This window comes from Plantibacter sp. Leaf314 (assembly GCF_001423185.1).
Taxonomy (GTDB): Bacteria; Actinomycetota; Actinomycetes; order Actinomycetales; family Microbacteriaceae; genus Plantibacter.
Map to the genome: position 1 here is coordinate 2,033,791 of NZ_LMOB01000001.1, position 53,918 is coordinate 2,087,708.

Annotated in this window: 57 protein-coding genes (2 of these 57 only partly in view); 24 read left to right on the plus strand and 33 right to left on the minus strand. The window is 70.1% G+C overall.

What is annotated here, in order from left to right; genetic code table 11:
• Positions 1–398, minus strand: partial view of an SDR family oxidoreductase gene (locus ASF68_RS09610; protein ID WP_056009681.1) — the 5' portion only. Its footprint begins 364 nt before the window's first position; the window shows 398 of its 762 coding nt (coding positions 1–398); its start codon is at positions 396–398; the stop codon falls past the left edge of the window.
• 100 nt (positions 399–498) lie between these two features.
• On the opposite strand from ASF68_RS09610, the gene ASF68_RS09615 reads away from it, so the two are divergent.
• Positions 499–1,344: a helix-turn-helix transcriptional regulator gene (locus tag ASF68_RS09615; protein ID WP_056009685.1), complete on the plus strand. Its 846-nt coding sequence runs from the start codon at positions 499–501 to the stop codon at positions 1,342–1,344.
• A 24-nt stretch (positions 1,345–1,368) separates the two neighbouring features.
• On the opposite strand, the gene ASF68_RS09620 is transcribed toward ASF68_RS09615, so the two are convergent.
• Both ASF68_RS09620 and ASF68_RS09625 read right to left on the minus strand, forming a co-directional pair.
• Positions 1,369–1,770 (minus strand): hypothetical protein, encoded by a 402-nt coding sequence (locus ASF68_RS09620; RefSeq protein WP_157580291.1) that lies wholly within the window; start codon positions 1,768–1,770, stop codon positions 1,369–1,371.
• Positions 1,771–1,861: 91 nt separating this feature from the next.
• Positions 1,862–2,563: a FadR/GntR family transcriptional regulator gene (locus ASF68_RS09625; protein WP_056009691.1), complete on the minus strand. Its 702-nt coding sequence runs from the start codon at positions 2,561–2,563 to the stop codon at positions 1,862–1,864.
• Positions 2,564–2,701: 138 nt separating this feature from the next.
• Between ASF68_RS09625 and ASF68_RS09630 the strand changes: the two genes are divergently transcribed.
• The 3 genes from ASF68_RS09630 (at position 2,702) to ASF68_RS09640 (ending at position 5,433) form a co-directional block, all read left to right on the plus strand.
• Positions 2,702–4,387, plus strand: coding sequence for a 2-isopropylmalate synthase (locus ASF68_RS09630; RefSeq protein ID WP_082498560.1), 1,686 nt, complete (start codon positions 2,702–2,704; stop codon positions 4,385–4,387).
• A 66-nt stretch (positions 4,388–4,453) separates the two neighbouring features.
• Positions 4,454–5,023, plus strand: coding sequence for a dihydrofolate reductase family protein (locus ASF68_RS09635; protein WP_056009696.1), 570 nt, complete (start codon positions 4,454–4,456; stop codon positions 5,021–5,023).
• Between the two features lie 20 nt (positions 5,024–5,043).
• Positions 5,044–5,433 carry a VOC family protein gene (locus ASF68_RS09640; protein ID WP_056009699.1) on the plus strand — a complete coding sequence of 130 codons (390 nt, stop codon included), beginning with the start codon at positions 5,044–5,046 and terminating at the stop codon, positions 5,431–5,433.
• 36 nt (positions 5,434–5,469) lie between these two features.
• Here the strand turns inward: ASF68_RS09640 and ASF68_RS19200 are convergent, their stop codons facing one another.
• Positions 5,470–6,591 (minus strand): NUDIX domain-containing protein, encoded by a 1,122-nt coding sequence (locus ASF68_RS19200; protein WP_235526777.1) that lies wholly within the window; start codon positions 6,589–6,591, stop codon positions 5,470–5,472.
• Positions 6,592–6,671: 80 nt separating this feature from the next.
• Here ASF68_RS19200 and ASF68_RS09650 point away from each other — a divergent pair, with 80 nt between their 5' ends.
• The 4 genes from ASF68_RS09650 (at position 6,672) to ASF68_RS09665 (ending at position 11,291) form a co-directional block, all read left to right on the plus strand.
• Positions 6,672–7,484 carry an isocitrate lyase/phosphoenolpyruvate mutase family protein gene (locus ASF68_RS09650; protein ID WP_056009700.1) on the plus strand — a complete coding sequence of 271 codons (813 nt, stop codon included), beginning with the start codon at positions 6,672–6,674 and terminating at the stop codon, positions 7,482–7,484.
• A gap of 313 nt (positions 7,485–7,797) precedes the next feature.
• The gene (locus tag ASF68_RS09655; protein WP_056009702.1) at positions 7,798–8,694 is read left to right on the plus strand and encodes a pentapeptide repeat-containing protein; all 897 of its coding nucleotides are present in this window, start codon (positions 7,798–7,800) and stop codon (positions 8,692–8,694) included.
• 34 nt (positions 8,695–8,728) lie between these two features.
• Entirely contained in the window at positions 8,729–9,265 is a 537-nt protein-coding gene (locus ASF68_RS09660) for a hypothetical protein (protein WP_056009704.1), read from the plus strand.
• A 127-nt stretch (positions 9,266–9,392) separates the two neighbouring features.
• The gene (locus tag ASF68_RS09665) at positions 9,393–11,291 is read left to right on the plus strand and encodes an FAD-binding monooxygenase (protein WP_056009705.1); all 1,899 of its coding nucleotides are present in this window, start codon (positions 9,393–9,395) and stop codon (positions 11,289–11,291) included.
• Positions 11,292–11,294: 3 nt separating this feature from the next.
• On the opposite strand, the gene ASF68_RS09670 is transcribed toward ASF68_RS09665, so the two are convergent.
• Positions 11,295–12,341 carry an NAD(P)-dependent alcohol dehydrogenase gene (locus ASF68_RS09670; protein ID WP_056009708.1) on the minus strand — a complete coding sequence of 349 codons (1,047 nt, stop codon included), beginning with the start codon at positions 12,339–12,341 and terminating at the stop codon, positions 11,295–11,297.
• 45 nt (positions 12,342–12,386) lie between these two features.
• Between ASF68_RS09670 and ASF68_RS09675 the strand changes: the two genes are divergently transcribed.
• Complete coding sequence (locus ASF68_RS09675; RefSeq protein ID WP_056009709.1) at positions 12,387–12,959, plus strand: TetR/AcrR family transcriptional regulator; 573 nt, start codon at positions 12,387–12,389, stop codon at positions 12,957–12,959.
• Between the two features lie 25 nt (positions 12,960–12,984).
• Here ASF68_RS09675 and ASF68_RS09680 read toward each other — a convergent pair whose 3' ends face one another.
• From ASF68_RS09680 to ASF68_RS09705, 7 genes are all read right to left on the minus strand, one after another.
• Positions 12,985–14,289, minus strand: a complete 1,305-nt coding sequence (locus ASF68_RS09680; protein ID WP_056009711.1) for an acyltransferase — start codon at positions 14,287–14,289, stop codon at positions 12,985–12,987.
• A gap of 121 nt (positions 14,290–14,410) precedes the next feature.
• Entirely contained in the window at positions 14,411–15,079 is a 669-nt protein-coding gene (locus ASF68_RS09685) for a response regulator transcription factor (protein WP_056009714.1), read from the minus strand.
• On the minus strand, positions 15,076–16,317 hold the full coding sequence (locus ASF68_RS09690; RefSeq protein ID WP_235526778.1) for a sensor histidine kinase: 1,242 nt from the start codon (positions 16,315–16,317) through the stop codon (positions 15,076–15,078). Before ASF68_RS09690 ends, ASF68_RS09685 begins: the two co-directional genes overlap by 4 nt.
• A gap of 5 nt (positions 16,318–16,322) precedes the next feature.
• Positions 16,323–17,003 (minus strand): DedA family protein, encoded by a 681-nt coding sequence (locus tag ASF68_RS09695; RefSeq protein ID WP_056009718.1) that lies wholly within the window; start codon positions 17,001–17,003, stop codon positions 16,323–16,325.
• 112 nt (positions 17,004–17,115) lie between these two features.
• Positions 17,116–18,435 carry an ammonium transporter gene (locus ASF68_RS09700; protein ID WP_056009719.1) on the minus strand — a complete coding sequence of 440 codons (1,320 nt, stop codon included), beginning with the start codon at positions 18,433–18,435 and terminating at the stop codon, positions 17,116–17,118.
• 117 nt (positions 18,436–18,552) lie between these two features.
• On the minus strand, positions 18,553–18,729 hold the full coding sequence (locus ASF68_RS19070) for a hypothetical protein (protein WP_200936413.1): 177 nt from the start codon (positions 18,727–18,729) through the stop codon (positions 18,553–18,555).
• Between the two features lie 97 nt (positions 18,730–18,826).
• A complete protein-coding gene (locus tag ASF68_RS09705; protein ID WP_056009721.1) occupies positions 18,827–19,363 on the minus strand; it encodes a phosphoribosyltransferase family protein in 537 nt (178 codons plus the stop codon).
• A gap of 133 nt (positions 19,364–19,496) precedes the next feature.
• On the opposite strand from ASF68_RS09705, the gene ASF68_RS09710 reads away from it, so the two are divergent.
• Positions 19,497–19,745, plus strand: a complete 249-nt coding sequence (locus ASF68_RS09710) for a hypothetical protein (RefSeq protein WP_056009723.1) — start codon at positions 19,497–19,499, stop codon at positions 19,743–19,745.
• Between the two features lie 123 nt (positions 19,746–19,868).
• Here the strand turns inward: ASF68_RS09710 and ASF68_RS09715 are convergent, their stop codons facing one another.
• From ASF68_RS09715 to ASF68_RS09740, 6 genes are all read right to left on the minus strand, one after another.
• Positions 19,869–20,612 (minus strand): TetR/AcrR family transcriptional regulator, encoded by a 744-nt coding sequence (locus tag ASF68_RS09715; protein WP_056009725.1) that lies wholly within the window; start codon positions 20,610–20,612, stop codon positions 19,869–19,871.
• Positions 20,613–20,666: 54 nt separating this feature from the next.
• Positions 20,667–21,665 (minus strand): alpha/beta fold hydrolase, encoded by a 999-nt coding sequence (locus tag ASF68_RS09720; protein ID WP_056009727.1) that lies wholly within the window; start codon positions 21,663–21,665, stop codon positions 20,667–20,669.
• 5 nt (positions 21,666–21,670) lie between these two features.
• Positions 21,671–23,032: a type III glutamate--ammonia ligase gene (gene glnT, locus ASF68_RS09725; protein ID WP_056009729.1), complete on the minus strand. Its 1,362-nt coding sequence runs from the start codon at positions 23,030–23,032 to the stop codon at positions 21,671–21,673.
• A gap of 176 nt (positions 23,033–23,208) precedes the next feature.
• Positions 23,209–24,255, minus strand: coding sequence for an NAD(P)-dependent alcohol dehydrogenase (locus ASF68_RS09730; RefSeq protein ID WP_056009731.1), 1,047 nt, complete (start codon positions 24,253–24,255; stop codon positions 23,209–23,211).
• 154 nt (positions 24,256–24,409) lie between these two features.
• A complete protein-coding gene (locus tag ASF68_RS09735; RefSeq protein ID WP_056009732.1) occupies positions 24,410–24,943 on the minus strand; it encodes a hypothetical protein in 534 nt (177 codons plus the stop codon).
• 66 nt (positions 24,944–25,009) lie between these two features.
• Positions 25,010–25,378 (minus strand): VOC family protein, encoded by a 369-nt coding sequence (locus tag ASF68_RS09740; RefSeq protein WP_056009736.1) that lies wholly within the window; start codon positions 25,376–25,378, stop codon positions 25,010–25,012.
• Positions 25,379–25,458: 80 nt separating this feature from the next.
• Here ASF68_RS09740 and ASF68_RS09745 point away from each other — a divergent pair, with 80 nt between their 5' ends.
• Positions 25,459–25,905, plus strand: a complete 447-nt coding sequence (locus ASF68_RS09745) for a MarR family winged helix-turn-helix transcriptional regulator (protein ID WP_056009738.1) — start codon at positions 25,459–25,461, stop codon at positions 25,903–25,905.
• A gap of 18 nt (positions 25,906–25,923) precedes the next feature.
• On the opposite strand, the gene ASF68_RS09750 is transcribed toward ASF68_RS09745, so the two are convergent.
• On the minus strand, positions 25,924–27,054 hold the full coding sequence (locus ASF68_RS09750) for an epoxide hydrolase family protein (protein ID WP_056009740.1): 1,131 nt from the start codon (positions 27,052–27,054) through the stop codon (positions 25,924–25,926).
• 107 nt (positions 27,055–27,161) lie between these two features.
• Here ASF68_RS09750 and ASF68_RS09755 point away from each other — a divergent pair, with 107 nt between their 5' ends.
• Entirely contained in the window at positions 27,162–27,743 is a 582-nt protein-coding gene (locus ASF68_RS09755) for a helix-turn-helix transcriptional regulator (RefSeq protein ID WP_056009742.1), read from the plus strand.
• Between the two features lie 29 nt (positions 27,744–27,772).
• On the opposite strand, the gene ASF68_RS09760 is transcribed toward ASF68_RS09755, so the two are convergent.
• The 4 genes from ASF68_RS09760 to ASF68_RS09775 form a co-directional block, all read right to left on the minus strand.
• Positions 27,773–28,309 carry a GNAT family N-acetyltransferase gene (locus ASF68_RS09760; RefSeq protein ID WP_056009744.1) on the minus strand — a complete coding sequence of 179 codons (537 nt, stop codon included), beginning with the start codon at positions 28,307–28,309 and terminating at the stop codon, positions 27,773–27,775.
• 63 nt (positions 28,310–28,372) lie between these two features.
• Complete coding sequence (locus tag ASF68_RS09765) at positions 28,373–29,341, minus strand: NAD(P)-dependent oxidoreductase (protein ID WP_056011697.1); 969 nt, start codon at positions 29,339–29,341, stop codon at positions 28,373–28,375.
• Positions 29,338–31,974 carry an alpha/beta fold hydrolase gene (locus ASF68_RS09770; protein WP_056011700.1) on the minus strand — a complete coding sequence of 879 codons (2,637 nt, stop codon included), beginning with the start codon at positions 31,972–31,974 and terminating at the stop codon, positions 29,338–29,340. Before ASF68_RS09770 ends, ASF68_RS09765 begins: the two co-directional genes overlap by 4 nt.
• A 35-nt stretch (positions 31,975–32,009) precedes the next feature.
• Positions 32,010–32,996, minus strand: coding sequence for a 3-oxoacyl-ACP synthase III (locus tag ASF68_RS09775; RefSeq protein ID WP_056009745.1), 987 nt, complete (start codon positions 32,994–32,996; stop codon positions 32,010–32,012).
• Positions 32,997–33,222: 226 nt separating this feature from the next.
• On the opposite strand from ASF68_RS09775, the gene ASF68_RS09780 reads away from it, so the two are divergent.
• Positions 33,223–34,449, plus strand: coding sequence for a pyridoxal phosphate-dependent aminotransferase (locus ASF68_RS09780; protein ID WP_056009747.1), 1,227 nt, complete (start codon positions 33,223–33,225; stop codon positions 34,447–34,449).
• Between the two features lie 3 nt (positions 34,450–34,452).
• Here ASF68_RS09780 and ASF68_RS09785 read toward each other — a convergent pair whose 3' ends face one another.
• Positions 34,453–35,106, minus strand: a complete 654-nt coding sequence (locus tag ASF68_RS09785) for a YitT family protein (protein WP_056009749.1) — start codon at positions 35,104–35,106, stop codon at positions 34,453–34,455.
• Between the two features lie 91 nt (positions 35,107–35,197).
• Here ASF68_RS09785 and ASF68_RS09790 point away from each other — a divergent pair, with 91 nt between their 5' ends.
• Positions 35,198–35,689: an Lrp/AsnC family transcriptional regulator gene (locus tag ASF68_RS09790; RefSeq protein ID WP_056009751.1), complete on the plus strand. Its 492-nt coding sequence runs from the start codon at positions 35,198–35,200 to the stop codon at positions 35,687–35,689.
• Here ASF68_RS09790 and ASF68_RS09795 read toward each other — a convergent pair.
• Positions 35,678–36,913, minus strand: coding sequence for an MFS transporter (locus ASF68_RS09795; RefSeq protein ID WP_200936415.1), 1,236 nt, complete (start codon positions 36,911–36,913; stop codon positions 35,678–35,680). The genes ASF68_RS09790 and ASF68_RS09795 overlap by 12 nt on opposite strands.
• A gap of 82 nt (positions 36,914–36,995) precedes the next feature.
• Between ASF68_RS09795 and ASF68_RS09800 the strand changes: the two genes are divergently transcribed.
• On the plus strand, positions 36,996–37,310 hold the full coding sequence (locus ASF68_RS09800) for a helix-turn-helix transcriptional regulator (protein ID WP_056009753.1): 315 nt from the start codon (positions 36,996–36,998) through the stop codon (positions 37,308–37,310).
• A gap of 63 nt (positions 37,311–37,373) precedes the next feature.
• Positions 37,374–37,730: a hypothetical protein gene (locus ASF68_RS09805; protein WP_082498562.1), complete on the plus strand. Its 357-nt coding sequence runs from the start codon at positions 37,374–37,376 to the stop codon at positions 37,728–37,730.
• A 253-nt stretch (positions 37,731–37,983) separates the two neighbouring features.
• Here ASF68_RS09805 and ASF68_RS09810 read toward each other — a convergent pair whose 3' ends face one another.
• The gene (locus ASF68_RS09810) at positions 37,984–38,508 is read right to left on the minus strand and encodes a MarR family winged helix-turn-helix transcriptional regulator (RefSeq protein ID WP_056009755.1); all 525 of its coding nucleotides are present in this window, start codon (positions 38,506–38,508) and stop codon (positions 37,984–37,986) included.
• Between the two features lie 131 nt (positions 38,509–38,639).
• Here ASF68_RS09810 and ASF68_RS09815 point away from each other — a divergent pair, with 131 nt between their 5' ends.
• From ASF68_RS09815 to ASF68_RS09830, 4 genes are read left to right on the plus strand one after another with little or no spacing between them, the layout of a single operon-like run.
• Positions 38,640–38,942: a hypothetical protein gene (locus ASF68_RS09815; RefSeq protein WP_056009757.1), complete on the plus strand. Its 303-nt coding sequence runs from the start codon at positions 38,640–38,642 to the stop codon at positions 38,940–38,942.
• Positions 38,943–38,949: 7 nt separating this feature from the next.
• On the plus strand, positions 38,950–39,501 hold the full coding sequence (locus ASF68_RS09820; RefSeq protein ID WP_056009759.1) for an RNA polymerase sigma factor: 552 nt from the start codon (positions 38,950–38,952) through the stop codon (positions 39,499–39,501).
• Positions 39,498–40,118: an Asp23/Gls24 family envelope stress response protein gene (locus ASF68_RS09825; RefSeq protein ID WP_056011709.1), complete on the plus strand. Its 621-nt coding sequence runs from the start codon at positions 39,498–39,500 to the stop codon at positions 40,116–40,118. Before ASF68_RS09820 ends, ASF68_RS09825 begins: the two co-directional genes overlap by 4 nt.
• On the plus strand, positions 40,118–40,471 hold the full coding sequence (locus tag ASF68_RS09830) for a hypothetical protein (protein WP_056009761.1): 354 nt from the start codon (positions 40,118–40,120) through the stop codon (positions 40,469–40,471). The genes ASF68_RS09825 and ASF68_RS09830 overlap by 1 nt, the downstream gene beginning before the upstream one ends.
• A gap of 6 nt (positions 40,472–40,477) precedes the next feature.
• Here ASF68_RS09830 and ASF68_RS09835 read toward each other — a convergent pair whose 3' ends face one another.
• Positions 40,478–41,416, minus strand: a complete 939-nt coding sequence (locus ASF68_RS09835; protein ID WP_056009763.1) for a DMT family transporter — start codon at positions 41,414–41,416, stop codon at positions 40,478–40,480.
• Positions 41,417–41,488: 72 nt separating this feature from the next.
• Here ASF68_RS09835 and ASF68_RS09840 point away from each other — a divergent pair, with 72 nt between their 5' ends.
• Together ASF68_RS09840 and ASF68_RS09845 are read left to right on the plus strand one after the other, a co-directional pair.
• Positions 41,489–42,415 carry a LysR family transcriptional regulator gene (locus ASF68_RS09840; RefSeq protein ID WP_056011713.1) on the plus strand — a complete coding sequence of 309 codons (927 nt, stop codon included), beginning with the start codon at positions 41,489–41,491 and terminating at the stop codon, positions 42,413–42,415.
• Between the two features lie 90 nt (positions 42,416–42,505).
• Positions 42,506–43,687, plus strand: a complete 1,182-nt coding sequence (locus ASF68_RS09845; RefSeq protein WP_056009765.1) for an alcohol dehydrogenase catalytic domain-containing protein — start codon at positions 42,506–42,508, stop codon at positions 43,685–43,687.
• A gap of 66 nt (positions 43,688–43,753) precedes the next feature.
• Here the strand turns inward: ASF68_RS09845 and ASF68_RS09850 are convergent, their stop codons facing one another.
• The 5 genes from ASF68_RS09850 to ASF68_RS09870 all read right to left on the minus strand — a co-directional run bounded on the left by ASF68_RS09850 (position 43,754) and on the right by ASF68_RS09870 (position 49,664).
• Positions 43,754–45,190 carry a glucose-6-phosphate dehydrogenase gene (locus ASF68_RS09850; RefSeq protein WP_082498563.1) on the minus strand — a complete coding sequence of 479 codons (1,437 nt, stop codon included), beginning with the start codon at positions 45,188–45,190 and terminating at the stop codon, positions 43,754–43,756.
• A 101-nt stretch (positions 45,191–45,291) separates the two neighbouring features.
• Positions 45,292–46,305 (minus strand): LacI family DNA-binding transcriptional regulator, encoded by a 1,014-nt coding sequence (locus ASF68_RS09855; protein ID WP_056009767.1) that lies wholly within the window; start codon positions 46,303–46,305, stop codon positions 45,292–45,294.
• 94 nt (positions 46,306–46,399) lie between these two features.
• Positions 46,400–47,305, minus strand: coding sequence for a carbohydrate ABC transporter permease (locus tag ASF68_RS09860; RefSeq protein ID WP_082455980.1), 906 nt, complete (start codon positions 47,303–47,305; stop codon positions 46,400–46,402).
• Between the two features lie 3 nt (positions 47,306–47,308).
• Positions 47,309–48,178, minus strand: a complete 870-nt coding sequence (locus tag ASF68_RS09865) for a carbohydrate ABC transporter permease (protein WP_235522636.1) — start codon at positions 48,176–48,178, stop codon at positions 47,309–47,311.
• Between the two features lie 184 nt (positions 48,179–48,362).
• Entirely contained in the window at positions 48,363–49,664 is a 1,302-nt protein-coding gene (locus ASF68_RS09870; RefSeq protein ID WP_056009769.1) for an ABC transporter substrate-binding protein, read from the minus strand.
• A 227-nt stretch (positions 49,665–49,891) separates the two neighbouring features.
• On the opposite strand from ASF68_RS09870, the gene ASF68_RS09875 reads away from it, so the two are divergent.
• Both ASF68_RS09875 and ASF68_RS09880 read left to right on the plus strand, forming a co-directional pair.
• A complete protein-coding gene (locus ASF68_RS09875; protein WP_056009771.1) occupies positions 49,892–51,928 on the plus strand; it encodes a beta-galactosidase in 2,037 nt (678 codons plus the stop codon).
• 73 nt (positions 51,929–52,001) lie between these two features.
• Positions 52,002–53,279, plus strand: coding sequence for an HNH endonuclease signature motif containing protein (locus ASF68_RS09880; protein WP_056009773.1), 1,278 nt, complete (start codon positions 52,002–52,004; stop codon positions 53,277–53,279).
• 132 nt (positions 53,280–53,411) lie between these two features.
• Here the strand turns inward: ASF68_RS09880 and ASF68_RS09885 are convergent, their stop codons facing one another.
• On the minus strand, positions 53,412–53,918 hold the 3' portion of the coding sequence (locus tag ASF68_RS09885) for a sugar phosphate isomerase/epimerase (protein ID WP_056009774.1). 294 nt of this gene lie beyond the right edge of the window; the window shows 507 of its 801 coding nt (coding positions 295–801); its start codon lies beyond the right edge, outside the window; it ends in the stop codon at positions 53,412–53,414.

The window sequence follows — 53,918 nt, forward strand, 5'->3', positions numbered from 1 at the left end:
ATGGTGGCGTCCGGCCGGCTGCGGAGGTGCTCGATGAACGCACCGATCAGCCGGATGGGGCCGAGGACGTTCGTCGTGATGATCTCCTCCGCGGTCGCGACGAAGTCCGGAGCCGTCCAGTCCTCGCCACGCATGACACCCGCCATGGTGATGAGGACGTTGAGCTCGGGGTGTTCGGCGATGACCTGGGCCGCGGCCGCCTCGATGCTCGCCGGGTCGGTCGTGTCGATGCGCACGGTGTGGAGACCGGGCTCCTCGGCCTCGATCGACTCGAGGAGTTCTGTGCGGCGCCCGCCGACGATGACGGTGTTGCCGGCCGAGTGGAGGCGTCGTGCGAGAGCGAGGCCGATGCCGCTCGTCGCGCCGGGGATGAAGACGGTGTTTCCGGTGATCTGCATGCGTCGAGTCTGCGGCCGTCCGACGCTCGCCACCAGGGTTCGCCGATCCAGGGATCCGCGGTCCCTGGATCGCCGGACCTCAGGGGCGGATACTGGCGGGATGGATCGCCCAGCGCTCGCAGACTTCCTCCTCCGTCACCGATCGGCCTTGCAGCCCGCGGATGTCGGCTTGAGTGCCGGTCCTCGGCGCCGGACGGCGGGGCTCCGACGCGAGGAGGTCGCGCAGCTCGCCGCGATGTCCACCGATTACTACGCGCGGCTCGAGCAGCAGCGCGGCCCCCAGCCGAGCACGCAGATGCTCGGTTCGCTCGCCCGTGCGCTGCGGCTGAGCGCCGAGGAACGCGACTACCTGTACCGGATCGCCGGCCACAACGCACCCGTGCGCCTCGCGACCTCGGACTACGTCGCCCCCGCGCTGCTGCGGGTCCTCGACCGGCTCACGGACACGCCGGCGCTCATCCTGTCGGCCCTCGGCGAGACGCTCGTCCAGAACGACCCCGCCCGCGCGCTGTTCGGCGATGAGAGCCGGTTCCAGGGCCTCGAACGCAGCGCGATCCACCGCTGGTTCGTCCGGCCCGAGGAGCGGCTCCGCTACCCGGAGGAGGACCGTGAGCGACAGAGTCGCGCCCAGGTCGCCTCCCTCCGTGCGGCCTACGGGTCACTCGGCGCACAGTCGCCGGCGGGCGAGATCGTCGACGCCCTCTCGGCGCACAGCGAGGAGTTCCGACGCCTGTGGGCGACGCACGAGGTCGGGCGCCGGTTCGAGGACCACAAGGTGCTCATCCATCCCGAGATCGGCCCCATCGAGCTCGACTGCCAGGCGCTCTTCACCGAGGACCAGTCGCAGTCCCTGCTCGTGCTCACCGCCGCACCCCATACGCCGGCCGAGGGCAAGCTGAAACTGCTCGCCGTGCTCGGGACGCAGACCTTCGAGGGGGCGCGGTAGCGGGAGCGACCTCCGGCCGGCGACTCAGAATGTCGGCGCCGTGCGGAGCTTCCGCCGACGGACCGCGCCGCCGATCGCGAGGCCGACACCGGCGATGATCGCGGGGACGACGAGACCGAGGACGACGACCGCGACGAGCGCCAGGACGAGGCTCGGCATCAGCCCGCCACCGAGCAGGTAGACCACGAGCAGCGGGATGAACGCGAGGAGCATCAGCCAGGCGAGGCCGGGCTGACGCGACACCGCGAGGACGCCTGCGACGAAGAGCAGCGACGCGAACCACAGCAGGACGCCCAGCAGGAACCGCCAGGAGTCGTACGCCGCAGCCGGCAGCAGTTGCGGCCCCGACGACGCGAGATCGCGGTTGCCGAAGAGCAGCAGCACCCCGACCGCCAGGCCGAGAGCCGCCAGGACAATGGCGATCACACCGAAAACACGCACAGGACCTCCCCAGGGAACACTGGAGATCCTGCCGGTCGTGGCGCCGGATGACAAGGGGTGACGCCGAGGTCGTTCATCACTCGGCGGGCGCGCCTCCCGCACCGTCGCCGACGACGACGGCGTCGCGCAGCGCCAGCAGGTGAGCACGGCTCAGGGCGGACGCGACCTCGCCGTCACGGTCTGCGACGGCGTCGACGATGCGCTCGTGCACCTGCTGATCGTGATCGGTGCCCGGCTCGCCACTGAGCCGCAACATCTGGATCATGGCGTCGTGGCTGCGCTCGGCGAAGGTGTCGAACAGTTCGGTCAGGATCGGGTTGCCACCGGCGGCCACGATGCTCCGATGGAGCGCGGTGTCAGCGTCCACTCTCGACGGGATCGTCGCCCGCTCGACGTTCCGGCGGTCGAGCGCCGCACGGATGACGCCCAGATCGGCGGCGGTGTGCCGCTCTGCGGCGAGCGCCGCTGCCTCGCTCTCGATGGCGAGGCGTGCTTCCAGGATCGAGGCGATGTTCGTCCGGAGCACGAGTGCCTCCCAGTCCTGCTGCGGCGCGAGGGCCTGCAGGAAGATCCCCGACCCCTGGCGGCTCATCAGGATGCCTTGTCCGGCCAACTGCCGGATCGCCTCCCGCATGGTGGATCGGCCGACGCCGAGCTGGGGGCCCAGTGTCGTCTCGCCGGGGAGCTTCTGGCCGATCGCCCACTCACCGGTCTGGATCCGTGCCAGCAGGAGGCGGGCCGCCTGGTCCGAGAGGGATTCGCGTCGCACGGTGGTCATGGATCGATCATAGTCCTCAGCTTGTCTGACAAGTTGTGTTACCGTGGCCGCGTGATCCTCTCCGACTCCCGCCTCTCCACCCCAGCCGGGCCCGTTCCTCCGCACGCTCCCACCTGGAACCGCCAGCGGCGTTCACAGATGCCGTCCGACCGCTACCAGGACCTCTTCTCCCGCGTCGACGTGCCGCTCGTCGACCGCGAGTGGCCGGCACGACGCCTCACCGAAGCCCCACTCTGGGTGCCGGTGGACCTGCGCGACGGTAACCAGGCGCTGGCCGAGCCGATGGATCCCGCGCGCAAGCGGAACTTCTTCGAGCTCATGGTCACCATGGGCTACAAGGAGATCGAGGTCGGCTACCCCTCCGCCTCGCAGACGGACTACGACTTCGTGCGCCTCATCGCCGAGACCGACATCGCCCCCGAGGACGTCACCATCGTGGTGTTCACCCCGGCCCGCCGGGACCTCATCGAGCGGACCGTCGAGTCGATCCGGGGTATCCGCAACCAGGTCGTCATCCACATGTACACGGCGACCGCCCCGCTCTGGCGGGAGGTCGTGCTCGGCCACGACCGGGACTCGCTGCGGTCGTTGATCCTCCAGGGCGGGTCGGACGTGCTCGAGTTCGCCGGCGACCTCGACGGCGTCCGGTTCGAGTTCTCGCCCGAGGTGTTCAACCTGACGGAGCCCGACTATGCGCTGGAGCTCTGCGATGCCGTGACCACCCTCTGGGACGCGTCCGAGGACCGACCGGTGATCCTCAACCTGCCGGCGACCGTCGAGGCGGCGACGCCGAACGTGTACGCGGATCAGATCGAGTACATGCACCGGAACCTCGCCCGGCGGCCGTCGGTCATTCTCTCCGTGCACCCGCACAACGACCGCGGCACCGGCATCGCGTGCGCGGAACTCGCGGTACTGGCCGGCGCCCAACGCGTCGAGGGCTGCATCTTCGGGAACGGCGAGCGTACCGGCAACGTCGACATCGCGACGCTGGCGTTGAACCTCCACACGCAGGGCGTCGATCCCATGATCGACTTCTCCGACATCGACCACATCCGTCGGGTCGTCGAGCACAGCAACCGCATCGATGTCCACCCGCGGCATCCCTATGTCGGCGAGCTGGTGCACACGGCGTTCTCCGGCACGCACCAGGATGCGATCAAGAAGGGCTTCGCCGAGCACCGCGCCCGGGCCGAGGCGAGCGGCAGCCGGGCCGAGGACCTCCCGTGGCGGGTGCCGTACCTGCCGATCGATCCGGGAGATCTGGGGCGGAGCTACGAGGCCGTCATCCGCGTGAACTCGCAGTCGGGCAAGGGCGGCATCGCCTACCTGCTGGAGCGCGACTACGGCATCGAGATGCCGAGGCGTCTGCAGGTCGACTTCTCCCGCCGGGTGCAGCAGCACGCGGACGACTCCGGGCACGAACTCGATGCTGAGGCGCTCTTCGAGATCTTCGAGCGCGACTACCTCACGCAGCCCGGGTCGACACGTCTGGTCGAACTCGACACCACCAGCGCGAACGGGACGACCAGGACGTCCCTGCGGATCGAGGTCGACGGCGCCACCCACGCCGCGGCGTTCCCCGAGGTCGGCCCGGTGGAGGCGACGACCCTCCTGCTCGCCGAGCACGGTCTACCGGTCGAGATCGTCTCCCTGCATCAGACCTCGCTGACGTCGGGGAGCGACGCGCAGGCGCTCACTCTCGTCGAGTACCGCCTCGGCCAGCGGACGGGCTGGGCAGCGGGCCGCGACCGCTCCGTCCTCGAAGCGAGCGTGCAGGCGGTCCTCAACGCAGCGGGCGCCGCGAACCGTTCCGTCGACTGAGCGATCGTCCTACAGTGGGGCGTCAGGGCACCCCGCGCGCCCGAGCCATCACGAGGGAGCGATGCGATGCGACCACTCCGGTATTCGATCAACGTCACGCTCGACGGTTGCTGCCATCACGAGGCCGGGCTCCCACCGGACGAGGAGTCGATGCGCTTCTGGACGGCCGAGATGGAACGAGCCGACGCCCTCCTCTTCGGCCGGGTCACCTACGAGATGATGGAGTCCACCTGGCGGCGGCCACCCGACGGCGTCTGGCCCGACTGGATGGGCGCCTCGGAGATCGCGTTCGCGGAGGCCATCGACCAGGCGCAGAAGGTCGTGGTGTCGAGCACGCTGGCGTCGGTCGACTGGAATGCCGAGCTGCTCCGCGGGGACGTCGGCGCAGCCGTGCAGCGGCTCAAGGCGGAGCCCGGCACCGGCCTGTGGGTGGGTGGTGTGACGCTCCCCCGCGCGCTGGCCGACTTGGGGCTCATCGACGAATACGAGTTCGTCGTGCAGCCGGTCCTCGCCGGCCACGGCCCGACGCTGCTCGCCGGGTTGCGCGAACAGATCCAGCTCGAACTGGTGCACCGCGAACCGTTCGGCTCGGGTGCGGTCGCCATGCGGTACCGGCCGAAACCGTCGGCCGACTGAACCACACGAAGGAGCATCCCATGCACTGGAATCTCGAAGTCGTCCCCGTCAGCGTCGCCGACGTCGACCGGGCGAAAGCCTTCTACGAGGAGCAGCTCGGGTTCCATCTCGACCTCGACCATCGGGTCAGCGACGATCTCCGCATCGTGCAGCTCACCCCACCCGGATCGGCGAGCAGCATCCAGCTGAAGGTCGGCGACACCCGCCTCGAGGGCCTGCAGCTCGTCGTCGACGACGTCGACGCGGCCCGGTCCGAACTCGCCGAGCGCGGCGTCGACGTGACACCGGTGATGCACTTCGAAAACGGCGTCCGCCTGGAGGGCCGAGGCGGCGACTGGAACTCGTTCGTGTTCTTCGCCGATCCGGACGGCAACACCTGGGTGATCCAGGAGCGGCCGCAGGCAGTCTGACAGCGCGGAAGCGCGGTCAGGAGCTGAGCGCCTCCGTCACCCGGCGATCGGGCGGAGCGGCGGGAGCAGACCGCGGGCGGCCGCAGCCGCTCGCGCCACCATGAGCGGCGGATCGACGATCGTCCCGTCAGTGATCAGCTGGTCGAGCTCAACCAGCTGCATGCGCACAAGGCGGACCTGTTCGCCGGGGTCGGACGTGTCGGGACGTCCCGCTCGCAGGCCGGACGTGGAGATGAACAGGTGTGTGGGCCATGCTGCGCGCCCCGGGTTCATGAAGAAGGTGTGGAGCGGTCGAAGATCGTCCACGATCAGCCCCAGCTCCTCCTCCAGCTCGCGCCGAGCAGCGTCGAGCGGTTCCTCCTCGCTCCGGCCTCCGCCACCTGGCAGATCGTAGATCCACCGGTCGAGGGGATAGCGATACTGCCGCGCCAGGATCACGTCGTCCCCGTCGACGATGAGTGACGCGACCGAGAACGGCACACTCTCATCGACGAGGTAGCCGAGACGGGAACCACCGGGCACCTCCACCTCGTGCTCGACCAAGGTGACCCGCCCCTCGAAGACCGTCCTCCTCGAGCGTGTGCTCCAAGCCGTCTCGATCTCGCCGTCCGCCCGCTCCCGGTCGCTGTGCGGGTCGAGAGACGGAACACGCCCGTCCGTCTGCAGCGAAGCCCAGACGTCGCGGATCGCCTGCAGCTGCTGATCGACCGTCATGCCGCTGACATCGATCACGTGGTCCACGTCCGGCGGCGGCGTCAGGAGCGCGTGCACCAGATCGAACTCGTCGTCGGACAGGTAGACGGCACGGGTCGTGGCGCGCTGGTGCGCCTCGTCGAGCGGGAGTGTCAGGTGTACGACGAGGCAGTCCGGGAGTTCCGCCCGATAGACCGCGAGGGCCTCCGGCGTGACGACGTCGGCGATGACGACCGCGAAGCCGCCCTCGAGGAGATTCCTCGCCATGGCCGACGCGTTCCGAGCCGCGAGGCGGTGTTGGGACACCCCGTCGTCTCCGCTCCACAGCGTGGCCTCGCCCGACACCACCAGTTGCCGGATGTCGTCGACATCGATGAAGGCGGCGCGGTCGAGCTCCCGGGCCAGCAGGCGCCCGCACGTCGACTTCCCGACCGCCGGGCCGCCGGACAACACCACTGGACGCATGAACCCGCCTTCGATCGACGCCCACGCTAGCAAGCAGCGGCGTGGTCGGCGACCCCTCCGTCATGTGCTGGACTGGGAGGATGACCGACCACCTCCAACGCGCCCTCACCCTCCACTCGATGCACGTCCAGGGCGACCCGCTGATCCTCCCCAACGCGTGGGACGTCGCTTCAGCCCGTGCCGTCCTCGCGGCGGGCGCGCAGGCGGTCGCGACCACGAGCGCCGGTGTCGCCTGGTCGCTCGGGCACCGCGACGGGAACGAGCTCAGCCGGGAGACGGCTCTCGACGCCGTGCGACGGATCACCGCCGCCGTGCCGGTCCCGGTCACCGCCGACATCGAGGGCGGTTACGGCGACACCTCGGCCGAGGTCGCCCGCACCATCGCCGCCTGCATCGAGGCGGGCGTCTCAGGGGTGAACCTCGAGGACACGCTCCGCCCGGTCGAGGAACAGGAGCACCGGATCGCCGCCGCACGACGTGCAGCCGACGAGGCCGGGATCCACCTCTTCATCAATGCGCGGATCGACACGCATCGACTCGGTGACGTCGGTGGGGACCACTGGTTCGACGAGACCGTGACCCGTGCCGCCGCGTATGCGCGGGCAGGCGCGAGCGGGATCTTCGTGCTCGGCGCCCTCCGCGCCGACACGATCGAACGACTCGCGGACAGGACCACCCTCCCGGTCAACGTCGCCTTCGGTCCCGGAACCCTGTCGATCAGCGAGCTCGCGAAGGCCGGGGCGAGCCGGATCAGCGCCGGCTCGTCGATCGCCGAGGCCGCCTATAGCCTCGCGCACCAGTGGGCCTCGTCGATGCTCGACTCCCCCGATGCGGCACCGGCGCAGCCGCCCGCACTCGGTTGGGCCGCGATGAACGGCCTGATCCGGGACTGAACCGCCGCGGAGTCAGCCGTCGAACCGGACGTGCCGTTCCGACGTGGACCCGGAGGGGACGATGTCGATCTCCATCAGGTACCGGGCGGCTCCGTCCAGCGGTGGGTCGCCAGCTGCCGCGAGCCAAGCCACCGCGCTACCCTGTTCGGCAGTGAACCGTTCTTTCCCTCTGTGACCCAGAGCCCCTCCAGCGACACCCGTTCGCTCCTCCGACGAGGGGCGGTGATTTCGTGCGCCCGGAAGGGGAGCTCCCTGCGGAGTTCCCCCGCATCCCGGCCAGCATTCGAAACCACTCCGGAAAGACCACCCACGCATGCCTTTCAACGACGCTTCCGTCACCCCGTCCGACGACCGCTCGGCACTCCGCGCGAACTGCGCTGACTGCTTCGCCCTCTGCTGCACCGCCTTCGGATTCCAACGATCCGCGGACTTCCCGATCGACAAACCCGCCGGCACACCCTGCCAGAACCTCGCCGACGACTTCTCCTGCACCATCCACGAGTCCCTCCGCCCGCGAGGCTTCCGCGGCTGCACCGTGTTCGACTGCTTCGGTGCCGGGCAGCTCGTGTCGCAGGAGTTGTTCGGCGGAACGAGCTGGCGGGAACGCCCCGACACCAGCGCCGAGATGTTCCGCACCTTCGGCGCCGTCCGACAACTGCAGGAGATGCGCTGGTACCTCGTCGAGGCCGCCGAACGCGCGAGCGACACCGACCTCGCTGAACCGGTCGATCAGCTCCGAGCGGAGGTCGTGCGGGTCCTCGACGGCGGGACGGCCGAGATCCTCGCCGCTGATGTCGACGGGCTCCGCTCCGCCGTCCGGACGGTGTTGGTCGACATCAGCGAGGAGGCACGCGGCGGGTACCTGGCCGGCGCCGGCTGGGAGGTGGACGACGCCCTCCAGCCCTCGGCGGACCTCGTCGGCCGGGACCTGCGCGATCGCCGCTTGTGCGGAGCCGAGCTGCGCGGGGCGCTCCTCATCGGCGCCGACCTCCGCGGAACGGACCTGGCGGGCGTCGATCTCCTGGGTGCCGACCTTCGCGGTGCACGACTCGACGGAGCCGACCTCGCGGATGCCCTGTTCCTCACGCAGGCGCAGGTGAACGCCGCGCGCGGTGATGCGGCGACCCTGCTCCCGGCAACCATCGACCAGCCGGGGCACTGGACGAAGTCCCCATCCACCTCAACGACGGATGGGGAGTTGTCCCCGTAGGCTCAGGCGCCTCGTCCCCGATAGCGTCGAGGACATGACCCGCTCCCGCCGCGCCCTCACGTTGACCGCCCTCATCGCCGCGACTCTCGGGGTCGCCCTGACCGGATGCTCCGCCGGCACCCAGCAGGCTCCCGATGACGCCCTGGCGATCGGCACGGGCGTGGCCGTCGAGGTCGGCACCGGCGTGGAGATGTCGTTCTCGATCGACGACGTCCGGGAGGGGAAGCTCAGCGACCTCGCGGAGATGGGCTTGCAGTCGACGCCGTCGGACGACGGCAAGGTCCCGTACTTCGTGACGTACTCGGTCACCCTCACCGACGGCGAGATCGCGGACGCCGACCGCTCGGCCCTCCCGGTGCCGAAGACCGACGAGTGGAAGCTCACTGGCAAGGGCGCTTACCGGCCCATCCAGGTGATCGGCCAGTTCGACTGCACGCCGGACGGCAACGCGACCGCCGGGGTCGCACCCGATGCGCCGCTCGTCGCCTGCCAGGCCTTCCTCGGTGACGCCGACGCGCTCCCCACGGCCATCGAGGTGAAGGACCTCGGCACCTGGGCGACCAAGGACTGAGCGCGGCGACCTCACCCTGCGTCGGCGTCCGGCCTTCCGCCGCGCGTCGACGCAGGGTAGTGTCTGCCGTGCGATAAGCGAACACTGTGTTCCATTATCGAATTCTTGACGACGAAGTGAGGAATCGATGCAGTTCCACCACCATGGCTACGTCTCCGGCGATCCGCGCGTGCTCCCCGCCGCGGGGGTCGGGATCGACCGGCCCGACGAGCTGCCGGACGAGGTCGACGTCCTCATCGTCGGCAGCGGACCCGCCGGCATGATCGCCGCCGCCCAGCTCTCCCGGTTCCCGACGATCACCACGCGGATCGTCGAGCGACGACCGGGACGCCTCGCGATCGGCCAGGCGGACGGCATCCAGGCGCGCAGCGTCGAGACGTTCAACGCGTTCGGCTTCGCTGAGCGCATCACCGCCGAGGCGTACCGGATCACCGAGATGGCGTTCTGGAAGCCCGACCTCGAGGACCCGAGCCGCATCGTCCGCGGCGCCCGCCCTCTCGACGACACGACGGGCGTCAGCGAGTACCCGCACCTCATCGTCAACCAGGCGCGCGTGCTCGACTACTTCGCCGAGTACATGGCCAACGCACCGACGCGTATGCGACCCGACTACGGCTGGGCGTTCCAGGGCCTCGAGATCGACGACACCGCCGAGTACCCGGTGACGGTGACCCTGCTCGACACCGGCGAGTACTCGACCGGCGCCACGAGGACGGTGCGCGCGAAATATGTGATCGGGGCGGACGGCGCCAGGAGCGGCGTGCGTCAAGCGATCGGCTGCACCCTCGCCGGCGACCAGGCGAACCACGCCTGGGGTGTCATGGACGCCCTCGCCGTCACGGACTTCCCGGACATCCGAACGAAGTGCGCGATCCAGTCGGGCTCGGGCGGCAGCATCCTGCTGATCCCGCGTGAGGGCGGGCACCTGTTCCGCATGTACGTCGACCTCGGCGAGGTGCCGGCGGGCGGCGGCGCAGCGGTCCGGTCCACCTCGATCGAGCAGATCATCGAGCACGCGAACGCGATCCTCAGCCCCTACCGGCTCGACGTGAAGCACGTCGCCTGGCACAGCGTCTACGAGGTCGGGCACCGACTGACCGACCGTTTCGACGACGTCCCGCTCGCCGAACTCGGCACGCGCACACCACGCGTGTTCATCACCGGCGACGCCTGCCACACGCACAGCGCGAAGGCCGGGCAGGGCATGAACGTGTCGATGCAGGACGGCTTCAACCTCGCCTGGAAGCTCGGACATGTGCTGGAGGGTCGCAGTCCCGAGAGCCTGCTGGCCACCTACTCGGCCGAGCGGCAGGTCGTCGCACAGGACCTCATCGACTTCGACCGCGAGTGGTCGACGCTCATGGCGAAGCGACCGGAGGAGTTCGCCGACCCCTCGGAGCTCGCCGACTTCTACGTGCGGACGGCCGAGTTCCCGGCGGGGTTCATGACCGAGTACGCCCCGTCGGCCATCGTCGGCGAGGCGACCCACCAGCATCTCGCGACCGGCTTCCCACTCGGCAAGCGCTTCAAGTCGGCCCTCACCTCGCGGGTCGCCGACGCGAACCACGTCCACCTCGGACACCACGCCACGGCCGACGGTCGGTGGCGGGTCTACGTGTTCGCCGACGCCGCCTCCCCCGCCACGGGTCGCTCGGCGGAGCTGGCGGCCTGGCTCCAGGACGCGCCGGAATCGCCCCTGCACCAGGTGCCCGACGGCGTGCGGGCGGACGACTGGTTCGACGTGAAGGTGGTCTACCAGGAGCACCACACGGACATCGAGCTCGGGACCGTGCCGCAGGTCTTCCTGCCGCGGGTCGGCCCGTTCGACCTCGTCGACTACGAGAAGGTCTACGCGGTGCACCCCGAGGTCGACGTCTTCGAGGAGCGCGGCATCGACCGCGACGGCGCGATCGTCGTGGTGCGACCCGACCAGTACGTCGCCCACGTGCTGCCGCTGACGGCCACGGTGGAACTCGCCGCGTTCTTCGACGGCGTCATGGGACGGGAGGCGGCGCGCCCCGCCTGACTCTCAGACGGGCTCGGCGTCGAGGTCGGCGAGGTCCAGCACGAAGCGGTACCGGACGTCGTTCCGCGCGAGCCGGTCGAGGGCCACGTCCACGTCGGCGGAGGGGACGACCTCGACGTCGGCCGTCACGCCGTGGGTGCCGCAGAAGTCGAGGAGGTCCTGCGTCCACGGGCGACCGCCGCTGCCGGACGAGGTCAGGCGCTTCCGGCCGAGGAGGAGGTCCATGGTCTGGATGGAGATCGGACCGAGGGTGCCGAGCGAGCAGAGCGTCCCGTCGAGGTCGAGGACGCGGAGGTACGGCGCGAGATCGTGCTCGGCTGAGACCGTGTCGATCACCAGGTCGAGGCTGCCGGCCGCGGCGGCCATGGCGTCCGCGTCTGTCGAGACGACCACCCGCGACGCCCCGAGCCGCTCGGCGTCGCTCGCCTTGCCTTCCGAGGTGGTGAAGACGGTGACGTCGGCGCCGAGCGCATGCCCGAGCCGGACGGCGAGATGCCCGAGACCGCCGAGGCCGACGACCCCGAGTCGCGTCCCGTCCCCCACCTCGTTGCTCCGGAGCGGCTCCCAGACGGTGATGCCCGCGCACATGAGGGGCGCGACGCCGGCCGGGTCGAGGGAGAGCGGGCGGTGGTAGACGAAGCTGTCGCGCACGATGTAGCGACCGGCGTAGCCGCCGAGCGTCGTGCTCCCGTCGACGCGGTCCCGCCCGCCGTAGGTGAGGGTCGGGAACTCCGCGCAGTAGTTCTCCTGGCCGCGCAGACACATCGCACAGGTGCCGCAGGAGTCGACGATGTTGCCGACGGCGACCGGATCGCCGGGGGCGAACGCCGTCACCGCGGAACCGACGGCGACGACCTCGCCGACGAACTCGTGGCCGGGCACGAGTCCCGCTTGAGGCCCTGCGGAGTCAAGGGCGTGCAGGTCGCTGTGACAGACCCCGCAGTAGGTGACGCGGACGTCGACGTCGTCCGGTCGGAGGTCGCGGCGCTCGATCGTGGTCCGCTGGAGCGACCGGGGCGTGGCGGTGGACATGAGGGCGGTTGTGCGCATGGCTCGATACTACCTACTAGTTGGTAGGTTCGGTAGACTCGGTCGATGACCACCGCGGACCAGACTCGCCAGCGCATCCTCGACGCCGCGACCGAGGAGTTCGCCACCCATGGCATCGCGGGTGCCCGGGTAGACCGGATCGCCCGTCGGTCCGGCATGAGCAAGCCCATGATCTACGCGTACTACGGAGCGAAGGACCAGCTCTTCGACGCGGTGTTCCACGCCCATGTCATCGCGAACAGCGACCGGGTCCCGTTCACCGCGGCCCAGCTCCCCGAATACGCGGCCCGACTCTACGACGACTACCTCGCCGACCCGGCACTCGCCCGCCTCGTCATGTGGAAGCGCCTCGAGCGTGAGAGCACCGGTTACCTCTACCCCAGCCTCGAGGACCACGACGTCCAGCACATCCGCGACATCGAGGCCGAACAGCGCGCAGGGTCGATCCGCCCCGATCTCGACCCGGCCGACATCTGGTCGTTGCTCATCTCGACCGCGGCGACCTGGGCGCAGGCGTCCATGACGACCGTCGCCACCTCGGCGGACGCGCCCGAGGTCCACGAGCGTCGCCGGACCGCACTGGCGTCGACCATCCGCGACGGGCTCTGCACGCGCTGACGCGGCAGTGGCCCGAGGTCACCGATCATGATCGCGAGGATGACCGCGACACGTGGAGTGAGGCGAGGATCATCAGCACGGCGAGCATGCCCGTCATCACCGAGGTGCCGACGACGAGGAGGAGGGTCACCGCGCTCAGCCCGAGGAGGACGGCGACCGTGATCCGACGACGGGAGCGTGTCGCGACCGGCATCGTGACCGCCTCGACACGCGCGAACACCGTGGCCACGGCGGCGGTCAGCCCGAGTGCTGCGGCGAGCCAGACCGGCCGGCCGAGCCACCAAGCGGCGCTGCTCGGTTCGGGGAGCACGACACCCGTGGTGAGTGCGAACACCGCGGACGCCCCCGCCATCGCCAGCAGGACCGGCATGTGCCAGAGGTAGACCGTCATGGCCCGCGTGGTCACGAAGGCCGTTACGCTCGCGACCCGGGGTCGCCGGCTGAGCCGGGTCAGCCGCTCGCGCAGCAGCGAGAGCGGCGCCGTGTGTGCGACCCCGACGAGGAGGAGGGCGGCGGTCGGCGGATTGATGTTGGCGATGAGGTCGGCCGAGTACACCCCGACGCACCACAGGACGACGAGCACGACGACCGCCCCGGCACCGGCCGCGATCCGGACACGTTTGGCCAGCGCGTCGATCGAGCCGTCCGCCAGGAAGAACCCGAGCTGCTGGAGCGTGGTCCACACGAAGACGAGGTTGAGGAACCCGAGGGCGTCGACACCGGTGGACGCCCGCAGGACGTCGACGAGGACGGCAGCGACGACGAGCGCCACGATGGCCCGCATCGGAGCGCGCTCATGGGCTGCGGCGAGCGCGGGCAGGAGTGCCTGGCAGAGCAGGAACACCGCGAGGAACCAGAGCGGCTGCCCGAACCGGAAGCCGGCGGTGGCGATGAGGTCGGCCGGCACGCCGGCCAGGGTCAGCATCGCGAGGGCCGCGGCCGTGCAGCCGATGGTGACGACCGCCGGGAGGAGGAGTCGGTGCAGCCGTGCCGCGACGAACGCCGAGGCCGGCACGCCTCGGGCCCGCTGCCGACGGAAGGCGAGGAGCCCAGCGAACCCGCCGATCACGAAGAAGAGCGGCATGACCTGCAGGACCCAGCTGAGCGGTGCGATCCACGCGGTGCCGTCGCTCGCGTTCGCGAACACCGGGCCGACGGAGGTCACCGTCACGCCGACCATCATCGCGTGGAGGACGACGACTCCGACGATGCAGCAGGCGCGGACGAGGTCGATGCCGGTGTCACGGGCGTTCGACGCGACGGCTGCGGGCGCGAGCCCTGGCCTGAGCGCGGGTCTGGCGGCCTGCGGTGGGGTGTGGGTGATGGCCATGACGGTCCTCCTCGGTGACGGTCCGAGGAGGTTATGAACGCGGCATGGGCCGCCACATCACCCGGCGGTGTCGACCCGCCCCGTACCGGGGAGTGAGGTGGAGCGCCGAAGGCCGACCCGGTCAGGCGGGCGCGACGAGTCCGGTGTCGTAGGCGAAGATGACGGCCTGGACGCGGTCGCGGGCGCCGACCTTGGCGAGCACCTTGCCGACGTGGGTCTTGACCGTCTGCTCGGCGATGAAGAGGCTCGCGGCGATCTCACTGTTGGAATGGCCGTTGCCGATGAGGACGAGCACTTCGCGTTCGCGGTCCGTGAGCTCCGCGAGCCGGGCGGCGCCCTGGCCGACCCGCGGCTTCTGCGCGGCGAACTGCGCGATCATCCGGCGGGTCACGCTCGGCGCCAACAGGGCGTCGCCGGCCGCGACGACCCGCACGGCGTGGACGAGGTCCTCGGGGAGCGCGTCCTTCAGCAGGAACCCGCTCGCACCGGCTTGGAGCGCGTCGTAGACGTAGTCGTCGATGTCGAAGGTGGTGAGCATGATGATCCTGGGGATCTTCGCCGCCGGATACGCCGGCCCGAGGATGCGTTTGGTCGCCTCGATCCCGTCCATCTCGGGCATGCGCACGTCCATGAGGATCACGTCGGGGTCGAGGCGCGCGGACAGCTTCACGGCTTCCGCGCCGTTCGCCGCCTGACCGGTCACCCGGATGCCCTCGTGCGCGTCGAGGAGGGCGCCGAACCCGGCGCGGACCATGGCCTGGTCGTCGGCGATGAGGACGTCGATGGTCACTGGCGGTCCTTCGTGAAGACGGGTCGGGTGGAGGAGGTTGCGAAGCGCGATGGGGCCGGAGCGGCGACGGGCAGGGCCGCGACGACGAGCCAGCCGCCCTCGCCGTCCGGACCGGCGCTCAGGCTGCCGTCGAGGAGTGCGGCGCGTTCGAGCATGCCACGGAGCCCGTGTCCGGCCCCGTGCTCCCCAGCGGACCGGGCAGCCCCGTTGTGGATACGCAGGCGGACCGCATCGGGGTCGATGCCGACGGCCACCGTGACGCGCGCGCCGGGCGCGTGCCGCACCGCGTTGCTCATGGCCTCCTGGACGATGCGGAACGCCGCGATCTGGACGGATGGCGGGACGACGGTGTCGCCGGAGTCGCCCACCTCGAGGGTGATGTCGGCTCCCACTCGACGCAGCCCCTCCGCGAGGGCCGGAAGGTCGTCGATGCCCTGCTGCGGCGCGAGCTCGGCCGCCTGATCCTCCGTGCGCAGGACGCCGAGCAGGCGCCGCATCTCCACGAGCGACGCACGGGCGGTCGCCGCGATGTCGTCGAACTCGGCCGTGGCCTCGTCCGCGAGGCCCGGCACCCGGTACTTGGCGGTCGAGGCCTGCACCTGGATGACGGACATGCTGTGCGCGACGACGTCGTGCAGCTCTCGAGCGATCCGCGTGCGCTCCTCGACGAGCATCCGCCGGGACTGCTCGGCCGCCGAGACCTTTCGCTCCCGCGTGAGCTCCTCGCCGATGCGCACGCGCCCGGAGACGAGGAGCGCCACGAGGAACGCCACCGCGGCGATGGAGGACGCGACGATGAGGTCGGCGGCCATGGCGGTCGCGTCGGCCGCGGACGGGACGAGCAGCGCCGCGACGAGCGAGCCGGCGACGTTCACGAGCAGGGTGATGAGCCCGGGCAACCAGCCGTGCAGGAAGGTGACGGCCCCGACGAGGACGGCGAACGCGATGAGCGCCGGCACCGACCACGGCCACGGCCAGACCGGGTCGTGATCGGCTGAGGCGACGAGCGGGAGCACGAACGCGGCGGCGGAGAAGAGCGCGATCGCGACCCGGGGAAGCACGACGGAGAGGACCGGTGCGCCGCAGATCGCGGCTCCGAGGAGGAACGACGCCGGGAGCACCGTGCCGTAGAGGAGACTCTGGATCGGGACGAGGACGCTGAGGAGGACCACCCCGACGCCCGCGAGGACGAAGAGGACGACGGCGCGGCGCGAGGGGTCGAGCGTCGTGCGGTCCATGAGGGTCATTCTCCCACCGGCACCAGCACCGACCGGGCGTCGGCCTCGGCGTCCTCCCCGGCGTCGCTCGCTGCAGTGGCCGCCGAACGCTCGCGGCGGCGTCGGCGGGCCGCGGTGACCCGGTCGACCACGAGGCCGAGGACCAGGGCGACCGCGACGCCGATGACGGAGCTGAGGAGCGGCTGGTCTGCGAAGAGCTTCCCGGCAACGATGCCGATGAGGGCGCTGTAGGCAGCCCAGGTCGCACCGCCGATGAGACTCAGCGGGACGAACCGCCGCCACGGGTAGTGGAGCGCACCCGCGGTCATGTTGACGACGACGCGACCGACGGGGATGTAGCGCGCGCCGAGGATGAGCGGTGCACCGCGGTGGCCGAGGGCACGGCCGGCCCGGTCGAATCCCTCGGCGATCCGCGGGCGACGCATCCAGGCGAAGCGGGTCGTGCCGACGCCCCGACCGATGAGGTAGGCGAGGTTGTCGCCGATCGCGGCACCCAGCGCCGCGACGACGACGAGGAGCGGCAGGTTGGATCCGCCGGTCGAGACCGCGACGGCCGCCGCGGCGACGAGCACCGTCTCACTCGGGACCGGTGGGAAGAAACCGTCGATCACGGCCACCGCGAACATCACCACGTACAGCCACGGCGAGGTCACTGCGGTGAGGATGAGTTCGTTGATGACGTCCATGCTTCGACGCTACGAAGCGGGCGGCGTCGCAGCATCACCCCGAGGTATCCGGTACCCCCTACCCCGGTGGTGTTCTGCGGCGCCGCCCGGACCAGCCCTCGGCGGACCGGACTCAGTCGACGACGGCCGGGACCTTCGGTTCCGCGTGCCCGCGGGGTGAGAGCGCCTCGTGCGTGCTGATCTCGTAGGCGTTCTCGGCGTGGAGCACGACGTCGAGACCCTGGGCCTCCGTCTGGGCCGACACCCGGATGCCCATCGTCTTGTCGAGGACCTTCGCGAGCACCCAGGTGATGGAGAAGGTGTAGACGAAGACGGCGACGATCGCGAGGGCCTGCTTGCCGAGGAGGAGGAAGCCGCCACCGGCGAGGAGCCCCTCACCACCGCTGGGTGCGAGCGGCACCGCGAGGATGCCGATGAGGAGACCACCGACGACCCCGCCGACGAAGTGCAGGGCGGTGACGTCGAGCGCGTCGTCGAAGCCGAAGCGGACCTTGAGGCTGACGGCGAAGTAGCAGACGACCGCTGCGGCGGCACCGATCGCGAGCGAGCCCAGCGGGGTCACCGCACCGCAGGAGGGTGTGATGGCGACGAGCGCGGCGATCGCGCCGGAGCAGGCGCCGAGGGTCGACGGGTGTCCGTCGCGCAGCTTCTCGACGACGAGCCAGACGATGACGCCGGCGCAGGTCGCGGCGACGGTGTTGAAGACCGCGACGGCGGCGTTGTTGTCTGCGGCACCGAGCGCGCTGCCGTCGAAGCCGATCCAGCCGACGAAGAGCAGGCCCGCGCCGAGCAGGGTGAGCGGGAGGCTGTGCGCCTTCGGCTGCGAGGGGAAACCGTTGCGCTTGCCGAGGACGAGCGCGAGCGCGAGGGCCGCCACCCCGGAGTTGACGTGGATGGCCGTGCTGCCGGCGTAGTCGATCGAGCCGATCGTGTTCGCGAGCCAGCCGCCCTGCACGCTGCCGTCGGCGGAGTCGAACGCGAAGACCCAGTGCGCGACGGGGAAGTAGACGAGCGTCGACCAGACCCCCGCGAAGACCATCCATGCACTGAACTTCATGCGGCCGGCGGCGGCACCGGCGACGATCCCGATGGTGAGGCCGGCGAACATGAGGTGGAGGGCGGCGAGCGCGAGGGGCGGCAGGGCGCTCCCCTCCGGGGCGACGAGGAGCTGGCCGAGGCCGGGGTACTCGGTCGGGTCGCCGACGAGTCCGAGACCGCCGATGCTGTCGCCGAACACCATGGAGTAGCCGAACGCCACCCACAGGATCCCGACGAGGCAGAACGACGCGAAGATCATCATCATCATGTTCATGGTGACGCGGCGGCTGACCATCCCGCCGTAGAACATGGCGAGGCCGGGCAGCATGAGTGCGACGGCGACCACCGCCGTCAGGAGCCATGCCGTGTTGCCCGCGATTGCAGCCGTGTCCATTCGGACCTCCAGGGTTCGCGCGGGATCCGAAACGGACGACCGCATTTTCAATAGGTCATCCAATTGTCGCGACGACCGGTTTCAATGCAGTATCGAATCCGTTTCGTGTTCGTTACATCAGAGGGGCCAGTCGTCGGGGTGCCGGAACGGAACGGCGACGACCTGCACGTCGTCCTCGTAGGTAAGACGCTTCTCGGATAGTCGACCACTGGCATGCAGGCCGTTCGCCATCGCGAACACCCCGGGGTACCGCCCGTGCCGATTCGGAACGGCGCTCTGGAATCGGACGAACATGGTTCGACCATACGCATGAACGCCAGTGCGCTGGCGGAGAGGTCCAGCTCCCTGTCAGGTGCGGGTCGCCCTTCCCGCTTCGATCAACCGGCGCCGATCAGTGGAGGTCGGTCCGCGTCACGAGCGAGCGGATCGGCGGCAGCCTGTGCCGCGCGGCGTCATCCGCTTCATCGACGATGGCGGTCAGCGACACGACCTTGGCCCCGCCCGCCTTCGCGAGCTGCGAGACGGTCAGGGCCTGGCTTCCGGTTTCCACCCAGTCATCGACCAGCACCAGTCGAGCCCCGGGTTCCAGGTGATCCCTGCGTACCGACAACGTCTGTCGGCGTCCCCGGTAGTCGGCCTCGGTCTGTTTGCTGATCAACGAGCCAGGGAACAGGGCACCGTCCTTTCTGACGGCTACGAACCCGATGCCCAATCTGACCGCCACTGCCGGCGCCAGAACAAAGCCGCGTGACTCGATACCGACGATGGCGTCAGGCCGATCGCGCTCTGCGAGAGCAGCCAAGGCGTTGACGATGGCACCGAGCGCCTTCGGATCGCGCAACATGCTCCACACGTCTGCCTCGCCCTCGATCCAACGGAAGTGTGCCAGCATGTGCCGGCGTCCCTGCGCGACCTCGTCTTGCGTCATTGAACGAACGTAACGAGGCCAAGTCCGGACGAAGCGCTCACGCGCCCGGTGAGCTCACTCTGCTCGCGTCGGTGGAGCCCGCCGACCCGCACCGACTGTCACGCCCACCGATGCCGCGGCATAGGCTGCTCGCATGGTCAAGGCGAACGATCCGGAGTACCGGACACCACGACTGGTGCTGGGATGGACGTGGGCCGCTCTCGGCATCGGGCAACTCGCACTCAGGGTGTCTCCCGACGCAGACAGTCATGGCTCGCTGCACTGGGTCATCCTGGGCGTCCTGCAGGTCGTCCTGGGCGCGGTCATCGTGATCCAGGCGTGGAGACTCCCGAAACCTCCACCCGTCGAGGCGGCCCGAACCGACGACGGAGGTGAGGGATGACCCGCGCCCGCACGATCTGGTCGTGCAGGTCTCGCTCGCGCTGACGGTCATGACCACGAGCCTGCGGTCCCGCCACGGGGGCGGCCAGGTGCACACCCGACCCGACGACGAGCCGCCGACGCGTTAGTCGACAGCGACGGCGAGGTTCAGCGCCAGGGCGTCGCGCTCCACGTCGGCGAGCGCCGCACGGTCGACGAGGAGGCTGTGCACGGTCGCGGCCGCCGTCCGGCGGGCGAAGGCCCGGATGCGGTCCGCGTCGCCCGCACCTTCGGCGGCCTCGACCGGCGGGTACTGGGCGGCGATGTCGCCGGAGCCGTAGCGGTAGGCCTTCTGCATGCCCTCGTTCGCGTGGAGCGCCGCGGCCGCCGCCCACTCCGGCGTCTCGCTGCCGCCCAGGATGAGCACGCCCTGCTCGACGCCGTCGCGGAGGAGCCCGGCGATGAAGGTGAAGAGCGCGCGGTAGTCGTCCCAGAACGAAGCGAGGTCGTCGGGGTGCTCCGCCGCGAGCCGCTCGATCTCGTTGTAGTCGAAAGGCGCCTCGCAGATGGCGACACCGTCCTCGTACAGCACCCGGTACAGCTTCGCGGGGGTCTCGGCCTCGATCGAGCCGAGGGCCTCCGCAGCGCCGACCGACTGGCGGTTCGAGGCGGCGGTCGCCCGCAGCACCTCACGCTTGTTCGCGAACCAGTAGTACAGCGACGACTGCTTCATCCCGCACGCTTCGGCGAGCATCGTCATGCTCGTGCGCTCGTAGCCGCGCTCGGCGAACAACCGGGTCGCGACCTGGATGATCTCCTCGCGCGGATCCTCGGTGGCGATCCCGCTCGCTCGCGGACGGCCCGGCGATGCTCCTGTGCGGCCGGCCATCGATCACCACTCCCTGCTCGCGGACACCTCCGCCAATCCTACGGGCGGGCGGCCTCAGCGATCCGCGAGCAGCTCACGCATCGCGGCCTCGATCACGGCCGTCTCAGCGGCCCGCACCCCGGGTCGCCCGGCGACATGGCCGAGGTCGGACGAGATGACCCGCACCTCGCTCCGAGACATCATCGCCGACTCGAGCACGTTGTCGTCGACGGTGAAGTAGAGGTCGGTCGACGACGGCATCACGATGCTCCGCGCACGCACCCCACCGAGCGCTGCAGCGAGACCGCCCTCGACTCCCCGTCCTGGATCCGCCTGCTGCCAGGTGCGCAGCATGGCGAGCAGGTCGTTCGCGTCCCACCGCTCGTGGTCGGCTGCCCAATCCTCGAGAAGGGCGGCGACGTCGGGATAGCCGAGCTCGCGGTACACGCCGTCGCGGAAGAAGGCCTGCGAGTACGCCCAGCCCGCGTAGACCGTCCCGAAGGCGCGAAGTCCGGCGCGCGGCGGGACCGCGTATCGACCGCCCTCGAACACCGGGTCGGCTCGGAGAGCGGCCTCGACACCCGCCAGGAAGACCGCGTTGTGCGGGGAGCAGCGGGCGGCACCGGCGATGGGGAGGAACGCGTCGACGAATGCCGGATACCGGACCGCCCACTCGTAGGCCTGCAGCGCCCCCATCGACCAGCCGGCGATCAGCCGCCAGCGCCGCACGCCGAGCCGCTCGGCCAGCCGGTGTTGCGCGCGCACGTTGTCGCCGATCGACACCGTGGGGAACGCGGCCCCGTGCACCTCCGCGGCGGCGTTCGACGGTGAGGTCGAGACGCCGTTGCCGAACAGGTCCACTGACACGATGAACCACTCCGCCGGATCGAGCGCCCGCCCTGAGCCGATCCACGGTTCTGCGCTCGCGTGCGTGCCCGTGTAGTAGCTCGGGACCAGCACCGCGTTGTCGCCGGCGGCGTTCAGCACACCGTGCGTCGTGTACGCGAGCCGGGCCTCGGGGAGGTCCGCGCCGGACTCCAGCGCGAACCTCCCGAGGTCGAGGACCTGGTGCATCGGGATCAGAAGAACTTCAGGTAGCGGGCGGTCTCCCAGTCGGAGACGTGCGCCTGGTACTCGTTCCACTCCTGGCGCTTGTAGTCGATGAACGCGTCGTACATCGCCTCACCGAACACCGACCGCGACAGGGAGTCCGTGGCGAACTCGTCGACCGCTTCACCCAGGCTGCGGGGCAGCATGCCGATGCCGAGCTGGGCGACCTCCGCCTCGGTGTAGTCGTACATGTTCTCGGTGTGCGGTGCACCCGGGTCGAGGTCCTCACGGATGCCCTCGAGGCCGGCGGCGAGGATGAGCGCGGCGCCGAGGTACGGGTTGCAGCTGATGTCGGCCGCACGGCACTCCACGCGCCCACCCTGCAGCGGCACCCGGAGCATGTTGGTGCGGTTGTTGTTGCCGTAGCTCACGAACACGGGCGCCCAGGTCGAACCGGACATGCTGCCCTGACGGACGAGACGCTTGTAGCTGTTCACGGTCGGTGCGATGACCGCCGACAGAGCGGGTGCGTGCTTGAGCACACCGGCGATGAACTTGTAGCCGAGCTCCGAGATGCCGCAGCCGCGCGGGTCGTCGTCGGTCTCGAAGAGGTTCTCGCCGGTCTCGATGTCGGCGAGCGACATGTTGAAGTGCGCGCCGGAACCGCTGCGGTCGGCGAAGGGCTTCGGCATGAAGGTGGCGAAGTAGCCGTGCTTGCGGACGATCTCGTTGGCCATGAGCCGGAAGAACACGGCACGGTCGGCCATGGTGAGCGCGTCGGAGTAGTTGAAGTCGATCTCGAACTGCCCTGGGGCGTCCTCGTGGTCGAAGGAATAGACCCCCCAGCCCATCTCCGTCATCGCCTCGACGAGTTCGGTGAGCCAGTCCAGGTTGTCGAGTGCCGCGGTGGCCGTGTAGCAGGGCTTCGCGAGGTCGTCGCGGTCGCTGACCTCGGTCACGCCCTCGGGGGTGTCCTTCAGGACGAAGAACTCGGTCTCGATGCCGAGGTTGAAGGTGAAGCCCATCTCGGCGGCCGCGTCGAGCTGACGCTTGAGGATGTTGCGCGACGCCGCTTCGAACGGCTCGCCCTTCGTGTAGAGGTCGCTCGCGAAGAACGCGACGTCCTTCCGCCACGGCAGCTGGACGGCGCTGTCGAGGTCGGGGCGGGCAGAGAGCTCCTCGTCGCTGATCGCCTGCGGGAGGCCGTCGAGCGCGGCACCGGTGAAGAGTTCCGATCCCCCGGCCATGCGTTCGAGGTGCGACAGTGGCACGAACTTGGTCTTGATGCTGCCGTGCATGTCGACGAAGCTCGCCATGGCGTACTTGACGCCGGCTTCCTGCAGGCGGGCGCGGACGGACTCCACGGTGGTAACGGTCTCGACGACGGTCATGGGATGCTCCTCCGGTTGCGTCGCCAACCTCGCGGCGACTCATTTCGATACTGTATTGAAAGTATGCGCGTGCGCAGTTTCAATAGGGTGTCGAAAATGTTTCCGGGGTGTGAACCCTAGAACGAAGGACCGGCGTGTGCCGCAGCCGCAGCACACGCCGGTTCTCGGAAACGCTGTTACGGGACGATGACCGCCCGGCCGCGGATCGTGCCCGCGTGCAGGTCCTCGTAGGCCTTCGGAGCGTCGTCGAGCGAGTACGGCTGCACCTCGACGTCGACCTTGCCCGCCTTCGCGAGCTCGAAGACCTCGATGAGCTCGCTGCGCGAACCCCAGTACGGGATCCGGACGGCCGCGTCGTACGCGATCGAGCCGAAGCCGATGGTGGCCGAACCGCCGCCGATGCCCACGATCGTCACGTCGGCCTCCGTCGCTGCGACAGCGGTGGCCGTCGCGATGGTCGGGTTCGCGCCGACGAAGTCGAACACGGCGTCGACCCCGACACCGCCGGTCAGCTCGCGGATCTTCCCCGCCGCCGACTCGTCGCTGATGAGGGTGACGTCGGCGCCGACGTGCTTCGCCAGCTCGAGCTTCTCGTCGTTGACGTCGAGCACGATGACCGTGGCACCGGAGAGCGCCTTCAGCATCTGGATGCCGACGTGACCGAGGCCACCGGAGCCGATGACGACCGCGAAGGTGCCGGCGCCGAGCTTCGGCAGACTGCGCTTGATCGCGTGGTACGGCGTGAGGCCCGCATCGGTGAGCGACACGTTCTTCACCGGGTCGAGGTCGCCGATCGGGACGAGGTGACGCACATCGTCGACGATCATGTACTCGGCCATCGAGCCCTGGGCGCCGAGTCCGGGAGGACGGATGCCCTCCGCCGCCGCATTCGTGCAGTAGTTCTCCTTGCCCTGCGAGCAGTTCAGGCAGTGCCCGCAGCCCCACGGGCCGTAGACGGCGACGGCCTCGCCCAGCTGCAGGCTCGTCTCCACGCCGGGCCCGAACTCCTCGATGACGCCCGCACCCTCGTGGCCGAGCGTGAGCGGCAGCGGGTACTGCTGGTCGAGGTAGTCCTGCTCGGGCAGGCTCATGACGTAGTCGTCGGAGTGGCAGACGCCGGCAGCGGTGACCTTCAGGAGGATCTCACCCGGCCCCGGCGTCGGCTTCTCGATCTCGACGACCTCAGGGGCCGAGCCGATCTTCGTGTACCGCAGTGCCTTCATGGTGGGACATCCTCCTCGAGCGTCGAAACTGCACGCCGCTGTCGCTCACTAAGCGACGTGTGTCAGATAGATCTGACCGTTCCAGTATGCGCCTCCCGTCGGCAGCGGGGCGCGCGGTTGACAACGCCGACGCCCTGCGCTCGCGCTCCGTGACTCAGCGCGGATCCCAGGCCAGCACCGCTTCGACGAGCTGGGATCTCGACATCGCACTGTCGACCTGGAGGACGGGCTGCGGCAGGGTGGCCAGCCACGCCTCGTGCGAGGCGCGGCTGCGTCCGTCGAACGCAGGGTCGTCGTAGCCGCTCGCCCACTCCCGGAACGTCTCCCAGGCGGCCTCGTCGAACCGCTCGCCGGCACGCCGCTCGACCTCGCGGGCCTCCAGCCGACGCAGGCGCTCGGCCGGGTCGAGGACGACGAAGACGACGGCGTCGCACTCCGCGACGATCTCGTCACCCCAACCCGGCATCGAACCCGACAGGACCCAGGCCTCACGCGGAACGAACATCTCCCGCATGAGCCGCACCCGTTCGGCATCAGCCCGCTTCGTGACGTACGGCGGGGCGGTCGGCACCCAGAAGTAGTCGTCGGCGTCAGCGTGCGGCACCGACCAGTGGTCGGCGAGCGCCCGCCCGAGCGTCGTCACGCCGCTGCCACTGGCCCCCATCACGTGCACTCTCGAACGTCGCATCCGTCCATTCTGACGCGTCGGGCGCCGCGCGGGTCGAGCGCCGGCGCCGGGCGGGGCCGGTCGCGATCAGGCGCGGTCGTGGAGGGTGAGCTGGTAGCCGTCGGGGTCGGCGAAGGTGAAGGTGCGCCCGAACGGTCCGTCGATGGGAGCCGAGACGATCGTGTGACCGTCTGCGGCGAGGGCGTCGTGGATCTCCTGGACGCCGGTGGCGTGGAACCAGATCGCGGCTCCGACGCCGGGCTGGTCGACCGCCGCGAGGTCGGTTCCGGGGACGATGTCGCGCAGGGCGAAGGCGGTGGGCGTGGTCTCGAAGACGACCGCGTGCGGCGGGCCGGCCTGCGAGCGCACGAGGCCGAGGTATTGCTCGTAGAAGGCCTGCGAGGCGTCGAGGTCGGTGACCTGGAGGGAGATGAAGTCGGGTCCGGTGACGGGCATGGCGTGTTCCTGTTCTCGTGTTGGTGGCCGAAGTAGCGTGTCAGTTACCTGACACCATCAGCCTATGTCAGAATACTGACATGAGTCAAGACGGGATCGAACTGGACACCTCGCTCGGGTATCTCCTGAAGGAGGCGTCGAGTGCGCTCCGCTCCGCGATGGAGGCGGTCCTCCGCCCACTCGGCATGACGATCACGCACTACTCGTGCCTGGAACTCCTCGCCCAGCGGCCCGGCCTGTCCAACTCGGAGCTCGCCCGCGGCGCCTTCGTGACCCGGCAGTCGATGAACGTCCTCCTGCAGGCGCTCGAACGGGACGGCTTCGTCAGCCGCCCGGAGCAGGCGCCCGTCGGGAAGGCCCTGCCCACGCAGCTCACCCCGCTCGGCCGTGAGCACCTCGCGCAGGCGACCGCCGCCGTGCGATCGGTGGAGGTGCGGATGCTGCAGGGGCTGACCGCGGACGAGCAGCAGGCGGCGCTCACCATCCTGCGCAGCATGATCCGTTCGCTTCGCGACGCGGACGCTTGACGGCCCCACCCCGGCCGGTCAGTCGTCGAGCAGCGTCACCACGAACGCTTCGATCCGGTCGGCCACCTCGACCGGCACCTGCCAAGCGGTGAAGTGGGCGCCCTCGTCCAGCTCGGTCCAACTGCGGATGTCGGTGTACGTCCGCGCCGCGTAGGAGCGCGGAAGCCCACGCTCTCCGGTCTGCACGGCGACCGCGACGGGCACCTCGATCAGCGGCAGTTCCGGCTGCTTCGGGTGGTCGCGGTAGGGCCGGAACGATGACCCGATGCTCTGCGTGAACCAGTACAACGACACGGTCGTCAGCAGCTCGTCGTCCGTCCACCACGCACCGTCGCCAGCCCAGGCGAGGAGCTTCTCCGTGATCCAGGCGGCGAGCCCGACGGGTGAGTCGTTGAGCGCTGCGGCGAGGATCTCAGGTCGGGTCGCCTGGACGCGCGCGTAGGCGAGGCCGCGAGCCCACTCGCGATCATGGCGGTCGAGCCAGTTCTGCTCCGCAACCGTGAGATCGTGCGTTCGGGACGCCGCGGGGAACGCGGCATGCGTCGCGAACTGCCCGATGACCGCTTCCGGATGCAGCGCGGCGAGCCAGTCGCTCGTCGTCGATCCGACGTCCTCGCCGTAGCTGAGGTATCGCGCGTGCCCGAGCACCTCGGTCATGAGCCCGTGCATGAGCTCGGCGACCACCGGGCCGGTGAACGGGCGGTCGTCGGCGAGGGGCGCGGAGAACCCGTAGCCGGGGAGCGACGGCACGACCACCTCGAAGCCGAGCACCCGGCCGCCGCCGAGGTCGACGACCCGGCCGGCGAGCGCCGTCGCGAGCGGCAGCATCTCGACGAACGAGTAGGGCCACCCGTGGAACACGATGACCGGGACCGCCTCCGTGGCGCCCTCCGCCGCGGGCAACCGTGCGACGTGGAGTCGCTGGCCGTCGACCTCCGCTTCGAACTGCGGGACGGCCGCCAGCTCCCGTTCCACCCGCCGCCAGTCGAAGCCGTCGCGCCAGTGGTCGACGAGCTGACGCAGTCGATCGAGCGACAGCGCGCTCTCCTCCGCTGCGTCGCCGATCGCACCCGGCAGGCGGGCCTCTTCGAGTCGCCGACGCAGCTCGTCGAGGTCGGCATCGGGCACTTGGATCCGGAACGAACGCATGCGCTCGACGCTAGAGCAGACGTCCGACAGGGTGAGTGGTGCGCGACGGAGGTGACGCAGTCGGATGAGCTGGTAGAATTTAGCTACAGCTAACGATTGGACGAGCAGTGAGCACGTTGATCCGGGACACCATGAGCGCGGCGGGGACCAGTGGAGCTGAGCTGGCTCGGCGCCTGCACGTGACTCCTGGCGCGATCTCACAGCTCCTCAAGTCCGAGGAGGACGCGACGATCAAGATCGCATCCCTCGAGCGCGCCCTGCGAGCTCTGGGCAAGGACATCGTCATCAACGCGGTCGAATCGTCGTCGCCCACCGCTCGATTCTCGCCCGCCGGCGTCTCTCAAGCCATGAGCGACGCCCTCGCCGAGGGAGATAGCACGTTCGCGCTCCGTCTCCTGACGCAGGCCGTGCAGAAGGTCACGGTCGAACCCGACCTTTCGATCGATCCGCTGTTCGCCAGGCCTCCACAGGAACTCCCCGACACCGGATGGGACACCCTGTTCCGCGCCCATTACGGCCGATCATTGCCTGATGCACTCACCGCGCGATGGCCCGAGCTGACACCGCTGCCCGAGCCATGGTTCGTCTCCCAGTTCGACAGCCTGCGGGAGCGTGCGCGTACCCGCTCGCCGGAGCATCTGCGGCGTCTCAACATCTTCATCGACGAACAGAGCCTGAGCCGCGCGTGAGCCACGAGCAGCAGTTGGATCCAGTCTTCCTAACGCACCAGGACTAGGGGATCACCCTGAGGACTTGGGTCCGTCGCCAGGCGGGCGTGCAGCTCGACGTCGAACCGTTCCTCGCCGTACGAGAGCTTCTGGCGTTCGATTCCCTCAGCGATGAAGCCGGCCCGTGTCGCGACCCCGCAGGACGCCGGGTTGTTGACCCGGTGCCCCAGTTCCAAGCGGAACAGCCCGTCGCTGAAGGCCCACTCGGCGACGGCGTCGACCGCTCGGGTCGCGAGACCTCGACCCCGGGCGTCGCCGCTCAACCAGTAGGACAGCCAGCCGGTGCCATGCCGGCGCTCGATCGCGGACACACCGACGTTGCCCACCACCACGCCGTCGCTCACGATCGCCCAATTGCGGCGGGAGGCGGACGGCTGCAACACCTGCGAGATGAAACCAGCCGCGGCGTCGACGTCCGACAGATCCACTCCGCCGAACTGCGGGCCCAGGTCTGGGTTCTCCACGAACGCGGCGCACAGGAATGGCGCGTCCGTCGACTTCCAGGGGCGCAAGAGCGAGTCGACCATGCGCACAGTCTGGCAGTCGCATCCCGACAGACGAGCGTGCCGTCTCCAGCGCCAGGCCTCGCGTCAGGCGCGGTAGTGGGCCGCCAGGCGCTCGAGGCCCTCGTCGATCGAGACCGCCGGCGTCCAGTGGAGGGCCTCGCGGGTGTCGCGCTGGTCGAACCAGTGCGCGGTCGACAGCTGCTCCGCAAGGAAGCGCGTCATCGGTGGCTCGTCCGCACCCGGACGGATGCTCCAGAGACGCTCCACGAGTCCGCCGGCCGCACGAGCGATGCCCGCCGGGACGCTGAACGACGGCGGCTCCACGCCGGCGGCACGGCAGATGCCCGCGAGCAACTCGCCGACCGGCCGGGGCTCCCCGTTCGTCACGACGAACGCCCGCCCGTGCGCCGTCTCGGCGTGCTCGTGTGCCGCTGCGACGGCCGACGCCGCGTTCGCGACGTAGGTGCTGTCGATGAGGGCGGTCCCGTCGTCGAGCAACGGCAACCGGCCGCGACGCGCACGGTCGACGATGCGCTCCACGAGCTGCGGGTCGCCGGGACCCCAGACGAGGTGCGGCCGCACGACGACGACTGCGAAGCCACGACGATCCCGTTCGAGGGCGAGCAACTCACCCTGCGCCTTCGTCCGCGCATACTCACCACGCGCCGCACCCGGGTCGGCCGGCTCTGCGCCGACGCCCACGAGTGCCGAACCGCCGTGCGCGACGGACGGCGAGGAGATGTGGACGAACCGCGAGACACCAGCCGTCTCCGCCGCGTCGAGGACGACTTCGGTCCCGCCGACGTTCACCTGCTCGAACTCCGTCGGGTCACCGGCCAACGACACCTTGGCCGCCAGGTGGACGACGGCGTCGACACCCTGCATCGCCCGATCGACCGCGGCCGCATCGGTGATCGATCCGCGGACCTCCTCGACCCCGTCGAGCCCGGCCGCACCGCGCTGCAACACCCGGACCCGGTGACCCGCGCGGAGCAGCTCCAGAGCGACCTCGCGGCCGAGCATGCCGCTCGCACCGGTGACGAGGACGGTCACGGCGCGCTCAGCCGTTCGCCGGCCAGGACGCGGTCGGCCCACTCGGAGAGCCGCGTGCGGTCGATCTTCGAGTTGTGTCGGATGTCCGTCGGCAGCTCCGGCACCACGAAGACGGCGACGAGCGGCTGCGGTGAAGCAGCCCGCACCTCGGCGGCGAGCGCGGCGTCGGCGAGCCGGACCCGCTTCGAACCGGGCGTGGTCTCCACGATCGCGACGCACTGCCGGAGGCCGTCCGGGCCGACGCCGACGACCGCGGCACGACGCACGAGCGGCACCGTCTCGATCGCCTGCTCCGGTCCGACCGGTGCGACCGGCCCGTCCTGCGTCGTGATGACGTGCGGCAGGCGACCCTCGATCCAGAGGCGCCCGTCGGCGTCGAGATGCCCGACGTCGCCCGTGCGGTGCCAGCGGCCGTCCTCGGCGACGTCGCGCACGGCGGCGCGGTCGGTCAACCAGAGACGGTCGTACTGCGACTTGAGGTGCGCCGCCGAGATAATGACCTCACCGAGGCGGTCCGGGTCCTGCGTCAGCTCGCCCGTCGCCCGGCCGGCCGCATCGAGCGGGCTGATGCGCACGTCGACACCGCCGATCGGCGTCCCGACGCACACACCCGTGTGCTCGGAGTCGTCGCCGGGCATCGTGTCGAGCGTGATGTCGGAGACCAGCAGGCACTCGGTCATGCCGTAGACGGCGTGCGCCGACGCGTTCGGGAGCACCTCGACGAGCGCGGTGAGCAACTGACGACTGACCGGTGCCCCCGTCGAGAGCACGGTGCGGACGCCCTGCAGGGCTCGACGATCGGCGTCGTCGAGCTCGCCGGCCGTCGCCACGACGTTGAGGATGGCCGCCGGTGAGAGGAACACGATGTCGGCCTCCGCCTCGGCGACCGCGGCGGCGACCGCGCGGGCCGTGAGCGTGCGCGGGGCCGAGATGTCCATCTCCGGCGTGGAGGAGCGGGCACCGAGCGCCGGGCCGAGCAGGGCGAACGGCGCGAAGCCGGTGACGAGGCCGGACTCGGCGGTGATCCCGAAGTGGGCGGACAGGACGTCCCGAAGGGACGACAGCTGCGCGTGCGAGTACCGGACCCCCTTCGCCGGGCCCGTCGAACCCGAGGTGTAGAGGATCGCGGCGAGGTCGTCCGGGCCTGGCTCGGACGGCAGCGCGGGAGCCGCACCGTCGTCGAGGAGGTCCTTGAGGCTGTGTGAGACGCCGAGGGCGGCTGCGGTCGCTCCGGGGAGCCGCGCGGCCGAGATCTTCACCCCGGGCCAGCCGAGCGCACGAGCGGCGGCGAGGCCCTTCGTCTCGCCGATGACGTACGCGGGCCACGCACCACGGACGGCCTGCGACAACCCACGGACACCGAGCCCGGCGTCCGCGACGACCACGACCGCGCCGATGCGCAGGCAGGCGTAGATGACGGCGGTGAGTGTGGCGCCCGGCGTCACGAGCAACGACACGCGATCGCCGCGGCGGACGCCGATGCGGTGGAGTCCTGCGGCGAGGCGGGTCACGCGGTCGTCGAGCTGGCGCCAGCTGACGCGACGTGCGGAGCCTGCGCCACGCTGTTCCACGATGGCGTCGGCGTCGTCTGAACGACGTTCGTCGAGTCGTCGCCAGAGCGGTTCGAAGGCGGTGTCGGCCGCCGGAGCGTCGGCGGTGACGGTCGCCTCTGCCGTGGGCGCCTGACCCTGCGGGAGGTGCTCGTCGAGCCAGGACAGCAGCGACTCGGCGACCGGGGCGTCCTCGATGACGAGGTGCCCGGCGCCGGCGAAGCGGTGCACCTGGGCGTGCGGCAGGCGGTCGGCGAGGTCGTCGAGGTACCGGTCGCTGAAGATCGGGTCGCGCGGGCCCCACAGCATGAGGGCGGGGACGCGGAGCTCGGCGACGTCGGCGGCGAGCCGCTCCAATCGGGGGAAGCTGACGTGCTCGGGGGTCGCCGGGATGTCGGCGACGAACGCGCCGATGCCGCGGCGGCGCGCGGGAGCCGAGTACGGGCTGCGATAGGCGTCTCGGACGTCGCCGGCGAGCGGCGGAGCGGCGAGCGCCAGGGTGGTGTCCAGGAACGCGGTGGTCTGGACCGAGCCGGCACCGAGCATGCCTCGGGCTCCGGCGAGCCGCAGCGGTGCTGGGATGGGCGTGCCGTCCGGGTGGTGGACGGCCGTGTTGAGGAGCATCGATCCGATGAGGAGGTCGGGGTGCTCGGTGGCCCAACCGAGCGAGATGACGCCGCCCCAGTCATGGCCGAGGGTGACCACGGGGCCGGTGAGTCCGAGCGTCTCGGTGAAGGCGGCGAGGTCGGCGATCCGCTGTTCCAGGGTCCGCGTGAGCTCGGTGCGCTCAGACCAGCCCATCTCGATCTGGTCGACGGCGACGACGCGCCAGGCGGTACCGCCCTCGCGGGCCTGCTCGACGGACTGCGTGACGAGCGAGCGCCACAGGTACGACCAGGTCGGGTTGCCGTGGACGGCGAGCACGGTGCCGACGGGTTCGACCCCGGCTTCGGCGAGCGCCTCGGCGGTGTCGAGGTAGTGCCAGTTGCGCGTGGTGCCCTCGTCCGCGAGCCGGCCGGGCACGTCGATGCGGTGCGAGTACCGGGCGGGGAGACCGGGGAGCCCTGCGGCGCGGACGCCCATGGTGCGGAGCCCGATGTTGGCGGCGACGGTGCCCGTCACCACGCGAGCTCCATGAGGCCGGTGTTCAACCCCGAGCCGACGCCCATGAGGAGGACGCGGTCGCCCTTGGTGAGGCTCGATTGCTGGTCGGCGAGGGTGATCGGGATGGACGCGGGGCCGACGTTGCCGAGGTAGGGGTAGGTGACGGGCACGCGGCTGCGGTCGAGCGATGCCGCCTTGACCATCGAGTCGGTGTGGATGGACGACACCTGGTGGGTGATGTAGCGGTCCATCTTCGACCAGCGCCACTCGTCGCCGGCGGCTTCCTTCCACGCGGACACGACGAGGTCGAGGCCGCCCTTGAGGAGGGCACGCGCGTCGGTGAACATGCCGTCGACGCTGCCGACGCACAGGTGGTTGAACTCGGTCGCGGCACGGGTGACCCCACCGAGGATGCGGTGACCCTCGGGGTGGCGATCGGCCGGGCCGATGACAGCGGCTGCGGCCCCCGAGCCGAGCGTGAGGGAGGCGAACTCGCTCATGAAGTCGTCGCGGTCGATCGTGCTGCCGCTCAGCCGTTCGATCGTGTTCGCGTGGACCTCGCTCGCGTCCTCACCGTTCACGATGAGCGCGTACTCGATCTGCCCGGACTGGATCATCGCGGCGGCCATCGTCATGCCGGTCACGAACCCCAGGCACGCGTTGGCGATGTCGAAGTTGATCGCGGAGCTCGGGAGCCCCAGTCCGTCGTGGATGCGCACGGCGACGGACGGTTCGAGGTGCTGCCGCGTGACCGAGGTGTTGATCATGAGCCCGATCTGCGACGGCGAGATACCGGCCTCGGCGAGCGCGCGGCGACCGGCGGACACCGTGGCGTCGTCCGAGTTCTCGCCGGGACCCCAGTGTCGTCGTTCGACGACGCCGGCGACCCGTCGCAGGATGCCCTTCGGGAGCCTGGCGCGTTTCATCGCCGCGGCGAGGCCCTCTTCGATCTCCACCGAGGTCACCACTGCGGACGGCAGCGTTCTCGCCACCGACAACATGGCCACATTGTCGAATCGGGTAGTTGCGTTTCCGGTCACGATTCCTCCGTGCCTCTGACCAGGCAGTCTTGACCGCCAGCGTCTGACGGTACTCCTCTACCCTGAACGTGGACGAATCGTGTCCCCGGCGTTGACAGCGGGGGCTCAGCGAAACAGCGCGTCGGAGGAGCCGCGATCCCGCGATCGGCACTGCCGCCCGCGCGACCGGCCGCAGTAGCCTGTGGGGATGACCACCCGCCGCACCCTCGACCAGTCCTCCAAGCTGAAAAGCGTCCTCTACGAGATCCGGGGGAAGGCCCTCGTCGAGGCCGTGCGTCTCGAGGCCGACGGGCACCGCATCCTCAAGCTCAACACCGGCAACCCCGCCATCTTCGACTTCGAGGCTCCGCACCAGATCGTGCGCGACATGATCGCGGCGCTCCCCCACTCCCACGGGTACAGCGACAGCCGCGGCATCCTCTCCGCGCGCCAGGCCGTCTCCTACCGCTACGAGGAGATGGAGGGGTTCCCCCGGGTCGATCCGGAATGGGTGTTCCTCGGCAACGGCGTCTCCGAGCTCATCACGATGACGATGCAGGCCCTCCTCGACGACGGCGACGAGGTCCTCATCCCCGCGCCCGACTACCCGCTGTGGACGGCGATGACGAGCCTCGCGGGTGGCACCCCGGTGCACTACCGCTGCGATGAGGAGGCGGACTGGGCGCCCGACATCGAGGACATCCGCTCCAAGATCACGCCGAACACGAAGGCGATCGTCGTCATCAACCCGAACAACCCCACGGGTGCGGTGTACTCCCGCGAGGTGTTGGAGCAGATCGCCGGGGTCGCCCGTGAGCACGGGCTGCTGCTGCTCGCCGACGAGATCTACGACCGCATCCTGTACGACGACGCCGTCCACATCCCGATGGCGACCGTCGCCCCCGATCTCCTCTGCCTCACGTTCAACGGCCTGTCGAAGACCTACCGCGTCGCCGGCTACCGGTCCGGCTGGCTCGTGATCACGGGGCCGCGTGACCACGCGCGCGGCTTCCTCGAGGGCATCACCCTCCTGGCGTCCACGCGTCTGTGCCCGAACGTGCCGGCGCAGCACGCCGTGCAGGCGGCGCTCTCCGGGGTGCAGTCGATCGACGCCCTCATCGCACCGAGCGGTCGCCTGCTCGAGCAGCGCGACGCCACCTGGGCCGGCCTCAACTCGATCCCCGGGGTCTCCTGCACCAAGCCCATGGGTGCGCTCTACGCCTTCCCGCGCCTCGACCCCGAGGTCCACGAGATCCACGACGACGAGCAGCTCGTCCACGATCTACTGGTGGCGGAGCACATCCTGCTCGTCCAGGGCACGGGCTTCAACTGGCCGGACCCCGACCACCTGCGGGTCGTCACCCTGCCGGAGGAGCGCGTCCTCACCGACGCGATCGAGCGACTCGGCAACTTCCTGTCCTCCTACAAGCAGTAGGCGCTAGACGCCGAGGTACCGGCCCGGCCGGTGGTTCAGCGCGAGGATGAGGTTCAGCAGGACCGCGCCGAGCGCCGACACGAGGACGTTGAGCGGCGGGACCGCGACGAGTGACACGAGCACGACCACGGTGTCGACGGCCATGAGGACGTAGCCGGCTCGGAGGCCGAAGCGGTCCTGGAGGATCAGCGCGACGATGTTGAACCCACCGAGACTGGCTCGGTGTCGGAACAGGATGAGGATGCCGACGCCGCAGAGCACGTTGCCGACGACGGCCGCGTAGAACGGGTCGAGGTGCCCGACCGGCAGGAACAGCGGGTGCACGCCGGACAGCACGGAGACGAGCACGATCGCGCCGCCGCTCCGCAGCGTGAACACCCAGCCCTTGCCGCGGATGGCCAGCAGGAAGAACGGCAGGTTGATCGCGATGAAGAGGACCGGGAACGGCACGGGTGCGAGGTAGCTGACGAGGAGCGACAGACCGGCCGTCCCGCCCGTGACCGCCGACCCGGCCTTGAGGATGAACAGCCCGAACGACACGACCGTCACGCCGACGAGCAGACCGAGGATGTCCTCCACCATGCCGTGACGGATGGGCGACGGGGCCGGGCTCGGCATGGCGGGGGTCTGCTGCGCGCTCGGCTGCTGGGTGCTCATTCCGCCAACGATGCGTCAGCTCGGACCGTTGCGCAACACGGGTAGAGTGCAGTGGTCATCGTGCTCCATTCCCGGCCCGAGAGTGAGCAACATGCCTCATGCAGCGACCATCGACCACCTCGACGCGCGCATCCTGACCGCGCTCGACGACGACCCGTCCATGACGACCCTCGCGCTCGCGCGCACCCTCGGCGTCGCGAGGAACACCGTCCACGCCCGCCTGCGTCGACTCGAGACGAATGGCGCACTGGGCGCCCCGAGTCGCCGGGTGCGACTGTCGGCGCTCGGCTACCCACTCACCGCGTTCATCGAGATCTCCATCCGGCAGGACCTCGCGACGGAGGCCTATGCGGCACTCGAGTCGATCCCGGAGATCGTGGAGGTGCACGCGACCACCGGCGACGCCGATCTCTTCGCGAAGGTCGTCGCGCACGACACGGAGGATCTGCACCGCATCGCCGGCGTCCTGCTCGCCGCGCCGGGGGTGGTCCGGACGAACACGAAGGTCTCGCTCATCGAGGTCATCCCCTACCGTTCGTCGAGCCTCCTCGACCGCCTCGCCGAGGAGCCGTCAGCGGGCTGAGCGGGCGCGCACCACGGCGGCCGTGCCCGCGGCGATCGCGACGACCGTCCCGTAGCCGAGCACCGTGGCGTGGAGCCCGATCGCCGAGGCGAGGAGCCCTGCGATGACGGCCGGGACCCCGAAGGACAGGTACGCGACGATGTAGAGCGCGGCGAACAGCTCGGCGCGTTCGTCGGCCGGCGCGAGCGGGACGAGCGAGGCGATCGTGCCCATGAACGCCGTCCCGAACCCGGTCCCCGCGATGACGACGGCGACCACGGCGATCGGGAGTGAGCCGAGCAGGAGGGCGACGAGCAGGACGATCGTGCCCACGGAGAGCGCGGACGCCCCGTAGACCGCGGCGACGACCGGTCGGCGTCGGTGCAGGACCGCGGCGGCGACGGCCCCGGCGGCCGGCAGCAGTCCGATGAGGAGCGCGCCGCCGAGCTGGCCGTCCACGCCGAGTTCCGTGTGCATGATGCTCGGCCCGAGGGAGAGGAAGAGGCCACCGGTCGCCCAGCCGCCGAGGACGATCGGGATGCTGACGACGAAGAGCCGTCTGGCTTCGGCGGGCACGGCGGCGCGAGGTCGGATGGCCCGCGCCCACCCGGGAGCGAGGGCCGAGGTCTCCGGGACGAGCCGGATGAGCCCGGCGATGAGCAGGTAGGCGACCGCCAGCGGCAGGAACGTCCAGCTCGACGGGTCGGCGACCGTCTGCAGCAGAACACCCGCGAGGATCGTGCCGGCGGCGAGGCCGATCATCGGCGCGATGGCGTTCAGGAGGGTCGCGGCTCGCGGCCGTCCGGGTGGCGCCAGATCGATGATCGTCGCTGAGAGCGTCGAGAGGAGCGCCCCACTGGCGAGCCCTTGGAGCACCCGGGCGAGGTACAGCAGCGTTCCGGAATCGACGTGCCAGAGGAGCAGCATGCTCACGGCGAGCACGACGAATCCGGCCGTGATCACCGGGCGTCGGCCGAGGTGGTCCGAGACCGAGCCGATCGTGAGGAGCGCGACCAGCAGGGCGAGCGCGTAAGCCGAGAAGGCGATGGTGACGCCGATCGGGCCGATGCCGAGCCGCTCCTGGAGCTCCGGGTAGAACGGTGACGGGGCGCTCGCACCGGCGAGCATGAGCGTGCTGCCGAGCCCGGCGAGGACGAAGCCGAACCGGCGGCGAGGAAGCGCACGCTCGCCGGCGGGCATGGTGGGCACGGGTCGGGTCGGGGGTGACGGGGTCGTCGTGTGCACGGGGCGGCTTCCTTTGGTTCCAAAAATGTCGAACGATTGGACGATACGCGCTTCCCGGTGATTGTTCAACTATTATCGAACCATGCCAGCGCCCGCCGATCTCGCACACCCCGACCGCGAGGCGATCGAGCTGCCGGCCGTCCTCTTCGCGCTGAGCGATCCGGACCGGCTCGAGATGGTGCGGCAGCTCCGGGACGGGCCCATGGACGCCGCGAACTGCACCGCACTCGACCCCACGATCCCGAAGTCGACGAAGTCCCACCTCATGAAGGTGCTCCGCGAGGCCGGCGTCATCCGGAACGAGCCGAACGGTCGCCGCCGCACGCTCACCCTCCGCACAGACGACCTCGACTCGCGATTCCCCGGCCTGCTCGACGCCGTCCTCGACGCGGACTGATCGACCGCACCCACGCCTCGGACTCACGGCGCCCGGACGGGAACTGCCAGAATCGTCAGTGCGGTGATCGACCGCGCACACGACGAACGGGGGACGGGGAACATGGGAACGCTGCGGTACGGGAACGAGGCGCTGGAGCTCGAGGATCGGACCCTCGCCCACGTGCAGATGGTCGTCGTCTCGAAGCTCCGCAAGGGCGAGGCGTTCCTGCTGTCCTGGACCATCGACCCGGCTCACGGCTCCGGCCGCTACGCGATCTGGATCGAGACCGGCGTGCCCATCGTCTTCCGGTTCACGGGTTCGCGCCCGGTCGCGCTCAACCGCGCGTGGTTGCAGGCCATGCTCGATCGCACCTACACGCCGGCAGGCCTCGAGCTGATGCCCGAGGGCGACTACCCCGAGAAGCCCGGCGACAGCTGAGGTGACGCCCGGCACGAGCCCGGGTAGCACAAGCGATACGGCCGTTCAAGCATCGGCTGCCCGACGGGTGCTCGATTACCATCGAGACCATCGAAGGTCGGGGACTTCTGAGAGTCGGCTCGAGCGGTGCCTGGAGGGCCTGCAGCGCGTGGTCGAAATCGTCGAAGACATTCGGAGGCGGGTCGCACGGATCAGACCGTGGGGCCCGCCTCGTACGTCTCACCGCCGATGCGGCGGCCGGTCGGGGCGCCGATCAGTGCTGCGCGTCGGCGACGTCCTCCGGCGACCGGTCGATCGAGTCGACGGCCTCGCGCATGCGGTCGAGGAAGTCGACGATGCCGGCCGCGATCTCCGGTTCGATCCCGGTGGTCGCCTCCATCATGCGGTGGTGCATGTGACTGAGCGTCTTGCGGACCTCGGCGTCGGCGAAGTCGGTGGTCGACACGGTCACGCGCCGACGGTCGGTCTCGCTCGGCCGGCGGACCACGTGGCCCGCCGCCTCCAAGCGGTCGAGCATGACCGTGACCGATGAGGTCTTGATGCCGAGGTAGGCACCGAGGTCCGTGGGGCTGACCAGGCGGTGGTCCTGCTTGGCGCGCAGCATGAAGCGCAGGGCCAGCAGGTCGTTCTCGCCCATGTGCATCTCGTCGCGGGTGCGGCGACGCATGGCGGCCTCTGCAGCGCGGTACAGACGCATGGCTTCGAGCATGCGGCGTCCGCGCTCGTGCTCGTCCTGTTCGTACCAGTAGTGCTGTGCTGCAACGGCTTCGGCGCTCATGAAGTCCAACAGTAGTGGTTCTCGTAACGAGATCGTCTAGCGGAGTGCTGATCGTGATGTCAAGTGGGGTTCATGCAGACGCATGGATCGCTAGATTCTCTAACAACACCCACCACGAACGAGGAGCAGTCATGAGCACGGTGCTGGAGCGAGGCGCGACGACCATGGTCGCTTGGGCCGAGCCGGACGCGACCCTCTGGGTCGCCTCGATCGACGGCGAGTACGCCGGGATGGTCGAGTTCCGGGACGGCCGGTTCGTGGCCGCCTCGAGCACCGGGAAGGACCTCGGGATCTTCGTCTCCCTGCTCCGCGCGAAGGAAGCGGTGGAGAACGGTCCGGCGAAGTCGCTCCCCTTTCCGTACGTCGCCACGGTCGCCGCGTCCGCGCTCGTGTCCGCGACCGCCGTCGCCTTCACCGCGTTCGCCGTCCTCTGACCCTTCCGTGAAGCGCTCACTCGAGCTCCTCCCGGACGGCATCCTCGCCGAACGCGCCGCCGACGGAGACGTCGCCGCGTTCGAGGTGATCGTGTTCCGACACGGTTCCCTCATGCGTGCGTACGCCGTGCGCGTGCTCGGGGAACGGTCCGAGGCGGAGGACGTCGTCCAGGACGTGCTCATCCAGGCCTGGGGACAATTGGACCGGCTGAACGACCCGAACGCCGTGAAGTCCTGGCTCATGCGCATGGTCTCCAACCGCGCGATCGACCGCCTCCGACGCCGACGCGAACACAGCGACATCGAGGATTGGAATGCCCCCGCACCGTCCCATCAGTCCCCGGAACGCGTCGTCGAGGTGCGCATGCAGATGAGCGCCCTCGCAATGGTCCTCGACGGCCTCCCCGCCATGCAGCGCGAGTGCTGGATGCTCAAGGAGACGGGCGGCCTCTCCTACGTGGAGATCGCCGAGTCGCTCGGCGTGCCGGCGTCGACGGTCCGTGGGCAGCTCGCTCGGGCCAGACAGACCGTCCTGCGCGAGATGGAGGTGTGGCGATGAACGACGACGTCGACCCCGAGGCGACCCTCGACGGCCTCGACGGCGCGGACCTCGACGGACACACGATCGACGAACTCTCCGAGTACCTCGACCGCGGCCGTGAACCGCGCGACGCGAGCATCGAGGACTCCCCCGGCTGCCAGCTCGCCTTGGACGCCCTGCTCCGCCTCCGCACCCAGACCTGGGCGCTCCTCAAGTCGGAAGCCGCGACCCACTCGGAGCACGACCGCTCCTGGATGCACGCCGTCCTGCAGAACATCTCGCTCGAGGCGCACGCCGGTCGCGACATCCCCCTGAGGCACCCGGATCCCGAGGTGCGTTTGCACCTGACCGAGGGCTCGGTCCGCACCCTGATCCGCGGGGTCGGCGACGACGTCGGCGGCGCGATCATCGGACGTGTCCGCCTCGACGGCGACGTCACCGTGCTCGACGCACCGGTCACGGTCGCGATCACGGCCTCGGCGGCCTTCGGCAACAACCTGGAGCAGCTGTCGCAGCGGATCCGCGATCGCGTCACCGCGGAACTCGCGATCCACACCGAGCTCAACGTCACCGCCGTAGACGTCACGATCATCGACATCCACACGCAGCGCCTCATGCGGCCGGAGGACTCCTGATGGACACCGAGGTGGAACTCTCGCGGCTGCTGACCACCGCCGTCGCCGCGACGCCGGGCGTGACGGCGGTGTACGCGTCCGGGTCGCCGGTCCGAGCCGTGCTGCGTGTCGCCACCGAGGCGTTCGGCCGGGAGGACGAACCGGCGAAGGTGGCCGTCACCCGTGGGGACGACGGCGCCGTGGTGGTGCGCGTGACGATCGGCGTGACCGACGGGACGCCCGTCCCGGCGACCACGCGGCTCGTCGGCGATGCGATCCGCTCGGTCCTGCTCAAGCGCGACGGTGCGGCGGCGATCACCGGGATCGACGTCCGGGTGTGCCGGATCGAGGAGGGCGCGGCCCCCATCCGCTGACCCGTCTCAGACCGGCGCCGGCTCCTGCTGCGACGGTGGTGCGGTGCCGACGGTGCGCTGCCGGTGGCGTCGCTCGATCGCCTGGCCCGCGTAGCTCGCGACGATGATGAGGGCGGCGCCCAACGCCCCCAGCGGCCCGATCGCCTCGCCGGCGACGAGCACACCGACGAGGAGCGCCCAGACGGGTTCCGTCCCCATGAGGATGCTCGCCCGGGACGCCGAGGTCCGGCGGACGGCCCACAGCTGGACGACGAACGCGAACACCGAGCACAGCAGGCCGAGGAAGAGCACGTCGACCCAACCGCGGGCGTCAAGTCGGGAGACGGCCGTCGCGAGTCCGCCGCCGGCGAGCAGCGAGAACGCGCCAGCGCAGACGACCATCTGGACGAGGACCACTCCGAGGGTGCTGTCCCGACGGCCCCGCGTCAGGTGCGCGCTCGACGTCACGTGGACGGCACGGACGACCGCGGCGGCGATCACGAGCGCGTCGCCCGCGGTGGGTGCGCGGAGACCTCCGTCGGACACGAGCAGGGCCACGCCGACCACGGCGGCGACCGCCGCCACGAAGTAGGAGCGCGGCAGCCAGGATCGCGAGGCGACGCCGTCGAGGACGGGGGTCATGACGAGCGCGAGACTGATGAGCAGCCCCGCGTTGGTCGCGGACGTCAGGTGCACGCCCCAGGTCTCCAGGCCGATGATCGCCGCCTGCGAGCAGCCGAGTCCCGCCGCGATGAGCAACCCGCGGCCGCGCGGCAACCGTTCCCGGCGCACGAGGCAGATGAGTCCGACCGCGATCACCGCGACGAGGAACCGGAGGGCGACCGCTGACGGCACCCCCGTGACCGCCGCGAGGTCTTTGGCGGCGAGGAAGCTCGCGCCCCAGACGGCAGCCACGCCGACGAGGAGGATGTCGACGAGGAGTTCAGCGGGTGCGCGGCGGGCCATGCCGCTACTCTCCAGGAGACGGACACGGTAGAACAACGGCCAGTGTCTGGATCGACGATGAAGGAGATGCGCATGGACCCGGCCCGACTCCGCCTCCTCCGAGAACTGGGTGACCGCGGCAGTGTGGTCGCCGTCGCCCAGGCGCTCCACGTGAGCCCCTCCGCCGTCTCGCAGCAGCTCGCCGCCCTGCAGGCGACCCTGCCGGTGCCGCTCACCGAGAAACGTGGCCGACGGCTCGTGCTCACCGAGGCCGGTGAGGCTCTCGCCGTCGCAGCCGCACGGGTCGAGGAGGCGCTCGCGGAGGCGCGGGAGGCCGTCGACTCCTTCCTCCAGCACGAGCAGCGCCCGGTCAGCGTGTCCGCGTTCCACAGCGCCGGGCTCGCACTCTTCGGCCCCCTGCTGACCGCGGTGGGGTCGCCGGGGAGCACCGGGCCGGCCGGCCCCGTCCCGCGCCTCCTGCTCGCCGACGCCGACGTCGCCCAGGACCGCTTCGCCAGCCTCACCGCCGACTACGACCTCGTGGTCGCCCACCGCCTCCCCCACGAACCGGCCTGGCCGCTCGACCGGCTGGTCGTGACCCCGCTGCTCGTCGAACCACTCGACATCGCCATGCACGAGGCGCACCCGCTCGCCGCGCAGCCTGAGGTCCGCCCGGAAGACCTCCGCGACGAACCCTGGATCTCCACGCACGAGGGCTTCCCGCTCGCCGGGGTGCTCCACCACCTCGGCGCCATGAGCGGGCAGGCGCCGCGGATCGACCACCGCATCAACGAGTTCTCCGTCGCCGCCCAGGTGGTCCGCACCGGTGCCGCGATCGCGGTCATGCCGCGGACGACCGCCGCTCCCCTGGCGGTCGACGGCATGGTCCTCCGCCCGGTCGCGGGCGCCGTCCTCGTCCGCCACGTCGACGTCCTGGCGCGGCCCGAGGCGATGGCGCGGACCACCGTCCGGACGGTGCTCGCCGCACTCCTGCGGGTGGCGGTCGACGCCGCCCGCTGACCACGTATCAGCCCTCCGACGAGACGTCCACCCCCCGTCACCCACGCCTCGGGAGGCGCAGGGTGGAAGGACAACGACGAAGGAGCATCCATGCGCGCACTCACGTACCAGGGTCGCCGTTCGGTGTCGGTCGAGACCGTCCCGGACCCCGCGATCACCGCCCCGACCGACGCGATCATCCGCGTCACCTCGGCAGCCATCTGCGGCTCCGACCTCCACCTCTACGAACTCTTCGGCCCGTTCCTCGACCGCGGCGACGTCCTCGGCCACGAGACCATGGGCGTCGTCGAAGCCGTCGGCTCCGAGGTCACCCGCGTCTCCGTCGGCGACCGCGTGGTCATCCCGTTCACCATCGCGTGCGGCGAGTGCTTCATGTGTCGCAACGGCCTGCAGTCGCAGTGCGAGACCACCCAGGTGACCGAGCACGGCAGCGGCGCCTCGCTGTACGGCTACACGAAGCTCTACGGCCAGGTGCCCGGCGGGCAGGCCGAGTTCCTGCAGGTGCGGCTCGCCGACGCCAACTGCATCGTCGTCGGCCGCGAGCTGCCCGACGAGTCCTACCTGTACCTGAGCGACATCCTCCCGACGGCCTGGCAGGGCGTCGAGTACGCCGAGGTTCCCGAGGGCGGCTCGATCACCGTGCTCGGCCTCGGTCCCGTCGGCCAGCTGGCCGCCCGCATCGCCAAGCACCGCGGCCTCGAGGTCTTCGCCGTCGACCCGGTCCCGGAGCGTCGCGCGCTCGCCGAGCGACACGGCATCCGCGCCCTCGACCTGTCCGACGACCTCGTCGCGGAACTCCGTGACGCCACCGGCGGACGGGGACCCGACGGCGTGGTCGACGCCGTCGGCATGGAGGCGCACGGTTCACCGGTCGCCGCCGCCGCGCAGACCGCGGTCGGGCTGCTTCCCGACGCGGTCGCCCGACCGGCGATGGAGCACGCGGGCATCGACCGCCTCGCCGCCCTGCACACGGCACTCGACCTCGTCCGCCGTGGCGGTGTCGTGTCGCTCAGCGGTGTCTACGCCGGTGAGGCGGACATCATGCCGATGAAGTCGATGTTCGACAAGCAGGTGTCGCTCCGGATGGGCCAGTGCAACGTCGCCCGCTGGATCCCGACGCTCCTGCCGCTCGTCGAGGACAGCGCCGATCCGCTCGGCGTCCTCGACCTCGCGACGCACCGAGTGCCGCTCGACGAGGCCCCCGCCATGTACGAGACGTTCCAGAAGAAGGAGGACGGCTGCATCAAGGTCGTCCTGAAGCCCTCGGCGTAACCGCTAACCGCACGAAACGACCCGCGCCGATCACTCGGCGCGGGTCGTTCTCATCGCAGTACTGCGTCACCAGTCGCTCGGACCGGCGCTCCCCGCCTCGTACTCCTCGAGCGTCGTCTCGCCCGCGGCCCACGCGTTCACCACGGGGGTGACGATGCGCCAGCACTGCTCGGCGATGTCGCCGCGGACCGAGAGCAGGGTGTTCTCCTGCAGCAGGCCGGCGAGGACCTGCGCGTAGGCGCTCAGGGTCGCCGCACCCGGGTCGGCCTCCAGCTCGACGCGCCGCAGCCCGTCCACGTCGTCGGCGCCGGTGACGATGAGGTCCAGGTGCACGGCGCCGCCCTTGAGCGACATGCGGAGGACGGTGTCGGACGGTCCGTCGGGAGCGTCCAGACCGGTCGGCACCGCGGAACGACGGAAGTGCACGGCGACCTCACGACGCGGGTCGCTGATGCCCTTGCCGGAGCGCAGGACGAACGGCACGCCCTGCCAGCGCGGGGTGTCGACCTGCAGGAGGATCTGCGCGAGCGTCTCCGTGTCGCGCGTGGGGTCGACGTCGGGCTCGTCCACGTAGGAGGGGAAGAAGCGCTCGCCCACCCGACCCTCGGTGTAGCGGGCGCGACGGGCGGTCGACGGATCGTCCTTCCAGAGGCGCACCGCCCCGAGGACCTCGGCGATGCGGTCGTGGACGTCCGTCGGCGTCACCGCGTCGGGCCGCTCCATCGCCGTGAGCGCGAGCACCATGAGGAGGTGGCTCTGCAGCATGTCGCGCAGCGCCCCCGTCTGGTCGTAGAACTTGGCGCGACCCTCGAGACCGAGCTCCTCGTCGTAGAAGATCTCGACCTTCTCGATCTGCTCCGCATTCCAGCCCGCCTCGAGCAGCCGGTTGCCGAAGCGCAGGCCGAGCATCCCGAGGACGGTCGCGTTGCCGAGGAAGTGGTCGATCCGCCACAGCCGCTCCTCGGGCACGACGTCGGCGAGCGCCGCGTTGAGCGCCTGCGCGTCGGCGAGGTCGTCGCCGAACGGCTTCTCGATGGCGATGAGGAGGTCGTCGGGCAGGTCGATCTGCGCGAGGGCTTCGGCGACCTTGCGTCCGGCCGAGGGCGGCAGGGCGATGTAGAGGATCGGCGAGCCGGTGCAGGCGTCGAGGAGCGCTCGGAGTTCGTCCGGGTCTGAGGCGTCGGTCGGGATGAACTCGGTGGTCGACACGAGCGCGTCGACGGTCCGGTCGCCGATGCCGGCGTCCTCGAGGCTCGCCCGCACGGTGGCTCGCCACTCCTCGTTCGCCTGCGGCGTGCGGGCGGCTCCGATGATCTGCAGGGAGAGACCGCGCGCGGCGTCGACGACCTCGCCGAGGCCGGGGATCAGGAGCCGCTTCGCCAGGTCGCCGTTGGCGCCGAGGATCGCGATGGTGCGCTTCGTGGGTTCGAGGGATTCCGCATCGGGGATGCCGGGCTGGTCGTCGGGATCGGGCTGATTGGTGGTGTCGGACTGATCGCTCATGGTCCCATCCTCACCGAACCGGCTGCGAGACGCTCGGGGTTGCGGTGGCCCGGGCCCCCGGTCACTGAGCCGCACTCCGGTCCCTGAGCTTGTCGAAGGGCTCACGCCGAGTCGCGGACCACGAGTTCCGTCGGGAGGGTGATCGCCGCGGGGCGCTCGCCCTCGATGACCTGCAGCAGCAACCGCACCATCTCGGCACTGATCCGCTCGAACGGCTGCCGCATGGTCGTCAACGCCGGCTCGGTGCCGAGCGCGATGCTCGAGTCGTCGAAGCCGCCGACGGCGACGTCCTCGGGGACCCGCTTCCCGGCGGCGTGCAGGGCGTCGATCGCGCCGGCGGCCATGCGGTCGTTGGCGACGAACACGGCGTCGATCGTCGGGTCGGCCGCCAGCAGCTCGCGCATGGCCGCCTCGCCGCTCGCCCGTCCGTAGTCGCCGTGCCGCACGAGCCGTTCGTCGAACGCGTCGCCGAGTTCCAGCCGGTAGCCCTCGAGCCGCGTCACCCCTCCCGGGGTGTCTGCCGGACCGGCGACGGTCGCGATGCGCTCGCGGCCGAGGCTCCGCAGGTGGGCCACCATCTCGCGCGCCCCCTCGAGGTCGTCGGCGGCCACATAGCCGAGACGCTTCTGGAATCCGAGCGGGATGCCACAGGCGATCGCCGGCACCTTCGAATCGACGATGTCACTGATGAGTCGCTGCCCACTGTGCGCCGAGACCAGCAGTACGCCGTCGACGTGTCCGGCCTCGATATACGCGAGAGCACGCTCCTGCTCGGCCGCGCTGCCCGCCATGATGAGCACGAGCGACAGCTGCCGTTCGGCGAGCGCCTGGGCGGCCCCCGTCAGCAGCATGGAGAAGTTGGGGTCTTCGAAGAGCAGTTGGTGGTTCTCGGTGAGGAGGAACGCGACGGAGCCGGTGCGGTTCGTGGCGAGGCTGCGGGCGTGGGGGTTGACCCGGTACCCGGTCTTGCGGATGGCCGCGTCGACCGCGGCTTTCGCGTCCTGGCTCACCCATCGGCCGCCGTTCAGCACCCGCGAGACGGTGCCGCGGGAGACGCCGGCGGCCTCCGCGACGTCGTCGATCGTCGGGCGCCGACGGGACGGGACGGTGGTCATCCCGTCAGCCTAGTGCGGGGGCGTTCCGCGGTCCGATGGGCGCTGCACCGCGTGCCACCGTGCCTCACGCCACCGCGCCTCACGCCACCGTGCTTCATGCCTTCACAGCGCCGGCGGCGAGGTCGACGCGCCAGAACCGCTGCAGGATGAGGAAGATCAGGATGAGCGGGACGATCGCAAGCAGCGCACCGGTGATCACGAGCGTGTAGAGCGCCGGTGCCGAGGCGCCCTGGTTGAGGAGCCCGTTGAGCCCCACGGTGATGGGGAACAGCGAGTCGTCGCCGAGCATGATGTACGGCAGCATGAAGTTGTTCCAGATGGCGACGAACTGGAACAGGAAGATCGTGACGAGACCGGGCAGCATCATCGGCATCGCGATCCGTCCGAAGATCCGGAACTCGCCGGCACCCTCGGTGCGGGCGGCCTCGATGACGTCGGTCGGCACGGCTGCGGCCGCGTAGATGCGGGCGAGGTAGATGCCGTACGGACTGATGATCTGCGGCAGCAGCACACCCCAGAACGTGTTCGTGAGGCCGACGTTCGCGAGCAGGAAGTACTGCGGGATCGCGAGGATCACGCCGGGCACGAGGACGCCCATGAGCAGGATGCTGAAGACGGTCCGCTTGCCGGGGAAGTCGAACTTCGCGAGCACGTAGCCGGAGATCGCGGAGACCCAGGTGGAGGCGATCGCACCGATGCCCGCGTACAGCGCCGTGTTCACCATCCAGCGCCAGAACAGTCCGTCCCGGTACTGGGTGAGCTCGACGATGTTGTCGAACAGGTGGGTGCTCGGCATGAGGGTGAAGGTGGAGAACAGCTCGCCGCTGCTCTTCGTCGACGCCATGAGCACCCAGAACACGGGGAACAGGCAGTAGATCGCGCCGAGGATGAGGATGCCGGTCGAGATCCCGCTGGGTCGGTCGGACCGCATGGTCGTGCTGCCGGCGCGCTCGCGGCGACGCGGGCTGGCCGTCTTGTCGGGTCGAAGGGTGGTCGTCATGTGTCAGTCCTCCTGACCGAAGGCTCGCTTCTGCACGACCCGGAGGAAGAGGAAGGAGACGATGAAGGTGGCGACGGCGATGATGATCGAGGTCGCGGCGGCCGAGTAGATGTCGTCGCGGGTGAACGCGTCGCGGTAGACGAGCATGAGTGGCGACCAGCTCGTGGACAGGCTGTTGGTGAGCGGTCGGAGCGTGGTGGGTTCGGCGAACACCTGCAGCGTCGCGACCATGGAGAACAGCGCGGTCATCACGAGGGCCGGGGCGACGATCGGGATCTTGATCCGCAGGGCGATCTGGACCTCGCTCGCACCGTCGATGCGGGCGGCTTCGTAGATCTCGCTCGGCACGGCCTTGAGCGAGGTGTAGATGACGATCATGTTGAAGCCGACGCCACCCCAGAGGGCGATGTTCGCGATGCCGAAGATGATCGTGCCGGACGACAGGATCTCGGGGGCGTTCCACCCGAGGCTGTCGAAGATCGCGTAGAAGGGGCTCACCGCAGGCAGGTAGAGGAAGCCCCAGAGCAGCGAGCTGATCACGGCGGGCACCGCGTAGGGCAGGAAGATCGAGATCCGCGAGAAGGAGACCGCCCGCGTGCGTCGGGAGTCGAGCAGCAGCGCGAAGAGGAGTGCGAGGCCGAGCATGCACGGGATGAGGATGAGGCCGTACAGCAGCACCCGGCCGACACTCGCCGCGAACTCCGCATCGCCGAAGGCGCCGAGGTAGTTCTCGAAACCGGCGAACGCGGTCGTGCGTCCACCGGAGCCGAGGCCGAGGCCCGTCACCTGCTTCTTCTGGAAGCTGAGGAACAGCGTGTACACGATGGGCGCGGCCATGAACACGAGGAACAGGATGATGCCGGGGGCGAGCATCACGTACGGGATGAGGACCCGGTTCTTCAGGTTCTTCCGCGACCGGGCCGGTCGGCGCGAGCCGCGGGGCGGGTCCTGGGTGGGCCGGATCGTGTCCAGCGTCGATGGTGCAGCCATGCCGGGTCCTTGGGTCGAGTGCGGGAGCGGGGAGCGGGGCCGACTCGGTGAGCCGGCCCCGCGGGGACTACTTGACCGAGAAGCCGCTCTTCTTCAGGTCGTCGATGGTGATGGACTGCATCGCGGCCACGGCGTCGGAGAAGGCCTGCGCGGTCTTCGCCTCGGCCGCTTTCGCGAACTCGTCGTTGTACGCGCTGAAGGCGACGTTGACGTTCGGGCCGTAGGTGAACGGCGCGACCGACTCTGAGGCCTTCGACGCGATGTCGTAGAAGTCGCTCTGCTGGCTGAAGAACTCCGGCGACGTGGTGAGGGCGTCGGCGGCGACCTTCGTCGCGGCCGGGTAGACGCCCGAGACGTCGGCGAGGGCCGCGACGGCCTTCGGGTCGGTGTTCAACCAGGTGGCGAACTCGACGGCGGCGGCCGCGTGCTTCGACTGCGTCGTCACCGCGGTGGACGAACCACCCCAGTTGCCGTTGGACGGCTTCGAGGTGTCCCACTGCGGGAGTTCCGCTGCGGTCCACTTGCCCGCGGTGTCGGGAGCGTTGCCGCCGAGGACCCCGGGGGCCCAGACGGAGGAGATCCAGCCGACCTGCGAGCCGTCGTTCAGTCCGGCGTTCCACTCGGGCGTGTACATCGGCTTGTTGTCGATGGCGCCCTCTTCGACGAGCTCACCCCAGTAGGACGCGACCTGCTCGGTCGGGCCGGCGTCGATGTCGACGCCCCAGCTGTCGCCGTCGATGGACCACCAGGAGGCGCCCGCCTGCTGCGCGAGTCCGGCGAACCAACCCGCGTCGTTCGCGGAGAAGGTGCCGAGGTACTTCGTCGGGTCGGCCTGGTGCACGGCACGGGCGACCTCGGCGTACTCGTCCCACGTCGTCGGGACGCTGAGGCCGAGGCTGTCGAGGATGTCGGTGCGGTAGTACGCCATCATCGGGCCCGAGTCCTGCGGCACGGCGTAGACCGCGTCGCCGCCGAGCGTCACGGAGTTCCAGACGCCGTCGGAGAAGTCGTCCTTGAGGTCGGCGGCGCCCTGCTCGGAGATGTCGGCGAGGGCGTCGGAGGCGACGAGCGTCGGGATCTTCTGGTACTCGGCCTGGATGAGGTCGGGTGCGCCGCTGCCGGCCTTGATCGCGGTGAGCAGCTTGGTGATGGCCGGGTCTCCGCCGTCCTGCTTCTGCACGACCACCTGGATGTCGGGGTGGTCCTCGTTCCACAGCTCGACGACCTGTTCGAGGTTGGGCGCCCAGGCCCAGTAGGTGAGTTTCACGGGGCCGGACTCGGTGCCGCCCGAGGATGCCGAGCATCCGGAGAGCAGTAGAGCCGTCGTGGCGACCGTGGCGATGCCGATGTGGCGAAGCGTGCTGCGCATTCGTCCTCCTTGTCGAAAGCTGGGGCGCTCTGGTGCGGGGCAGCGACGCTTCGATGGAGAACGTCGTTGTACCTGTGAGCGGTTACAGTTATTCACACCGAGTTCAGCTTGTCAACAATCAGATTGCTCACTCCACTGGCAGTCCGGGCTGTGATAGAACTGGGAGCGCACACAGCCAGGTGATCGATCGGATCCCTCTCGGCCCACTGAGTCACAGGAGACGCAGCATGACCATCGAGCTCGACCCGCTCACCGCCCAGGCCACCTGGATCCCCGGCAGCACCGGCCTCCGCTACGGCGGCGACTACAACCCCGAGCAGTGGCCGCGCGAGACCTGGCTCGAGGACATCGCCCTCATGCAGGCCGCCGGTGTCGACCTCGTGAGCGTCGGCATCTTCTCCTGGGCGGTCCTCGAACCGCGCGAGGGCGAGTACGACTTCACCTTCCTCGACGAGATCATCGGCCTCCTGCACGACGCGGGCATCTCCGTCGACCTCGCGACCCCGACGACCGTCCCGCCCGCCTGGTTCTGGAAGCGGTACCCCGAGGCGCACCCCGTGACCCGCGAGGGCCTGCGGCTCGGCCACGGCTCACGCGGTATCGCGAGCCCCAGCTCCCCCGCCTACCGTCGGGCGGCCGCGGCGATCACCGAGCAGCTCGCCGCGCGTTACGGATCACACCCCGCCGTGGTGCTGTGGCACGTGCACAACGAGTACGGCGCACCGATCAGCGAGGACTACTCGGACGGTTCCGTGCTCGCCTTCCGCGCCTGGCTGCAGCGTCGGTACGGCTCCGTCGCCGCCCTCAACGCCGCCTGGGGCACCCGGTTCTGGGGCCAGGACTACGGCGAGTGGGACGAGATCGACGCCCCGCGGGTGTCCGCCTCCGTCGTCAACCAGACGCAGCGCCTCGACTTCGCGCGCTACACCTCCGACACCCTGCTCGAGTGCTACGTCGCCGAACGCGACATCATCAAGCGCCACGCGCCGGAGGTGCCGGTCACGACGAACTTCATGGCCACCAACTGCCGGTCGATCGACTACTGGGCCTGGAGTCGCGAGGTGGACATCGTCGCCAACGACTACTACCTCGTCGCCGAGCGCGCGGACAACCACATCCTGCTCGCCCTCGACTCCGACCTGACCCGCTCCCTCGCCGGCGGCGACCCGTGGATCCTCATGGAGCACTCGACGTCGGCCGTCAACTGGCAGCCGCGGAACATCGCGAAGCGCGCCGGTGAGCTCGCCCGCAACAGCATGAGCCACCTGGCCCGCGGCGCCGACGCGATCCTCTACTTCCAGTTCCGTGCCTCCCGATCCGGTGCGGAGAAGTTCCACTCGGCGATGCTCCCCCACGCCGGCACCGAGAGCCGGATCTGGCGCGAGGTCGTCGCCCTCGGACAGGACCTCGGCCGCCTCGACGAACTCGTCGGCTCTCGCGTGCGGAGCGAGGTCGCGATCCTCTGGGACGTGCAGTCGTTCTGGGCCCAGGACCTGGAGTGGCGCCCCTCCGTCGAACTCGACCACCGCGAACGCGTCGAGGCCTACTACGCCGCCCTCTGGCGGGCCGGCGTCACGGTCGACTTCGTCCACCCGCACGCCGACCTGAGCGGTTACCGCCTCGTGCTCGCGCCGTCGTTATACCTCGCGGACCGCGAGACCTCCGAGAACCTCACCCGCTACGTCGAGGACGGCGGCAGCTTCGTGGTGTCGTACTTCTCGGGCGTCGTCGACGAGCACGACGCGGTGTGGGAGGGCGGCGCGCCCGGTGCATTCCGCCGGGTGCTGGGACTCTCCGTCCCCGAGTTCCTGCCGCTCCACGAGCACGAGACCGTCGAGCTCGACGACGGTCGCACCGGATCGAGTTGGACCGACGACATCGTCCTCGAGGGTGCGGAGGCCGTCTCCTCGTACCGCTCCGGACCGGCGGCCGGGAGCCCCGCGGTGACCCGCAACCGCTTCGGCGCGGGGACCGCCTGGTACGTCTCGACGAAGCTCGACGAGGCGGGGCTGTCGGAACTGCTGTCCGAAGCCCTGGAGCAGGCAGGCGTCGACGCACCGCCGGTGCCAGCCCTCGGGCTCGAGGTCGTCACCCGCTGGGGCGACGAGGCGTCGTTCACGGTCGCGATCAACCATGGCGACACGGACGCGGAACTCGTGACCGACGGGACCGTCGAACTGCTGACCGGCGACCCGGTGGTCGCGGGCGCGGTGCGGATCCCGGCGGGTGCCGTGCGGGTGGTGCGGACGCCGCTGCGCGGGTAGGGCGGCGCGGCGGGGACGCCCCCGCCGCGTACTGGTCATCTCGAATGTCAGTGGTCCGTGGTGGACTGGAGTCATGACCGAGACCTCCACCACGCTCCCGCTGCGCGCGGTGGACGTCTTCGAGGAGCAGCTCGCGGCGCTCTCCGACGAGTTCTCCACCATCGCGCGCGAGCGTGCCGCACTCGACGCCCGGGAGGCTCGCCTGCTGGCCCGGTCCGCGGCCCTCGCCGACGCGATGGCGGACAGCCTGGTCTCGCACGACGAGACGCCCGCACAGCGGAAGGCGCTCGTCCGTCGGTCCGCCTGCGCCGCACTCGCCATGGCGACGCGCTCCTCGGAACACACCGTGCAACGGGCCACCGGCGACGCCGAACGGCTCGTCGCCGATGCCCCGGCGGTGCTCAGCGCATTGGAGGCCGGCCGCATCTCGGGCCGTCACGCGCGGACCATCACCGATCAGCTCCGAGACATCCCCGCGCACGGTCGCGCCGCGTTCGTGGAGAGGATCCTGCCCATCGCGGAGCAGTCGACCGTCGCGCGGCTGCAGCAGCGGTGTCGAGTCCTCCGCGAGCGCCTCCACCCCGAGTCCATCACGGTGCGTGCGGCCCACCGCCGGGTGGAGGTCGAGCCCGCGGCCGACGGCATGGCGTGGGTGCACCTGTTCACCACGGCACCCGTCGCCATCGCGATCGGAGAACGGCTCGACGCGCTCGTCGGCGCGGCCCACCTGACGGACGACGACCGCACCTGCCAGCAGCTGCGTGCCGATGCGCTCGGCTCGCTCTGCGTCAGCGGCGTCACCACAACCGACCAGACCGACCACCAGGGCCGACGGTCGCCGATCGCCCGGCCGGTGGAGGTGCTCGACGACCTCCAGCCGACGGTGAACCTCACCGTGCCCGTACTCAGCCTCTTGGGGGTCACCGAGACCCCGTCCATCCTCGACGGCTACGGCCCGATCGACCCCGAGACCGCGGCGAGGCTCGCGGTCAACGCGCCCTCGATGACGAGGGTGCTCACCCACCCGGAGACGAGTTCGGTCCTCTCGGTCGGGCGGCAGCAATACCGCGTGCCCGCGGATCTCCAACGGGCGGTCCGCCTGCGAGACGTCACGTGTCGGGCACCCGGGTGCGGGCGGCGGGCACGGGTCTGCGACCTCGACCACTCGGTCGCCTGGGCCGACGGCGGAACGACGAGTGTCGGCAATCTGGCCTGCGTGTGCCGACATCATCACCGGCTGAAGCACCTGCCCGGGTGGTCGCTCGACCACCGGCCCGATGGGGTCCTGGATTGGACGACACCTGACGGCAAGCGGCATCGGACGGTACCGGACGCCGATCCGCCGTTCTGAGCGAGAGCGTGCCCTTCGACAAGCTCAGGGACCGAGGTGCCCGCGTTCGGCGTGCCCTTCGACAAGCTCAGGGACCGGAGCCCGGTCACCGAGCTGCGCCGCACTGAGCCTGTCGAAGTGTCGAGGTGCGTGCTACTTGTCGTGCTCGGCGAGCCAGGCGAAGGACTCGGCGACGCCGCCGAAGATCTCCTTGCTGTAGCCGTCGAACTCGACCACACGGGTCGCGTGCGGCGCGGCGGCGAGGATCGCCGGGATGTCGACCTGACCCTGGCCGGCGGGCTGCTGGTTCGCGAACGCCTGCGCGAGGGCGTCGGGCACGACGAGTGCGCTCTCGCTGCTCGGCAGTGCGGTGGCGATGTCTCCGGAGATGATGCCGTCCTTGATGTGGAGGAACTGCACGCGGTCGCCGAGCGAACGCAGGAACGCGGGGGTGTCCGCACCACCGACGGTCGACCAGAAGGTGTCGATCTCGAGGACGACCTCGGGCGACAGCTGCTCGACGAACAGCTCGAAGATGGGGCGGCCGTCGACGTGGGTCGAGAACTCCCAGTTGTGGTTGTGGTAGCCGAACTTCAAGCCGGAGGCGGCTGCCTGGACGGCGAGCTCGTTGACCCGCTCGGCGAGGCGAGCGGCGTCGTC

Excerpts from the sequence above, each read along its gene's own strand:
- ASF68_RS09670 (WP_056009708.1), bottom strand. The coding sequence starts at position 12,341 with ATGCGCACAACCGCCCTCATGTCCACCGCCACGCCCCGGTCGCTCCAG.
- ASF68_RS09710 (WP_056009723.1), top strand. The coding sequence starts at position 19,497 with ATGGTCAAGGCGAACGATCCGGAGTACCGGACACCACGACTGGTGCTG.
- ASF68_RS19070 (WP_200936413.1), bottom strand. The coding sequence starts at position 18,729 with ATGTTCGTCCGATTCCAGAGCGCCGTTCCGAATCGGCACGGGCGGTAC.
- ASF68_RS09675 (WP_056009709.1), top strand. The coding sequence starts at position 12,387 with ATGACCACCGCGGACCAGACTCGCCAGCGCATCCTCGACGCCGCGACC.
- ASF68_RS09875 (WP_056009771.1), top strand. The coding sequence starts at position 49,892 with ATGACCATCGAGCTCGACCCGCTCACCGCCCAGGCCACCTGGATCCCC.
- ASF68_RS09630 (WP_082498560.1), top strand. The coding sequence starts at position 2,702 with ATGCCGTCCGACCGCTACCAGGACCTCTTCTCCCGCGTCGACGTGCCG.
- ASF68_RS09680 (WP_056009711.1), bottom strand. The coding sequence starts at position 14,289 with ATGGCCATCACCCACACCCCACCGCAGGCCGCCAGACCCGCGCTCAGG.
- ASF68_RS09815 (WP_056009757.1), top strand. The coding sequence starts at position 38,640 with ATGAGCACGGTGCTGGAGCGAGGCGCGACGACCATGGTCGCTTGGGCC.
- ASF68_RS09770 (WP_056011700.1), bottom strand. The coding sequence starts at position 31,974 with ATGGGCGTCCGCGCCGCAGGGCTCCCCGGTCTCCCCGCCCGGTACTCG.
- ASF68_RS09665 (WP_056009705.1), top strand. The coding sequence starts at position 9,393 with ATGCAGTTCCACCACCATGGCTACGTCTCCGGCGATCCGCGCGTGCTC.
- ASF68_RS09615 (WP_056009685.1), top strand. The coding sequence starts at position 499 with ATGGATCGCCCAGCGCTCGCAGACTTCCTCCTCCGTCACCGATCGGCC.
- ASF68_RS09690 (WP_235526778.1), bottom strand. The coding sequence starts at position 16,317 with ATGGACCGCACGACGCTCGACCCCTCGCGCCGCGCCGTCGTCCTCTTC.
- ASF68_RS09700 (WP_056009719.1), bottom strand. The coding sequence starts at position 18,435 with ATGGACACGGCTGCAATCGCGGGCAACACGGCATGGCTCCTGACGGCG.
- ASF68_RS09850 (WP_082498563.1), bottom strand. The coding sequence starts at position 45,190 with ATGAGCGATCAGTCCGACACCACCAATCAGCCCGATCCCGACGACCAG.
- ASF68_RS09640 (WP_056009699.1), top strand. The coding sequence starts at position 5,044 with ATGCACTGGAATCTCGAAGTCGTCCCCGTCAGCGTCGCCGACGTCGAC.
- ASF68_RS09860 (WP_082455980.1), bottom strand. The coding sequence starts at position 47,305 with ATGACGACCACCCTTCGACCCGACAAGACGGCCAGCCCGCGTCGCCGC.
- ASF68_RS09825 (WP_056011709.1), top strand. The coding sequence starts at position 39,498 with ATGAACGACGACGTCGACCCCGAGGCGACCCTCGACGGCCTCGACGGC.
- ASF68_RS09745 (WP_056009738.1), top strand. The coding sequence starts at position 25,459 with ATGAGTCAAGACGGGATCGAACTGGACACCTCGCTCGGGTATCTCCTG.
- ASF68_RS09840 (WP_056011713.1), top strand. The coding sequence starts at position 41,489 with ATGGACCCGGCCCGACTCCGCCTCCTCCGAGAACTGGGTGACCGCGGC.
- ASF68_RS09775 (WP_056009745.1), bottom strand. The coding sequence starts at position 32,996 with ATGTTGTCGGTGGCGAGAACGCTGCCGTCCGCAGTGGTGACCTCGGTG.
- ASF68_RS09660 (WP_056009704.1), top strand. The coding sequence starts at position 8,729 with ATGACCCGCTCCCGCCGCGCCCTCACGTTGACCGCCCTCATCGCCGCG.
- ASF68_RS09650 (WP_056009700.1), top strand. The coding sequence starts at position 6,672 with ATGACCGACCACCTCCAACGCGCCCTCACCCTCCACTCGATGCACGTC.
- ASF68_RS09750 (WP_056009740.1), bottom strand. The coding sequence starts at position 27,054 with ATGCGTTCGTTCCGGATCCAAGTGCCCGATGCCGACCTCGACGAGCTG.
- ASF68_RS09625 (WP_056009691.1), bottom strand. The coding sequence starts at position 2,563 with ATGACCACCGTGCGACGCGAATCCCTCTCGGACCAGGCGGCCCGCCTC.
- ASF68_RS09880 (WP_056009773.1), top strand. The coding sequence starts at position 52,002 with ATGACCGAGACCTCCACCACGCTCCCGCTGCGCGCGGTGGACGTCTTC.
- ASF68_RS09740 (WP_056009736.1), bottom strand. The coding sequence starts at position 25,378 with ATGCCCGTCACCGGACCCGACTTCATCTCCCTCCAGGTCACCGACCTC.
- ASF68_RS09810 (WP_056009755.1), bottom strand. The coding sequence starts at position 38,508 with ATGAGCGCCGAAGCCGTTGCAGCACAGCACTACTGGTACGAACAGGAC.
- ASF68_RS09780 (WP_056009747.1), top strand. The coding sequence starts at position 33,223 with ATGACCACCCGCCGCACCCTCGACCAGTCCTCCAAGCTGAAAAGCGTC.
- ASF68_RS09655 (WP_056009702.1), top strand. The coding sequence starts at position 7,798 with ATGCCTTTCAACGACGCTTCCGTCACCCCGTCCGACGACCGCTCGGCA.
- glnT (WP_056009729.1), bottom strand. The coding sequence starts at position 23,032 with ATGACCGTCGTCGAGACCGTTACCACCGTGGAGTCCGTCCGCGCCCGC.
- ASF68_RS09785 (WP_056009749.1), bottom strand. The coding sequence starts at position 35,106 with ATGAGCACCCAGCAGCCGAGCGCGCAGCAGACCCCCGCCATGCCGAGC.
- ASF68_RS19200 (WP_235526777.1), bottom strand. The coding sequence starts at position 6,591 with ATGCGTCCAGTGGTGTTGTCCGGCGGCCCGGCGGTCGGGAAGTCGACG.
- ASF68_RS09635 (WP_056009696.1), top strand. The coding sequence starts at position 4,454 with ATGCGACCACTCCGGTATTCGATCAACGTCACGCTCGACGGTTGCTGC.
- ASF68_RS09855 (WP_056009767.1), bottom strand. The coding sequence starts at position 46,305 with ATGACCACCGTCCCGTCCCGTCGGCGCCCGACGATCGACGACGTCGCG.
- ASF68_RS09845 (WP_056009765.1), top strand. The coding sequence starts at position 42,506 with ATGCGCGCACTCACGTACCAGGGTCGCCGTTCGGTGTCGGTCGAGACC.
- ASF68_RS09800 (WP_056009753.1), top strand. The coding sequence starts at position 36,996 with ATGCCAGCGCCCGCCGATCTCGCACACCCCGACCGCGAGGCGATCGAG.
- ASF68_RS09835 (WP_056009763.1), bottom strand. The coding sequence starts at position 41,416 with ATGGCCCGCCGCGCACCCGCTGAACTCCTCGTCGACATCCTCCTCGTC.
- ASF68_RS09705 (WP_056009721.1), bottom strand. The coding sequence starts at position 19,363 with ATGACGCAAGACGAGGTCGCGCAGGGACGCCGGCACATGCTGGCACAC.
- ASF68_RS09830 (WP_056009761.1), top strand. The coding sequence starts at position 40,118 with ATGGACACCGAGGTGGAACTCTCGCGGCTGCTGACCACCGCCGTCGCC.
- ASF68_RS09760 (WP_056009744.1), bottom strand. The coding sequence starts at position 28,309 with ATGGTCGACTCGCTCTTGCGCCCCTGGAAGTCGACGGACGCGCCATTC.
- ASF68_RS09735 (WP_056009732.1), bottom strand. The coding sequence starts at position 24,943 with ATGCGACGTTCGAGAGTGCACGTGATGGGGGCCAGTGGCAGCGGCGTG.
- ASF68_RS09865 (WP_235522636.1), bottom strand. The coding sequence starts at position 48,178 with ATGCTCGCCCCCGGCATCATCCTGTTCCTCGTGTTCATGGCCGCGCCC.
- ASF68_RS09695 (WP_056009718.1), bottom strand. The coding sequence starts at position 17,003 with ATGGACGTCATCAACGAACTCATCCTCACCGCAGTGACCTCGCCGTGG.
- ASF68_RS09790 (WP_056009751.1), top strand. The coding sequence starts at position 35,198 with ATGCCTCATGCAGCGACCATCGACCACCTCGACGCGCGCATCCTGACC.
- ASF68_RS09715 (WP_056009725.1), bottom strand. The coding sequence starts at position 20,612 with ATGGCCGGCCGCACAGGAGCATCGCCGGGCCGTCCGCGAGCGAGCGGG.
- ASF68_RS09720 (WP_056009727.1), bottom strand. The coding sequence starts at position 21,665 with ATGCACCAGGTCCTCGACCTCGGGAGGTTCGCGCTGGAGTCCGGCGCG.
- ASF68_RS09730 (WP_056009731.1), bottom strand. The coding sequence starts at position 24,255 with ATGAAGGCACTGCGGTACACGAAGATCGGCTCGGCCCCTGAGGTCGTC.
- ASF68_RS09870 (WP_056009769.1), bottom strand. The coding sequence starts at position 49,664 with ATGCGCAGCACGCTTCGCCACATCGGCATCGCCACGGTCGCCACGACG.